Source organism: Bradyrhizobium sp. USDA 4461, assembly GCF_054055655.1.
Genome location: NZ_JBSRXM010000001.1, coordinates 279614 through 335865, shown reverse-complemented (window position 1 = coordinate 335865; position 56252 = coordinate 279614). Strand labels below are relative to the sequence as shown.

The window sequence follows — 56252 nt, the reverse complement described above, 5'->3', positions numbered from 1 at the left end:
TGGTCGGCTCCACCGCGACGCAGCTGATCGGCCAGTTCAAGGTCGACTACGCCATCATCGGCGCATCGGCGATCGACGAGGAGGGCGCGCTGCTCGACTTCGACTATCGCGAGGTGCAGGTCGCGCAGGCGATCATCGCCAATGCGCGCAACGTCATGCTGGTGTCGGATGCGACCAAGCTCCGCCGCAGCGCGCCGGTGCGCATCGCGCATATGAGCCAGATCCAGACCTTCGTCACCGATTCGCCGCTCCCCGCAGGCCTCGCCAACATCTGTCACAGCCGCGGTATCGAGGTGGTCGTCGCGATGGACAAGCCGGCCGTCGATATCGACGACAACGCAGACGCGGCACCGGCGACGCTGCGCAGCGCGTAGCTCCAAACTCTCTGATCGAAGTTTTTGCCATCAGACCCGTCACCCTGAGGAGCCATAGCGCGTCTCGAAGGGTCGACGGCACCAGCGGGGCCGTGCACCCTTCGAGACGCCGCTGCGCGGCTCTTCAGGGTGATGGGTCAGGTAAGTCTTGGCGCATGACGGCGAGAGACTCTGGACCCTGCCCCACGATGATCACCCCGCCTAAAAAATCCCCAGCTCAAGTTCCCCATTTTCGCTTTGCTTTCGTTTTTGGTTGTGATCTACTTCAATTCGAAAGTAAAACCGTCAAAGCGAAAACGGTTGCCGGGGGAAGCGTTCTTTGGATCGAATTTACGACCTCGCCATCATCGGAGGCGGCGTTAATGGCTGCGGCATCGCGCGCGATGCGGCGGGCCGGGGTAACTCCGTTTTCCTTTGTGAAATGAATGACTTGGCCAGCGGGACTTCGTCCTGGTCGACCAAGCTCGTGCATGGCGGTCTGCGCTATCTCGAATATTACGAGTTTCGTTTGGTGCGCGAGGCGCTGATCGAGCGCGAGATCCTCTGGCAGATCGCGCCCCACATCATTCGTCCGCTGCGTTTCGTCTTGCCGCACCACGCCGGCCTGCGTCCGGCCTGGCTGCTGCGGCTCGGCCTGTTTCTCTACGATCATATCGGCGGCCGGCATCTGCTGCCGGCGACGCGCTCGGTGGACCTTGCGCGCGACGTGGTCGGCAAGCCGCTGATCCCGGGCCGCTACACCAAGGGTTTCGAATATTCCGACTGCTTCGTCGACGACGCGCGACTGGTGGCGCTGACCGCGCGCGATGCCGCCGATCGCGGCGCCGAGATCCGCACCCGCACCCGCGCGGTCGAAATCAGGCAGGTCGACGGCATCTGGCACGTCACGGTCGAGGATACGACCAACGGTTCGCGCGAGACGATCAAGGCCCGCGTGCTGGTCAATGCCGGCGGTCCCTGGGTCGAACAGGTGCTGGCGTCAGGCGTCGGCGTCAATGCGCGCGCCAAGGTGCGGCTGGTGCAGGGATCGCACATCGTGGTGCCCAAGCTCTACGATCACGACCGCGCCTACATCTTCCAGAACGCCGACGGCCGCATCATCTTCGTGATCCCCTATCAGAACGATTTCTCGCTGATCGGCACCACCGATCGCGACTATGACGGCGATCCGGCCAAGGTGAAGGCGACGCAGGAGGAGATCGAGTACCTCTGCGCCTCCGCCAGCGAGTATCTCGCCAAGCCGGTGAAGCCCGAGGACGTGGTCTGGAACTACTCCGGCGTGCGTCCGCTCTATGACGATGGCGCGAGCGAGGCCAAGGCCGCAACCCGCGACTATGTGTTCGAGCTCGATACGCCCGGTGGCGCGCCGCTGCTCTCGATCTATGGCGGCAAGATCACGACCTATCGCCGCCTCTCCGAAGAGGCGCTGCAGCGGCTGTCGCCCTATCTCCGCGGCACAAAGGCGCAGGAGGGATGGACCGGCAAGGCGCCGCTGCCCGGCGGCGACATGGACGTGTCGGCGGTCGCCGCGCTGAGCGCCGAACTGGTTCGCACCTATCCGTTCCTCGCGCAGCCGCACGCCAATCGTCTCGCGCATGCCTACGGCACGCGTGCCAGCAAGGTGTTGGGCAACGCAGCATCGGCCGAAGATCTCGGCCGATCCTTCGGCGCCACCTTGACGGAGGGTGAAGTCCGGTACCTGATGGCGAACGAATGGGCTCGGACTGCGGAAGATGTCGTCTGGCGACGATCCAAGCTGGGCTTGCGGATGACGGCGGGTGAAATCGCCGCGCTCGACGAGTGGATGGCCGCCAACCGCGTGTCCGGTGAACGTCCCCTCCGCGAAGCGGGAGGACGGGTATGAGCGTTGCACTGCAGAACGTCACGCGAACCGTGGATGGCGTTCCGACCATCCGCGATGTGTCGCTGACGCTGGAGCGTGGCACGCTCAGTGTGCTGCTCGGGCCGACGCTGTCGGGCAAGACCTCGATCATGCGGCTGCTCGCCGGCCTCGACAAGCCGGCCTCCGGCCGCGTGCTGGTCGACGGCAAGGATGTCACCGGCGCCGACGTGCGGCAGCGCTCGGTCGCGATGGTCTATCAGCAGTTCATCAACTATCCCTCGCTGACGGTCTATGAGAACATCGCTTCGCCGTTGCGCGTACAGGGCAAGCCGAAGGTCGAGATCGAGAGGCGGGTTGCGGAAGCGGCCGCCCTGCTGCGGCTCGAGCCGTTCCTGAAGCGCACGCCGCTGCAACTCTCCGGCGGCCAGCAGCAGCGTACCGCGATCGCGCGCGCGCTGGTCAAGGGCGCCGACCTCGTGCTGCTCGACGAGCCGCTCGCCAATCTCGATTACAAGCTGCGCGAGGAGCTGCGCGCCGAGCTGCCGCGGATCTTCGAGGCGTCGGGCGCGATCTTCGTCTATGCCACCACCGAACCGTCGGAAGCGCTGCTGCTCGGCGGCGACACGGTCTGCATGTGGGAAGGCCAGGCGCTGCAGACCGGCGCGACGCCGAAGGTCTACCGCCATCCCGACACGCTGCGCGTCGCGCAGGTGTTCTCCGATCCGCCGCTCAATGTCATCGGCATCGAGAAGAGGGGTGACCTCGTGATCTATGCCGGCGGCGAGCAGGCGCCCGCGACCGGGCTCTATGCCGGTCTGCCTGACGGCACCTACCGGACCGGTTTCCGCGCGCACCAGCTCGAGGTCGGCAGCGCCGCGGCCGGCCGCCATAAATTCGCTGCCACCGTGACGGTGACCGAGATCACCGGCTCGGAGAGCTTCGTACACGTCCATGTCCATGGCTCGAACTGGGTCGCGGTGCTGCACGGCGTGCATGAATATGAACCCGGGCAGGTGCTCGACGCCGCGCTCGATCCCGACGACATCTTCGTGTTCGACGCGGCCGATCGCCTCGTCGCTTCACCCGCAACCAATTTCTCGAAGTGAGGGAGATGCTTCATGGCCCGCATTGACCTCGTCGATCTCGCGCAGTCCTACAACGGCAATGACGCGCCGCTGGAATCCTTCGCGTTGAAGCCGGTCACCATGACCTGGCGGCAGGGCGGCGCCTACGCGCTGCTCGGGCCGTCCGGCTGCGGCAAGACCACGCTGCTCAATCTGATTTCCGGCATCGTGACGCCGTCGCGCGGCAAGATCCTGTTCGACGGCCGTGACATCACGCCGCTGTCGACGCAGAAGCGCAATATCGCGCAGGTGTTCCAGTTCCCGGTCATCTACGACACCATGACGGTGGGCGAGAACCTGGCCTTCCCGCTGAAGAACCGCGGCGTTGCCAGGGCCGAGGTCGATGCGCGGGTCAAGCAGATCGCCGACCTGCTCGATCTCACGCCCTATCTGAACCGCAAGGCGACGCGGCTCACCGCCGACGCCAAGCAGAAGATCTCGCTCGGCCGCGGCCTGGTGCGTTCCGACGTCGCCGCCGTCTTGTTCGACGAGCCGCTGACGGTGATCGATCCCGAGCTGAAATGGCAGCTGCGCTCGAAACTGAAGGCGCTGCATCGCGAGCTCGACCTCACGATGATCTACGTCACCCACGACCAGACCGAAGCGCTGACCTTCGCCGATACCGTGGTCGTCATGCATGACGGCCGCGTGGTGCAGAGCGGTACGCCGGCCGAATTGTTCGACAAGCCGGAGCACACTTTCGTCGGGTACTTCATCGGCTCGCCCGGCATGAACATCGTACCCGCCGAGGTCTCGGGCCACGAGGCGCGGATCGACGGCCATGTCATCGGCCTGCATCGCAACTATGGTGTGCTGCCGAAGGCTGCGAAGATCGAGATCGGCGTGCGGCCGGAATTCGTCGATGTCGCAGCGCCCGCATCGGGGCTGCTGTCGGCGAAGATCGAGCGGATCGACGATCTCGGCCGGATCCAGTTTGCCCGTGTCCGCGTCGGCAACACCAAACTCGCGGCGCGCGTGCCGCCGGGCTTCTCGGTCTCCGGAGATACCGCCGGCCTGATCTTCAATCCCGCTTACGTCCACGTCTATGCCGACAGCCATTTGGTGGAAGGGGTCGCCTGATGGACAAGACCATCAACCAAAAAGCCTGGTTCCTGGTGCTGCCGGTGTTCCTGGTGGTCGCGTTCTCGGCGGTGCTGCCGCTGATGACGGTCGTGAACTATTCGATGCAGGATACCTTCGGCAACAACCAGTTCTTCTGGAACGGCGTCGGCTGGTTCAAGGAGCTGCTCGATCCCTCGACCGATCTCGGCGGTCGCTTCCTGGCTTCGCTCGGCCGCAACCTGTTCTTCTCCGCCGTGATCCTCGCGATCGAGGTGCCGCTCGGCATCGTCGTCGCGCTGTCGATGCCGCGCGAGGGCTGGAGCGTCGCAGCCTGCCTCGTCATCCTCGCGCTGCCGCTTCTGATTCCGTGGAACGTGGTCGGCACCATCTGGCAGATCTTCGGCCGGCCCGATATCGGCCTGCTCGGCTATGTGCTGAACCATCTCGGGTTCAACTACAACTACGTCTCCAATGAGGTCGATGCCTGGGTCACGGTCATCGTGATGGACGTCTGGCACTGGACCAGCCTTGTCGCGCTGCTCTGCTACGCGGGCCTGAAGTCGATCCCCGACGCCTATTACCAGGCGGCGCAGATCGACGGCGCGTCGCGCTGGGCGGTGTTCAAGGCGATCCAGCTGCCCAAGATGAACCGCGTGCTCTTGATCGCGGTGCTGCTGCGCTTCATGGATAGTTTCATGATCTACACCGAGCCGTTCGTGGTCACCGGCGGCGGTCCCGGCAACTCGACGACCTTCATCTCGATCGAACTCGTCAAGATCGCGCTCGGCCAGTTCGACCTCGGCAAGGCGGCTGCGCTGTCGCTGGTCTACAATCTGATCATCCTGATCGTGTGCTGGGTGTTCTACACCGTGATGACCAATGCCGGCGCCGAGCGACCGGTCAAGGGAGGAGCGGCGTGATGCATTCGATCCCCGGCCGCCGCCTGATCATGGCGCTGTTCCTGATCTTCCTGCTGTTGCCGATCTACTGGCTCGTCAACATGAGCTTCAAGACCAACGCCGAGATCATCTCGTCGATGACGCTGTGGCCGCATGCGCCGACGCTGCAGCACTACAAGCGAATCTTCACCGACGAGAGCTGGTATTCCGGCTACATCAATTCGCTGGAATATGTCGTCATCAACACCGTGATCTCGATCGCGGTGGCGTTGCCGGCGGCCTATGCATTCTCGCGCTACCGCTTCCTCGGCGACAAGCACCTGTTCTTCTGGCTGCTGTCCAACCGCATGGCGCCGGCGGCGGTCTATGCGCTGCCGTTCTTCAACCTCTATTCGGCGATCGGCCTGTTCGATACGCCGTGGGCGGTGGCGCTGGCGCACTGCATCTTCAACGTGCCGCTGGCGGTGTGGATCCTCGAAGGCTTCGTCTCCGGCGTGCCGCGCGAGATCGACGAGACCGCCTTCCTCGACGGCTATTCGTTTCCGCGCTTCTTCGTCAAGATCCTGGTGCCGCTGATCGCGAGCGGCATCGGCGTCGCCGCGTTCTTCTGCTTCATGTTCTCCTGGGTCGAGCTGCTGCTGGCGCGCACGCTGACGTCGGTTGCCGCCAAGCCGATCTCCGCTGTCATGACGCGGACGGTGTCGGCCGCCGGCATGGACTGGGGCCTGCTTGCCGCGGCCGGCGTGCTCACCATCATCCCAGGCGCACTCGTGATCTGGTTCGTCCGCAACTACATCGCGCGCGGCTTCGCGCTCGGCCGGGTCTAGGAGGGCGCATGATCCCGAAAAGTGGAAGCCGGTTTTCGGACCGGATCATGCGCAAGGAGTAAGATCATGGACAGCATCGCATGGATGGCATGGACCTGGCCCACCGCTATCTTCTTCGTGCTGCTTGCCTGCACGCTCGGAATGATGACCTGGCTTGCGATCGCCTATCCCGAGGCGGAGCGGGTCGGCGTGCTGCGGATTCCGACCACGCGTGGCGATCGCCTGTTCGTCTCGCTGGTGCTCGCCGCCGTCATCCACCTGGTGTGGATCGGCCTGGTCGGCACCGATCCGATTTTCAGCCTGCCGATTGGCGAGGGCGTCGAGATTTCGAGCCTGTGGCTCGGAACGGTAATTTCGCTTCTTTCAGCCGTGGTGATCTTTCGCACCGTCTGAAGAACGCGAAAAAGAGCAGATCCGGGGTCTACCCGGGCCTGGATTTAGTCGCTGCAACCGGAGGAATCTAATGCGACATTTACGAATGACTAAAGAAAAGCTTTTGACGATGACCAGCGCGGTCGCGCTCGTCGCAGCATCGGTCACTCTTGTCGCGCCGGCCCGCGCCGACGAGGCGGCCGCCAAGAAGTGGATCGACAGCGAATTTCAGCCGTCGACCCTCTCCAAGGACGACCAGATGAAGGAGATGCAGTGGTTCATCAAGGCCGCTGCCCCCTTCAAGGGCATGGAGATCAACGTCGTCTCCGAAACCCTGACCACCCACGAGTACGAATCCCGCACGCTCGCCAAGGCGTTCGAGGAGATCACCGGCATCAAGGTCAAGCACGACATCATCCAGGAAGGTGACGTCGTCGAGAAGATCCAGACCCAGATGCAGTCCGGCAAGAACGTCTATGACGGCTGGATCAACGACTCCGACTTCATCGGCACCCACTTCCGCTATGGCCAGGCCGTCGACCTGACCGAATGGATGAAGGGCGAAGCCAAGGACGTCACCGATCCGATGCTCGACGTCGACGACTTCATCGGCAAGTCGTTCACCACGGCACCGAATGGTCACCTCTACCAGCTGCCCGACCAGCAGTTCGCGAACCTCTATTGGTTCCGCTACGACTGGTTCACCAACCCGGACTACAAGGCCAAGTTCAAGGCCAAGTACGGCTACGATCTCGGCGTTCCCGTGAACTGGTCGGCCTATGAGGACATCGCCGAGTTCTTCACCAACGACGTCAAGGAAATCAACGGCGTCCGCGTCTATGGCCACATGGACTACGGCAAGAAGGATCCCTCGCTCGGCTGGCGTTTCACCGACGCCTGGCTGTCGATGGCCGGCAACGGCGACAAGGGTCTTCCGAACGGCCTGCCGGTCGACGAATGGGGCATCCGCATGGAAGGCTGCCGTCCGGTCGGCTCGTCGGTCGAGCGTGGCGGCGACGTCAACGGCCCGGCGTCGGTCTATTCGATCGTCAAGTATCTCGACTGGATGAAGAAGTATGCTCCGCCGCAGGCGCAGGGCATGACCTTCTCCGAGTCGGGCCCGGTGCCCTCGCAGGGCAACATCGCCCAGCAGATCTTCTGGTACACCGCCTTCACCGCCGACATGGTGAAGCCCGGCCTGCCCGTGATGAACGCGGACGGTACGCCGAAGTGGCGTATGGCCCCGTCGCCGCACGGCTCGTACTGGAAGGAAGGCATGAAGCTCGGCTACCAGGACGTTGGTTCGGCCACGCTCCTGAAGTCGACCCCGGTCGACCGCCGCAAGGCGGCCTGGCTCTATCTGCAGTTCATCGTCTCCAAGACGACGAGCCTGAAGAAGAGCCATGTCGGTCTCACCTTCATCCGTGAATCCGACATCTGGGACAAGTCGTTCACCGAGCGTGCGCCGAAGCTCGGCGGCCTGATCGAGTTCTACCGCTCGCCCGCGCGCGTGCAGTGGACCCCGACCGGCAACAACGTGCCCGACTATCCGAAGCTGGCGCAGCTGTGGTGGCAGAACATCGGCGATGCGTCGTCCGGTGCGAAGACACCGCAGGCTGCGATGGACGCGCTCGCCGCGGCCCAGGATTCGGTGATGGAACGTCTTGAGAAGTCCGGTGTGCAGGGTGCCTGCGGACCGAAGCTGAACAAGAAGGAAACAGCCGAGTACTGGTTCGCCAAGTCGGCAAAGGACGGCAACATCGCGCCGCAGCGCAAGCTTGCCAACGAAAAGCCGAAGGGTGAGACGGTCGACTACGACACGCTGATCAAGTCGTGGCCGGCCTCGCCGCCCAAGCGCGCCGAAGCGAAGTAAGTCGGCAAGGCGTACCAGCCCACGCCATCCGAAGACTGCGAAAGGCCGGGAGCAATCCCGGCCTTTTTTGCTGTCCGGCATCCGAGGCAAGGAGAGTGGAGGCCGGCTCTCGATTGTGCTCAAATGACGCGATGAGATCATCATGCGTCTCCCGTCGCCGCATCATGATCCCGGGAGTTTCGCCATGCGCATGATTTTTCGCTGCGATCCGCGGCTTGCCGATCACCTGCCACGGCCTTACCCGGCCCGCACTGCATTGCCGGACTGGCTGCGCGCGATGCCGGCGAAGGCGCATTCGGAGATCCACGACCGCGAGATCCGCACGGTCAAGCAATGTCCGCCCTTCGTTGATGCGATGGCCCATGGCGTGATGATCCCGCTGCCCTGCGATGTCAGGGTCGAGTGCGGCACGTTCGCATGGGACTGGGACATTCCCGAGCCCGCAACACCGGGCCATCCGCGTGCGCCGCTCAGCTTCCATCCCGTCGCGCAGTTTGCCGTCGCGCCGTTTGCCAACGGGCAGGCCGCGCTGAAGTTCAACAGCTTCTGGACCATCGAGCTCGAGCCGGGCTGGTCGCTGTTCGCGACCCATCCGATCAATCGCGACGACCTGCCGTTCCGCGTGATCTCGGGGCTGGTCGACGCCGACCGGTTTCACGACGGCGGGATCAATTTCCCGGCGGTGTGGAGTGAGCCCGATTTTTCCGGTGTGCTGCCGAAGGGCACGCCGGTCGTGCAATGCTTCGCGGTGCCGCGTCAGGCCCCCGAACTCCTGTTCGAGCCGTTCGACGACGCGCATCGCGAAGCCTATTCGAAGGTTCTCGGCGAGGTGCTGGCCGCACCCAATGTCTACCGCAAGCATTTCCGCGCCAAGCGCGGGAAACTAAAGCGCGATGAGATTTAGTTGAATCGTCATCGCGCTTTAGCCCTTTGTTGAGCATGATCTTTTCGGAAAACCGCTTCACACTTTTCCGGATCATGCTTTAGTTACTTAGCGCCGCACGCAGCGCGCGCTCGTCGAGCCACAGCCGGCCGTGCGGGGCCGAGGTCAGTGCCATCGCGATCGATCCGAACAGCTGCGGACGCAAGCCATAGGCGCGCGCGAAGGCCTGCATCGCGGCGTCGGGCTCGCCGCCCTCCTGCAATGCGATCCCGAGATTGAGTGCCGCTTCGGCGTAGTCCGGCCTGATCTCGATCGCCCTGCGATAGGCCTGTGCAGCGCCGTCATGGTCGCGCAAATCCTGCCTGGCCACACCGAGATCGAACCACACCGAGGCCGGCGCCGCGCCTGTGGTCGCTCGCTCGAGCAGGCTCACCGCCGCCGGCAGGTCACCATCCTCCCAGGCCAGCCGGCCGAGCCGCGCATTGGCTTCCTGATGCTCGGGGATGGCCTTGACGATCGCCGCCCAGGCCTCGCGCGCCTGCGCCTTGCGGCCGGCAAGCTCCAGCGTGCGCGCCTTCTCGACGAACGCATCGCGCTGCGGCTTGAGCGCGATGGCGCGGTCGAGATGGGCCAGGGCGGCATCGAATTCGCCGTCGCTGCGGGCGAGGCGGGCGGCGAGCAGCTGCGCCGCGGCATTGTCGGGCCGCGTTGCCAGGCTCGCCGCGACATGCCTGCGCGCCGGTGCGAGCTCGCCTTTGGTGAACAGCACGGCGGCCAGCAGATGGCTCAGCATCGGCTCGCCGGGCTGCCGCGCAAGGCCGCCCTCGCACAGCGCGATCGCCTCGTCGTGCCGGCCGCTATTGAATGCAGCGGTGGCGCGTCGAACGATATCCTCGGCGGCGTCCTTGTTCATTCCCGCATGTGACCGTGTCATGCTATCGAGACGCACCATGCTATGCGGCGCCGGAGATCATGGCCAGCGCTTACCGCGCGACGAGGCCGTCGATGCTTAGAAATCCGAGGGCGCGCAACGCAAAAAGGCCGGGAGCGGTCCCGCCCTTTTTCGTTCGCCATGCCTACACCCTCTTTCGTCATTCCGGGGCGCGCAAAGCGCGAACCCGGAATCCATCTTGACGCGAGTCATGCGGATCAATGGATTCCGGGTCTGCGCCTGGCGGCGCAGCCCGGAATGACGATATGGAGAGAGTGGACTTGTTTACTCCGCAGCCTCCGTCGCCTTCAGCGTCGGGTAATCCGTGTAGCCCTTGGCGCCGCCGCCGTAGAAGGTCGCCTTGTCCCACTCGTTGAGCGGGGCGCCGGCCTTCAGCCGCTCGACCAGGTCGGGGTTGGAGATGAACGGCTTGCCGAATGCGATCAGGTCGGCCGCACCGGCCTCCAGCACCTTCTCGGCCAGCGCGAAGTCGTAGCCGTTGTTGGCGATATAGGCCTGCTTGAAGCGCTTGCGCAGCGAGGCGTAGTCGAACGGGGCGTTGTCGCGCGGGCCGCCGGTGGCGCCTTCGATGACATGGATATAGGTCAGCTTCAGCGCGTTGAGCTGGTCGACGATGTGATCGAACAGCGGCTGCGGGTTGCTGTCGGAGACGTCGTTGGCCGGCGTCACCGGCGAGATGCGGATGCCGGTGCGGTCGGCGCCGGCTTCGCCGACAACCGCCCTGGACACTTCCAGCATCAGCCTGGCGCGGTTCTCGATCGAACCGCCATAGGCATCGGTGCGCTTGTTGGTGCCGTCCTTGGCGAACTGGTCGAGCAGATAACCGTTGGCGCCATGGATCTCGACGCCGTCGAAGCCGGCGGCGATCGCGTTCGCCGTGGCACGCTTGAAATCGTCAATGATGCCGGGGATTTCCGACAGCTCGAGCGCGCGCGGCTCGGAGACGTCGGCGAAGGTGCCGTTGACGAAGGTCTTGGTCTTGGCGCGGATCGCGCTCGGCGCCACCGGTGCGCCGCCGTTCGGCTGCAGCGCGACATGCGAGATGCGGCCGACATGCCAGAGCTGGATGTAGATGTGGCCGCCACGCTCGTGCACGCGATCGGTGACCTTGCGCCAACCCTCGACCTGCTCCTTCGAATAGATGCCGGGCGTGTCCTGATAGCCCTGGCCCTGCTGCGAGACCTGGCTCGCTTCGGTGATCAGCAGGCCGGCGGAGGCGCGCTGGCCGTAATACTCCACCGCGAGCGGACCCGGCGCGAAGCTCGGTGCCGGCGCGCGGTTGCGCGTCAAGGGCGCCATCACCAGGCGGTTCGACAAGGTTACGGGGCCAAGCTTGAACGGCTCGAGAAGTTTGGTCGATTGGCTCATGAGGAAATGTTCCAGGAAGTGACGGATGGAGCAGACTTGTGCATTGCGGCGAGAAGCGCAATGGCTGGGCCATGCGTGCCGTGCGGGCTAACCACGCACGATTCCGCCCATGTGACCGGCGTCGAGGAACAGGGTATGCGCGTTCACGTAGGAAGATTCATTCGAAATCAGGAACAGCGCAGTATAGGCGACCTCCCATCCAGTGCCCTGGCGGCCGAATGGCACTGTCACGGCACGGTCCGACCGCCGGCGGCTGGCGTCGCGGCCCATCGGCGTATCCATGAAGCCGGGCGCGATCACGTTGCAGCGAATGCCCTTGTCCTCGCCGGCCCGTGCGATCGCCCGGCCGAGCGCGATCTGCGCCGCCTTGGAGGATTCATAGGCCGGGTTGCGGCCGCCGGCGCGCTGGCTCGCCATCGAGGAGATCAGGATAATCGCGCCGCCCGGCGCCATCACTTCCAGTGCCTTTTGCGCGAACAGCATGTGGCTGCGGACGTTGACGGCATAGTCGCGGTCCCAGGCTTCTGCCGTCATCTTGGGCAGCGACAGGCCGGAGGAGATGCCGACATTGAGCACCAACCCGTCGAGCCCGCCGAGCTTCTGCGCGCAGCGTTCGACAGCGGGCGCGATCGCCGCGACATCGGAGACATCGACGACATCGGTGAAGGCCTTGCCGCCCTCCCTGGTGATCTGCGCGACGGTGTTGTCGGCAGCCTCCTTGTTGACGTCGAGGCAGGCAACCGACGCGCCCTCGCGCGCGAACAGGACGCTCATTGCACGCCCGTTGCCGATCGGCGGTTCGGCGTCGACGGTCGTGCGCTGTCCGGCACCGACCACGATGATGCGCCGGCCGGCGAGGCGGCCGTGATTTTTCGCGAGCCCCAGCGCTTCCGCGTGCAGCGAGGCTGAGGGATCGACGGCTTTCGGTGCGTGGGTTGTGGTCGACATGGCGTGCTCCCTGACGTCTTGTTGTTGTCAGGGAGCAGTAGCACGGCAGGGTATGCGAGGCGAAGTGTGGCGCCGAAGCAGGAAATCCCGCGGCGGGGAATATGAGTTGCCACTCGTCATTCCGGGGCTCGCGAAGCGAGAACCCGGAATCTCGAGCCGCATAACCTCTGGATTCCGGGTTCGATGCTGCGCATCGCCCCGGAATGACGCGCTAAGCGCGCGTCAGCTCACGCCAAGGAAGTCGCGCTTGCCGATCTCGACGCCGTTGTGGCGCAGGATGCCGTGCGCGGTGACGGCGTGGAAGTAGAAGTTCGGGAACGAGAAGGCGTTGAGGAATTGCTGGCCCTTCAAGGTCATGGTGCGTTCAGCGCCGATCGGAAAGGTGACGTCCTTGGCTTCGCCGCCTTCGAACTGCTCGGGCTTGAACGACTTCACATAGGTGATCGTGTTGGCGAGCCGCTGCTTGAGGTCGCCGAAGGTCGTCTCGGTGTCGGGCGTCGACGGCACCGTGCTGTGGGTCAGCCGCGCGCAACCCCTGGAGGCATGGTCGCAGACCAGCTGGATCTGCTTGGTCAGCGGCAGCATGTCCGGATAGAGCCGCGATCCCAGCAGCACCTCGGGCGCGATCTTCCTGGCCTCGCAATGCGCCTCCGCCTTGGTCAGCTCGCCGGTGAGGCTGTTGAGGATCTGCAAATAGGCGGGGACGACGGCGTCATAAAAGGACATGTGATGCTCCCTGGGTCTGATGAAAATCCGGATGTGACCGAATGGCGATGCTGCAGATGGGGCGGCAAAGGGAAAAATACAACTGCAGGAGGCTGTAACAGTTGGTCAAATATTTCCTGCGGCGGCGCGCCCTCTCAGTCCCGTCATCCTGAGGATCGCGAAGCGCGTCTCGACGGATGCACGGCCCAGCTGGTGGCCGTCGACCCTTCGAGACGCGCTTCGCGGTCCTCAGGGTGACGGATCAAGAGTCTGCGTAGCCCGGATGGAGCGCACCGCAATCCGGGAGTCGCGTTGGTTGTCCTCCCGGATTTCGCTTTCGCTCCGTCCGGGCCACAGGCAGTGAACCTACCGCGTCGGCACCGTCGCATCCGCGGCCGGCTGCGTGCGGCCGCCGCCGCGCATCCGCGCCAAGAGCTCCGCGGTCGGCCAGGAGTCCGCGGGCAGGCCGTATTTCATTTGCATCGCTTTCACCGCGCTGCGGCTCGCCTGGCCGAGCACGCCGTCGATCTTGCCGACGTCATAGCCGGCGCGCGCCAACAACCCTTGCAGCTCCTTGATCTCGCCAAACGGCAATTGCGCGACCGGGGCGTGCGGCCGCTGCATTGGCGGCGCGCCGGCGATGCGGCCGGCGAGATAGCCGGCGGTGGTCGAATAGATCAGCGAGTTATTCCATTCGGTGTAGGCGGCGAAGTTCGGGTAGGCGAGGAACGCGGGGCCCATCCGGCCCATCGGCAGCAGCAGCGAGGCCGGCAACTCGTCATTGGCGAGCGGCTTGCCGTCGCTCAAGGTGACGCCGAGCGCGACCCATTTCGAGCGCGGCAGCTTGATGGTGAGGTCGGCCTGGTCCCAGGGGAAGTTCGCGAAATTCGCGGCCTGCGGCACGCGCACCTCCTGCAGCCACGGCTCGCCGCGCCGCCACTTCAATCCGTTGGCGATGTAGTTCGCGGTCGAGCCGATCACGTCGGGCCCGCTCTGCAACAAATTGCGATGGCCGTCGCCGTCATAGTCGACGGCATAGTTGAAATAATGCGTCGGCAGGAATTGCGTCTGGCCGAGCTCGCCGGCCCAGGAGCCGATCATCTCGTCGGGCGAGAGATCGCCGCGCTCGATGATCTTCAGCGCCGCGATGGTCTCGCCCTGGAACATCTCCGAGCGGCGGCAGTCATAGGCCAGCGACACCAGCGATTTCAGCGTCGGCAGATTGCCCATCTGGGCGCCGAAATCGCTCTCCAGTCCCCAGAACGCGGCGATCACCGCCGGCGGCACGCCGTACTCCTTCTCGGCGCGCGCGAAGGCGGCCGCGTAGGTTCGGATGTATTGCTGGCCCTGCTGCATGCGGTAGTTCGCGGCCATGCGGCCGGCGAACTGGGTGAAGATCTGCCCGAACACGCGCTGGCCGCGGTCGCGGTTGACGATACCCTGGTCGTAGACGAGGTAGGGCGCGGCCTCCGCGATCGTACGCTGCGACACGCCGGCGGCGACCGCCTTCTGCTTCAGCTCGGCAAGGAAGCGATCAAAGCTCTGTCCGTTGTGGCAGGACGCGGCCCGCGGCGAAGCCACCGCGGCCGGGCGCGCCCGAACCGGGGCGGCGCCTGCGGGATTGGGCAGCGGCTGCTGTGCCAAGGCCAGCTGGGAGAGCGCCAGCGCGCCTGCGATCGCTGCAAACATGATCGGGGCGCGGAGGGGAGATGCTGGCATCGATGTCACCGGCTGGGGAAGGGAAATGGCCCAAACTGCATACACCAGGGCGATACCGGGCAACAACGGGGGAGGGCCTGTTAGACCAATTGGGCTTCGGCAGGTTGATTGGCCGCCGCTATGATCGGCCAAGTGATTCGCGGGCAGGGGTGTCGGCGGATCGATCACGCCCGGAGGGACCCATGTGGAGTTTTCTCGAGCGTCTGTTGGATTCGTCGACATTTTCGCCACACGGCATCTGCCTGTTGTGGGAGCCGGAACTGATCTGGCTCCATGTGATTTCAGACGCACTGATTGCCGCTTCCTATTTCTCGATCCCGTTTGCGCTGGCGATCCTGGTTTCCAAGCGGCGCGATTTCCAGTTCGGCTGGATGGCCTGGCCGTTCGCCACCTTCATCCTCGCCTGCGGCCTCACCCACGTGTTCTCGATCTACACGCTGTGGGTGCCGATCTACGGCCTCGAGGGGCTGCTCAAGGCGCTGACCGCGGTCGCCTCGATCTTCACCGCGGTGCTGCTGTGGCCGCTGATCCCGAAGATCCTGGCGATCCCGAGCGAGGCGCAGCTGCGCGAGGCGCATGTCGCGCTCGCCGAGGAAGGACGGCAGCGCCAGCGTTCGGAATTCCTGCTCGAGCGGTTCCGCGAGGCCGAGGCCAATGAGAGCAAGATCCGCCAGGCGCAGAAAATGGAAGCGGTCGGCCAGCTCACCGGCGGCATCGCGCACGACTTCAACAACATCCTCACGGTCATCACCGGCACCATCGACATCCTGTCCGATGCGGTGACCCACAACCGGCAGCTGACCGAGATCACCGGCTTGATCCGCGACGCCGCCGATCGCGGCGCCTCGCTGACGCGGCATCTGCTGGCGTTCGCCCGCAAGCAGCCGCTGCAACCGAGCGACGTCGATGTCAACGCGCTGATGGTCGACACCATCGAGCTGCTGCGCCCGACCATCGGCGACCATGTCGACATCGATTTCCACCCTGTGCCCAATCTGCCGCGCGCGCTGGTCGATTCCAACCAGCTCGTCACCGCGATCATCAATTTGGCGCTGAACGCCCGCGATGCGATGCCGAAGGGCGGCCGGCTCCGGATCGAGACCCGCATCGCCGAGTTGAAGCCTTCGGACGTGCACGGCCATGACGGGCTCGCCGCCGGCGACTATGTCGCAATCGCGCTGATCGACAACGGCCAGGGCATCGCGGAGGCCGATCTGGCAAAGGTGTTCGAGCCGTTCTTCACCACCAAGGATGTCGGCAAGGGCACCGGTCTCGGGCTCAGCATGGTCTACGGCTTCGTCAAGCAGTCCAACGGCCACATCACGCTCGACAGCGAGGTCGGTCGCGGCACCAGGGTGATGCTCTATCTGCCGCGCGCAGCGGCGGTCTCGCCGGCCGCGGTGCCCGAGCGGCGGCAGCCGGACGTGCGCGGCGCGCAGGAGATCGTCCTTGTCGTCGAGGATGACAGACTGGTGCGCTCCTACGTGCTGACGCAGATCGAGAGCCTCGGCTATTCGGCGCTGTCGGCCAACAACGGCTCTGAAGCGCTCGCCGTGCTCGACAGCGGCGCGCCGATCGATCTGTTGTTCACCGACGTCATCATGCCCGGCGCGATGAACGGGCGCGATCTCGCCATCGAGGCGCAGAAGCGCCGCCCCGGCCTGCGCGTGCTGTTCACGTCGGGCTACACCGATGACGCCATCGACCAGGACGGTAAGCTGGAGCAGGGCATCCTGTTCCTGGCCAAGCCCTACAGCCGCGCCCAGCTCGCGCGCATGCTGCGGTTTGCGCTGCGCGAGGAGGAAACCGCGCTCCCGCAGCAGGAGCCGGCGGAGTAGGCACGATGCCGTAGCCCGGATGAAGCGAAGCGCAATCCGGGATCTACTCCGCGGTGGGATTACCCCGGATTTCGCTACGCTCCATCCGGGCTACAGTCGACTACCTGTAGGATGACCAATCGTTAATCCGCGCCGCGTCGCTGCGACGCACGCGTTTCCCCTTGCGACGTCAGCGGCAAAATCCCTACCTCAACGACGTCGATTGTGGCAGCATTCCGCCTGCCGTCAGGGAACCACGATGAACTATTTTCGTACCGCGCTCCTGCTTGCCGGCCTCACCGCCCTGTTCATGGGGGTCGGCTATCTGATCGGCGGTGGCACCGGCGCCGTGATCGCGCTGATCGTCGCGGCTGCGACAAATCTGTTCGCTTACTGGAATTCCGATCGCATGGTGCTGTCGATGTACGGTGCCCATCAGGTCGATGCGCGCTCGGCGCCTGAGCTCTATAACCTTGTCGCTGAGCTCGCGCAGCGCGCCGGCCTGCCGATGCCGCGCGTGTTCGTGATGGATGAGGCGCAGCCCAATGCGTTCGCGACCGGCCGCAATCCGGAGAATGCGGCGGTTGCCGTCACGTCAGGATTGATGCAGCAGCTCAGCCGCGAGGAGCTCGCCGGCGTGATCGCGCACGAGCTCGCGCATATCAAGCACCACGACACGCTGACCATGACGATCACGGCGACGATCGCCGGTGCGATCTCGATGCTGGCGCAGTTCGGCATGTTCTTCGGCGGCAACCGCAACAACAACGGCCCCGGCATCATCGGCTCGATCGCGATGATGATCCTGGCGCCGCTTGGCGCCATGCTGGTGCAGATGGCGATCAGCCGCACCCGCGAATATGCCGCCGACAATTACGGCGCGCGCATCGTCGGCCAGCCGATGTGGCTGGCGTCCGCGCTCGCCAAGATCGAGAACGCTTCGCATCGGGTGCCGAACATGGAGGCCGAGCGCAATCCGGCCACCGCGCACATGTTCATCATCAACCCGCTGTCGGGCCACGGCGTCGACAATCTGTTCGCCACCCATCCCTCGACCGCGAACCGCATCGCCGCGCTCCAGCAACTCGCCGCCGAGCTCGGCACCCAGACCGCGCCGCGTCCGGCCGGCACTCCGCCGCGCAGCCCGTGGAGCGGATCACAGGGCTCATCAAGCCCACGCGGACCTTGGGGTTAAGCTCCCGGCGCCGCAGATGCGGGCGAGGTCACGCTTTTGCCGTCAGCACCACGTCGTCCATGACCAGCGCGTCGATGCCGGACTTGCGGAACGTGACGATCGCATCCATGGGGGTGCAGACGATCGGCTCGCTGTCATTGAAGGACGTGTTGACGACAAGCGGCACACCGGTCTTGGCATGGAAGCAGGAGATCAGTTCGTGAAAGCGCGGATTTGATCTGCGGCTGACGATCTGGACCCGGGCGCTGCCGTCGCGATGCACGACCGCCGGGATCAGATCGCGCCGATCCGACTTGACGGGACATGCAAACAGCATGAATGCATGACTGGCCGTCGGCGCGCCGATCTCGAACCATTCCTCGGCGTGCTCGGCCAGCACGCTCGGCGCGAACGGCCGGAAATCCTCCCGGTGCTTGACCTTCTGATTGAGGATGTCGCGCATGTCCGGCCGCCTGGGGTCGGCGAGCAGGGAGCGGTTGCCCAGCGCGCGTGGTCCGAACTCCATGCGGCCCTGGAACCAGGCGACGATCTTGCCGCCGGCGATCATCTCGGCGGCATCCCGCGCCGGAGATTTGCTGCGCGTTGCCTTGAGCCCGGCCGACTTGACCGCTGCCAGAATCTCGCGCTGCTTGAATGCGGGGCCGAGATACGGCGTATCGTTGCCGCGCTCGGGTGGACGCTTGTGCTTCGCGCAATGCACGGCAAAGGCAGCGCCGATCGCCGTGCCCGCGTCATGCGGCGCGGACGGGATGAACACATTCTTGAATTCGCCGGAACGCCTGACCCGATCGTTGGTCACGCAATTGAGCGCGACGCCCCCGGCAAGGCACAGATTCTCCGATGGCACCCTGCGCTTGAGACGCCGGACGGCGGCGATGACCGCGGCATCCGTCGCCTCCTGCAACGCCGCCGCCATGTCGGCGTGCCGCGGCAGGATTTCGCCGTCTTCATAGCGCGCCGGGCCGAACACGGCTTCCATTCGCGCGTAGCGCTCCGGGCTGTTGCCGAGATAGGCCGGCGACACACCGTAATTCACCTCGTCGGAACGCATGATCGACTGGAACTGCCGACGATAGACCTCCGGATCGCCGTAGGCCGCCAGGCCCATGACTTTCGACGCGTCGTAATGCGAGAAGCCGAGATAGCCGCTGAACACCTCCCAGATGAAGCCGATCGAGTGCGGATATTCGAAGGTCTCGACAGTCTGGATGCGACTGCCGGTGGCCTTCGCCAGCGAGGTGCCGGCGGTCTCGCCGATTCCGTCGATGGTCAGGATCGCCGCGCGGTCGAAGCCCGACGGGAAGTAGGCGGATGCAGCGTGCGCCATGTGATGGGGCACGAAATGCAGTCGCTGCCGCAGCGAGCGTCCAAGCAGGTCGTCGATGGCGCCCGGCACCTGACCGAGCCGGAGCCGAAAGGTCTCCTCCAGTCGCGGATCCCACCATTCGGCGTGATATCGCTTGCGACGCTGAGCGGGATCGAACGAGTAGGCGACGTGATCGATATCGCGCGTGGTGAGTCCGGCGTGGTTCAGGCAGAACCGGATCGCGCGTTCGGGGAGTTGATGCGGGTTGTCGAACTCGGCCGGCTTGCCGTGCTTGATGCGGTTGAACCGCTCTTCCTCGACAGCCACGACGAGCCTGCCGTCAACCAGCAGCGCGGCGGCGGACTCGTGATACACCGAGTTGATCCCGAGGATGTTCACCAGCGTCTCCCCCTGCGCCTGGAGCCGTCTTCCGTTCCGATCACATCGGAACGGAGCAGACGGCCCAAGCTGTCCGGAATGGTAAGGCGGTATCGAGGCCGCGCATTGGAGGCCAAAAGCCGCAGTCGATCCGCGCGAAACGCGCTATGCGCTCGCAGCGTCCAGCCGTTCGACCTGGACCTTGCTCAACTCGAGCCTGGTCGCTGCGACCAGCGTTGCGACCTGCTCGGGCCTGGTCGCGCTGGCAATCGGCGCGGTGATCGAGGGTTTTGCCATCAGCCAGGCGAGCGCGACCGCGGCAGGCTCGGCGCGGGTTTCCGCGGCGACCTCATCGAGGCCGGCCAGGATGCGCATGCCGCGCGGGTTCATGTATTTTGGAATGCTGCGTGCGCCGCGCGGGCTCTTGGTGAAGTCGGCCTCCGAGCGATATTTGCCGGTGAGGAATCCGGCGGCCAGCGAGAAGAACGTGATCACGCCGACGTCGTTGTCTTCGCAAACCTGTTGCAGCGCGCCTTCGTAGCTCGACCGTTCCGCCAGGCTGTATTCGGGCTGCATGCTCTCGTAGCGGGGCAGTCCGTTCGCCTTGGAGATATCGAGGGCCGCCTTAAGCCGCGCCGGCGAGAAGTTCGAGGCGCCGATCGCCCTGACCTTGCCGGCCTTGATCAGTTTATCGTAGGCCGCGAGCGTCTCTTCCTGCGGCGTCGTCTCATCGTCCTTATGCGACTGGTAGAGGTCGATGAAATCGGTCTGCAACCGACGCAGCGAGTCCTCGACCGCACGCGCGATATAGTCCGGCTTCAGCCCGACATTGCCGCCGCCCATGTCCATGCCGACCTTGGTGGCGAGGATGACGCGGTCGCGGTTGCCGCGCGTCTTCATCCATTTGCCGATGATGGTCTCGGACTCGCCGCCGCTGTGGCCCGGCACCCAGCGCGAATACACGTTCGCCGTATCCAGGAATGTCAGCCCCTGATCCAGCACGGTGTCGAGCAGCCGGAACGACGAGGCCTCGTCCACCGTCCAGCCGAACACGTTGCAGCCGAAGCACAAGGGAGGGACGGTGAGGCCGGAACGGCCGAGCGCACGATGCTTCATGAGTGTTGTTTCTCTTGTTATCAACGGGAGGCGCGCGAGACTGCGGCAGATTGCCGTTGTTTGCAAGACGCCGAGGCCCTGCCTCAGGTCAGGCGCGCTGCCCCTCCGGGCCGCGTCGGGCATGCATGGTCCGTCGCGCAGGAATGCGATTTCATTTGCACGGTGTTTGATGTAGATTGCCCGCCGAGCTGCCACCGGTCACGCCGAATTCCGGAGAATGCGCGGCAGCGTCAATGGCCATCGGCAGGCCTTATGGTCTCATTTTCAGTACGAATAATCTTCTGCCTGGGCCGCGCCTGGGTCAGTGCCATTTCCATTCCAGCCAAATGGAGCAATTGCCATGCATTTCTGCTTCTCTGGTGAATACACCCCGCGTTCTCTCAACAACATCATGGAAAACCCGGGGACCAACCGGTACGAGGCCGCGAAGAAGCTGATCGAGACGGCCGGCGGCAAATTGATTTCGATGTACAGCACGGCGGCCGACGGTCCCGGCGTGATGGTGATCTTCGACGTGCCGGATCCAAGCTTCGCACCCGCGATCAGCGGCGTGGTCGTGGCGGCCGGCGCGATGCAGAATGTACGGCTGGTGCGGCTCTTCACCCAGGATGAGATCAAGGTGGTGCGTCAGCATGCAAGCAAGCTCAAGGGCGTCTACTCGCCGCCCGGCAGCTGACACGGCGGACGATCAGAACCGCAAGTGATCTGACGACTGCTGTCACTCTCGCGCGGCGGCGCTGTCCAGCGTGCCGCGCGGAGACGGGGGCCGTTGCGCGCCACTGATCCGGGGCGCCGTCAACGGATGGGCGGTAGCTCAGGCGGATGTCGTGCGCGCGTGCCGGCTCGCATAGCCCCGGCCGGTTGTGCCGTTGCATGACGTCCGCCGCCTCGTACGGCAAGCCAGGTCCGCCGACAGATCCTGGCCGCGAGCAACGCGCGTGGTCGATGACGAGACCTGCGCCGGAAAAATCTGTCGCGTTCCGTGAAATGAAGTAAGGAGTGCGGTGTATGAATAGACGTTGCTGGTAAGTGCTGGCGGTCGATGCCGCGCACGCCAAATCCTTCCTCGCCGCCCATGACGTCCGCTTCCAGGAAGACGACCGGTCGCAGATCAGCGGCACCGTCTCCCGCGCGCACCGTGCCGCCAGCATTCTCGGCGCGCGTCACATGCCTGCAACAATGACCGACTAGTTGCTGCAACGGTCAGTATTCCCGCTGTCGTTGTCAGCCTGCGGTCCGCGGTCAACCCTTGTCCAGAACCATGCTCATCCTGCGGGGCACGCTCGTGCTCTCGTTCGGCCTGCTGATCCTGTCGCCGGCGCCGGGCCGCGCTCAAGACGGAATCCATTTCGCGACAAGTGATGTGGCTCAATGGATTCCGGGCTCGCGCCAAGAGGCGCGACCCGGAATGACGAGAGAACGGTGCGGGTCACCAGCTTTCGCGGTGATGACACCGTGGTGTGCAGGATCTTGAACCGAGAACCATCCCTGCTGTCGTCCTGGCGAAGGCCAGGAGACCCATTACCCCAAATGCGCGTTGTTGCGCGACGCTGGGGCTACGATCTCGTTTACAATGAAACGCTGTGGTTATGGGTCCCTGCTTTCGCAGGGACGACGCGCGGGGTGAGCACTATGGCCAAACAACAATCCGTCCACTCGCGCCGCACTTTCATCGGCGCCGCAATCGCGGGATTTCCCGCGACGCTTCTGCTGCGAACTGCCTCCGCCTCCGACAAGATGACAAAACCGCAGGCCGAGTATCAGGACACGCCGAACGGCATCTACTCCTGCGGCCTGTGCACGCTGTTCGTCGCGCCTGATGGCTGCAAGGTGGTCGAAGGCGTCATCAGCAAGGACGGCTGGTGCAAGGCCTTTGCCGCAGTGGATTGAGACACCCTGCTCTCCAGGGGGGATAAGAAAACGAGCCTACAATTCCCGCGCATTCGAGAACGCGAACGACGACACCCGCCGCGTGGTCTCGTCGAGGATCAGGGTGCGGGTGATCGGCGGCTCGGCGCGCTGGCTGCAATTCTCACGCTCACAGAGCCGGCAGTTGACGCCGATCGGCGTGCCCTCGATCTTTTCCAGGTCCATGCCGGTCGCATAGACGAGCTTCGCCGCATGGCGGATCTCGCAGCCGAGCCCGATCGCAAAGCGCGGCTGCGGCTGCGGATAGGGCGCCACCGGCCGGCGCACCATCTGCGCGATCGAGAAATAGCGTGTGCCGTCGGGCAGTTCGATCACCTGGCTGAGCAGGCGGTCCGGCATGTCGAAGGTGGAATGCACGTTCCAGAGCGGGCAGGTGCCGCCGAATTTGGAGAACGGGAAGGTGCCGGAGGAAAACCGCTTCGACACGTTGCCGGCATTGTCGACGCGCAGCAGGAAGAACGGCACGCCGCGCGCGTTCGGCCGCTGCAGCGTGGTGAGGCGGTGGCAGACCTGCTCGAAGCCGGCATTGAAGCGCTGCGCCAGCACATGGACGTCGTAGCTCAGTGCCTCGGCGGCGGAATGAAATGCCTGGTAGGGCATCATCGCGGCCGCCGCGAAGTAGTTGGCGAGCGTGATGCGGTAGAGCCGGCGCGCGGTGTCGTCGAGCGGGCCGGCGCGGCCGACGATGGCGTCGATCGCGGCGCCGCATTCGACAAAGCCGATCTGCAGCGCAAGCTGGAAACTGCGGCCGGAACTGTCGACGAGCTCGGAGATCAAGAGTTGCCGGCGATGCCGATCGAAACGGCGCAGCGTCTCGCGCATCACGTCGACCGGCATCACGCGGCAGACGATCGAATGCTTTTCCCGCAGCCGCGTGGCAAGGGCGGTGAACAGGCCTTCGGTCGGCACGTTGAGCTCGTCGCGCAGAGTTTCCGCCGCGGTCTCGAGCTCCGGAAAATAATTGCGGTTGGCCTCGATCAAATCGCGTACCCGCTCGATCGGGTTGGCGTCGAACTGCGAGCCCTCGCGGTCGGCCATCTGTGCCGCCACCAGCGTCTCGCCGCGGCGCGCCTCGGTGTAGGCGGCATAGAGCCGCTGCAACGCGTGCGTCACGCCGGGGCAGAGCTCGGCGAGGTCGCGCAGCTCCTGCTTCGGCAGGTCGATCTGGCGAAACAGCGGATCGGAGAAGATCTCGTTGAGCTCAGCGAAGAAGCGGTCCTCGTCGGCGGTGGCAAGATCGCGCAGGTCGAGGTCGTAGGTCTCGGCCAGCCGCAACAGGATCTGCGCCGTTACCGGGCGCTGGTTGCGCTCGATCAGGTTGACGTAGGACGGCGAGATGCCGAGCCCCTCGGCGATCTGGGTCTGCGACAGTCCCAATTGCTGGCGAATCCGTCGGAACCGCGGGCCGACGAACAGCTTCTTCCCGGACTCGCCCGGCATGGCAGCCTTCCTGACCTATGTTGTGACAACATTTACAAATCGACATTTATTACAAGTTCAGATGTTACATGACATCACCAATAAAAAACAAGGCATCTATACGAACTTCGCCTTTTGGCGTTTATCTCCCGACACGCACTTCGCGATGCTCTGTCAAGAATGTCGATGGCGAGCATACTGCGGGGATCAGAATTCAGGCGGCTGGGCCAAGGCAGCCTTACTTTTGAAGGAGACTGATGATGAGCAAGGGCAGCAATTTCTGGGTGATCGGCGGCGAGTTCGGCTCGATGAACTTCCACAAGCTCGTCGAAGGCTCGGCTCAGGTCCGCGGTCCGTTCAAGACCCGCAAGGAAGCCGAAGAGTGCTGGAAGGAAGTTTCGGAAGAGAGCCGCCACAAGGCCGGCGTGCGCTTCTCCATCGTCGAGGAGCCGTCGCGGGTTTCGGCGTAACGGCCAAAATCACCAGAGCTAAGAAAACGTCCAAGGACGGCGGCCCCATCCGGTTCATCCGGGTGGGGTCGACCGTTTTTGGAACACTGCCAGGGGCTTTTGATCTGGGGATAAGTCGCCGCCTAAGTGCTTGGGAACCAACGTCCTTTGCGGACGTCATGGTTGCTGATAGGTTAATGATTTGGGAAACCCCGTCAGCACGAGGCCGCAAGGCATGTCCGATCCGCAGAACACCGGTAGCGAGGCGCGCGAGATGCGGCCGACGCTGCGAGAGGCGTTGCGGCGGGCGCGGATCGAGGCGGCCGACCGCACCGGCGTCGTCGTCGAATTGCGCGATGCCGAGGTGGCGCGGCTCGAGATCCTCAACGATGCGCTCGATCCGCTGTTCGCGCAGGTGCCGGAGAAGGTCGATCTGTTCGACCGCGGCATCAGCCAGGGCGAGACGCCGCGGCTGTGGATCGACGTCGTCGCCCATGTGCTGATGGGGCGCGACAAGCGAATCTACCGCTTCGTGCAGGACACCCGTTTTGGCCGCATCGTGCTCGCCGAATCGCACGACGTGGCTGCGATCGTCGATGCGGTCACCGACTATGTCGCGCGCCGCATGATCGAGCGCGAGCATGCGATGGTGGCAACGCCGCTGCCGCTCGCCGAGCCGCCGGCGCCGCCGCCCATGCCGGTGGCGCCGCCGAAGCGTCGCGGCGGGATTGGCACGTTCGTGCTCGGCTTCGTCCTGGGCGCGCTCGCGCTGTTCGGTCTCGCGCTGCTGGCGAGCTTGCAGAACTACTGAAGCATGATCCGGAAAAGCGCGAAGCGGTTTTCCCTCGCGACAAACGCGGAACGCGTTTGCGCGGAGATCATGCTCAAATAATGGAAGGGGCTGGGGCATCGTGGTCATAACACCCGCCTCGGCATTTTTCGGCATGCTGGCCGCGGCCGCGGTGGTCGGCAGCGCCGTGCTGTTCGGCAAGTGGCAGACGTTGCGCCGCGCCGAATACATCCGCACCTTCAAATGGCCGGCGGGCCTGTTGGCCCGGCTGGAGAAGCATCACCCCGGCTTCTCCCGCAAGGACAGCGCGCTGGTGTCGCGCGGCCTGCGCCAGTTCTTCCTCGCGCATCTGATGAGCGGCAAGCGCTATGTCTCGATGCCGTCGCAGGCGGCCGACGAGCTCTGGCACGAATTCATTCTCTACACCCGCGAATACGACGCGTTCTGCCGCCGCGCCTTCGGCACCTTCCTGCATCACACGCCGGCCGTTGTGCTGGTGAAGGAGCGGCGTAGGAGCAATGAGGGGCTGCGGCGGGTCTGGTGGTATTGCTGCAAATACGAGAACATCGATCCGGTCCGGCCGACGCGACTGCCGCTGCTGTTCGCGCTCGATGCCAAGCTGAACATTCCGGGCGGCTTCGTCTATCACACCGATTGCGAGGCGCTGCGCCGCAGCGGCATCGGCGCCGACACACCCTACTGCGGCGGCGATTTCTCGGACTCATCGATCGATGGATCGTCTGCTGGCTTTGGCGATGCCGGCAGCGACGGCAGTGGCGGCGGCGAAGGCGGTGGCCACGGCGGTGATGGAGGCGGCGACGGTGGTGGCGGCGGCGGCGATAGCGGAGGCGGCTGCGGCGGTGGTTGCGGCGGCGGTGGCGGGGATTAGGACAAGCGTATCTGCTTGATCTCGCGAATGCCGTCGTGATTGCCGAGTCCGCGTACGGTCTGCTCGCAGCGCCAGCCATTGCCGTCGCGCTCGATCGCGAACAAATTGTAGGCCGCCGCCGGATAGTGCTTGCGCGCCAGCGCCGATGCCGACGGCACGCCGATCGCCGGGATCTTCCGCTCCGGGCCGTCGAACCACATCGTCGAATGGACGTGGTCGTGGCCGTGCAGCACCAGCTCGACGCCGTGCCGCTTGAGCAGCGCCAAGAGCTGATGCGAATCGGTCAGCCGCTTGGCGCGGCCGTCGGAGTGCAGCGGGTGATGTACCAGCAGGACGCGGAAGGCATCCTCTCGCGACAGCTGCGCGAGGATCGCATCGAGCGCTGTGAGCTGGGCATGGCCGAGCCAGCCGGTCGCCATCAGCGGCGGTGTCGGCACCGCCGAGGAGACGCCGATCAGCGCCACCGGGCCGCGGCGTCGCACGAACGGAAAATGCGTCGTGGCGCCATCGGCATCGCCGCGCAGATAGTCGCCGAAGTGACTGATAAAGCGATGCCGCGTCGCGCGCACATAGGCGTCGTGATTGCCGGGGACCACGGTGACATCCGCGGCGCCACCGACGCCCTCCAGCCATTGCCGCGCCGGATTGAACTCGGCATCGAGCGCCAGGTTGACGAGGTCGCCGGTCACGGCGACATGGTCCGGCTGCTGCGCCTGCATGTCCGACACCAGTGCGTCGAGCACGTCGCGGCGGTGGTATTTGTGACGATTGCGCGTCCAGTTCAAATAGCCGAAGGCGCGCTTGCCGGCGAGATCGCGCAGCCGCGCTGCCGGCAGCGGCGGCAGATGCGGGTCCGACAGATGCGCGAGACGGAACGCCGCCATCAGGCAATTTCCTTCGGATTGTCCTCGAAAAGTGGCCGGCAGCCGGTCATGTCGTGCTATCCCGAACGTCGTACCCTGTATTGGCAAGAGCTGCGCGGCCGCGCAAGGATCAAGTCAAGGATCAATGCAAGGATCAAAGCACGGATCAAACGCCATGATGTCGAGGGTTCAGTGACGATCCTGCTGGATTTACGCAAGCGCTACGAGCCGCAGATCAGGTGGGTGTTTCATTTCTACTGGCGGTTGGTCCGCAGCATGACGCTCGGCGTCCGTGCCGTGGTGCTTGATGCCGACAACAAGGTATTCCTGGTCAAGCACAGCTACGTCCACGGCTGGTATCTGCCCGGCGGCGGGGTCGAGGTCGGCGAGAGCTTTATCGAATCGCTGCGGCGTGAGCTGGAGGAGGAGGGGCGGATCGAGCTCACTGGCGAGCCGGTGCTGCACGGCATCTTCCACAACAGCCACGTCTCGCCGCGCGATCACGTCGCGGTCTATGTGGTCAGGAACTACCGCCAGGACCGGCTGCCGGAGCCGAATCGCGAGATCGTGGCCTGCGGCTTCTTCGATCCGGCCGATCTGCCTGAGGAGACCACCCCCGGGACGCGGCTGCGGATCGCGGAGGTGCTTGAGGGCAGGCCGCCGCCGGCGACATGGCGGTGATGTCGCCGACGGCGACGTGGCGGTGATGGACCGCGCTCGCGCCAGATGCTATCCCGCGCCCCACAATGACCGAACTGTCCCTGACCATCCTGCCCGAGACCCCGAAAGACGCCCAGGCGATCGAGCGCCTGCATGAGCGCACCTTCGGGCCCGGCCGCTTCGTGCTCAGCGCCTACCGGCTGCGCGAGCATGTCGATCATCTGCTCGATGTCTCGTTCACGGCGCGGATCGGCACGCTGCTGGTCGGCTCGGTGCGTCAGCTGCCGGTCACGATCGGCGATACGCCGGCGCTGATGCTCGGGCCGTTGACGGTGGAGCCGCCGTTCCGCAGCCGCGGCGTCGGCCGTGCGCTGCTCGAGCGTGCGATCAATGATGCCCGTGCCAAGGGCCACCGGCTGATCGTGCTGGTCGGCGACGAGCCGTATTACGCGCGGGTCGGCTTCAAGCCGGTGCCGAAGGGGCGGATGACGATGCCGGGCCCGGTCGACTACAGTCGTCTGCTTGTCATGGAACTGGTCGACGGCGCGTTCGAGGGCGTGTCGGGCCCGATCCAGCCGGACTGGAGCAAGGCGATCTGATGTTCCCGCTGATGTCGCGGGAACGGTTGCACGCTCTCGGAAACTGAAGCACAGTTGAGGCAAGCGCCGGGACAAGACCGGCGCATGTCATATCAACAGGGAGAGTGCGCGCCATGATCAAGGTCAGTGTGATGTATCCGAACAATCCAGGCGCACGCTTTGATCACGACTATTATCGCGACAAGCACATGCCCCTGGTGAAGGCGCGGCTCGGCGACGCCTGCAAATACTACACCGTCGACAAGGGTCTCGCCGGTGGCGCGCCGGGGCAACCCGCAACCTATGTCGGGATGTGCCACATCTTCTGCGACTCGGTTGAGGCCTTCGGGGCCGCCATGGGCAAGCACGCCCAGGAGATCATGGGCGACATTCCGAATTACACTGATCTGCAGCCGGTGATCCAGATCAGCGAAGTCGTCGTCGGGCACTGAGGCCTGTATCGCCGAGGGCCTGTAGCCCGGATGAAGCCAACGGGTCGCGCGAATGCGCGCTCGATGACAGGCTCCGCGAAATCCGGGAACAGTCCTACCGCGTGTGCAGCCTTCCCGGATTGCGCTTCGTTCCATCCGGGCTACACGACCGTGATCCCTCTGCCGCTGACGGCAGAGGGATTCGCTTGTCTCAGAACTTCAAGTTCGCAAAAGCCCGCACGCCGAGGCCCGGCATCAGCACCTCGTCCTTGGTGTAGGACACCGAGTTGCGGATGTTCTGGTTGAGCAGGTTGTTGCCGACCAGCCCGAGCGTCATCTCGCGCGCGCCGATCCAAGACGAAGTCAGCTTGGTGTCGTAGGTCACCTCCGCGTTCAAGAGGTTGTAGCCTGCGGTCGGGGTCTCGCCGATGACAGCGATGTCGTTCTGCGCGAAGGCGTGCACCAGGTTGACGCGGGTGAACCAGTTGCTGTCGCGCCAGTAGACGCCGCCGCCGAGCCGTACCGGTGGAATCCGCGGCACGTTGCTGCCGTCGGTGAAGGTGGCGCGCACCACGTCGAACTGGTTCTCGATGCCCCAGATGCCGCCGTTGAGTGGGCCGATGTCGAGCTGGCTCTGGAATTCGGCGCCGCGGAAGGTCGCGTCACGCTGCGAATAGACCGCCTGGCGCGCCTCGTTGTCGGGATCGCCATTGCCGCAGGAATCGAAATCCCCGCCGCACATCACGCCGGTCAGGCGGCGATAGATGAAATTGCTGAAGCGGGTGTAGTAGGCGGTGGCCTCGAAACGAAATGGTCCGGTCGCCTTGCGCAGGCCGATCTCGACCGATTTCGCGGTCTCGATGGTCAGGTTCGGATTGCCGATGTCGAAGGTCGCGGTCGCATCATGCGCGCCGCGCGAGAACAACTCGGCGGGCTTCGGCGCACGCTCGACATATTGCGCGGTGATGCTGCCGACGAGATCGCCGGGCAGGTTCTGGATCAACCCGACGCTGCCGCTGACCGGCGTGTAGGACGGATTGCGTGACACCGAACTCTGCGGCGCGCCGTCGGGCAGGAAGTCCGCGGGGAAATCCGGCGTCGATCCGTGCAGCTCGACATGCTCGATGCGGCCCGCGATCTGCGCTTTTGTCGTATCCGTGAACTTGAACTCGTTGAACACGTAACCGGCAACGCGGTTGTTGTTGTTCGGGCTCCAGAGGCCGTTGAACAGCGCGCCCGGATCGTCCGGGCTCGGCGCGGTCAGCTCCTGATGTCCGGCCTGCAAACCGACCGCTGTCGTCACCGTGGCGAAGCGTGCGTTGAACGGCATCATCTGCACCTCGACGCGGGCTTCCTGCTCCTTGTTGGTGAAGGTCTGGCGCACGCCGTCGCTGGTCAGGTCGGCCGGATCGGCAAGCCCGAGCTCGTTGTGACGATAGTCGGTGGCGCCGACCCAGAACCGCACGGCGTCGATCGCAGCCGCATCGGGCCGGTACTCGCCCTTGACGGCGATCTTGGTCTGGTGCGCGTCGATCCTTGTCTGGTGATCGGCGCCGTCGATGCCGGGGATGTGGTAGAGCGAGTCGTTCTGGGTGATCGCCGCGCCGATATAGCCGCCCTGGAAGAAATAGGACGCGCCGACCGAGGCGCCGTCCGACTGCGTCGCCGAATTCGGCTGGCGACCGCCCACCGGCCGGGTCTGGTCGAACAGATACGGATAGCTCGGAATGCTGTAGTCGCTGGTGGTGCGGCCATAGACGTCGGCATGCACCGCGACATTGTTGCCGCCGGCATCCAGCAGCATGCCGCCTTCCACGCCGCGATTGACCGAGCTGAACGACGTGCGGGTCTCGACATTGAGGCAGCCGGGGCCCCCGGCATCGGCCAGCGGCGCCTTCACCGGCAGTCCATAAGTCTGGAACGGCGTCGCCGCGCAGGTCGGCATCGCGTCGGGAATCCGGTTGTTGGTGGCGCTGACCACGCCGCCGATCGAGGTCGAGCCGTAGCGCAGCGCAGCAGGTCCCCGCACCACCTCGATCTGGTTGGTCGAGAGCGGATCGATCGGGACGAAATGATCTTCGCCGAGATCCGAAACGCCGCCGCCGCCGAGACCATTCTCGACGATGCCGACACGGTTGACGTCGAGGCCGCGGATGATCGGCCGGCTCGATGCGCCGGGCGCAAAGCTCGAACCGGTGATGCCGGGCTTCGAGAACAGGAGATCGCCGAGCGTGGCGCCGCCGGAGCGCCGCAGCTCCTCGTTCGGGACCACGGTGACGGTCGCGAACTGGTCGGTGACGACGGGCAGCACACCCTGCTGCGGCGCCGGTGCCGTTGCGACAGGCGCCGGTTGCGCGGCGGCAGCGCGTTCGCGGATGCGGCTCGGCGCGGCGCGGACTGCGCGGGTCGGCGTGCGTGTCGGCACGGTGCGGTGGCGCTGGATCGGGCTCGGCGCCGTCACGGTGATGTCAGGCAGTTGCGCCGCCGGCGGGTCGTCGGCCAGTGCGGCGCCATGCATTGCGCCGAGCAGCAGCCAGCTCGCGCCTCCGATGTGGAGTGCTCGTTTCGTCTGAAGTGTCATTGTCCTGGTCCAGCGCCGTCGAAATGACGGATCGATTCCGATTTGCCCTGTTGGAACCGGCCGTCATCGTGACGCGGCGTCCGCTCAGGGCGTGCAGCAATCAGTCGAGGTCAGGACAGAGGAGGTGCGCGGGAACGGAACGCCGCAGGCGCCGACTTCAGATGGGTGAATTCGGCATTGGTGGTGCGGAACAGGAGTTCGACGGCTTCCGGCAGCAACAGCACCGGCGGCGCCGTGAACAGCATGCTGCTCGCGAGCGACATCACGGCGCAGATCGCGCAATTGTCGGGCGGATGCCGGTCACGGTCCTGTTCGGAGGGCGGCTGCGTGCCGGTCACCTGGACCGCGAGATCAGGCGTTGCCGAGGTCCCGATATAGGCGAGATCGAGCAGCGACAGGCCGCCGCTCCGAACCGCGGGCGCGGCTTGCGCGGCCGGGATCGGATGGAAATGTCCGAACGACAGCACGAACTGGACGGCGAGCGCGAACAGCGCCAGCCGCGAGCCCGTCTTGATGTGTCTCCGGAACCAGTTCATGCCGATTGAGCCCACCCGATCGGGACGGCGCTCGTTCCCTGGCCGCCCGATGTTATATTATAACATCGGAGGGTGGCCGCGATGTCAACGGTGGTTCAGACACACTGTGTCGATCCGTTGCTGGTGTGTGATTGAAGCAACGGGGGCGATTGGACATTGCGCACTATCGGGCTCAGCGTCCCTCGCGCAGCCAGGTCGCTGCGAATGCGCCGAGCAGCAGCAGCAGGCCGACCAGGCCCGCGAACATCGGCAGCACGCCGACGCCCTTGACCACGCTGGCGTCGCGCATCTTGACGCCGAGCCAGCCGTCGCCGCGGAAGATCGTGGAGGCGCGCACCGGCACGACGCGCGGCATATCGAGGTTCGATCCGTCGACAATGCGCCGTGCGTCGCCGCCGGTTGCCTGCGCCAGCGGTTTCAGCGTCTCGGTGGTCGAGGTGACTTCCGAGAATTCCTTGGGGTTGGTCGGACCGACATTGATCAGCGCTTTCAGCGTGCCGTCGGTGGCCTGCCAGAGGCCGAGCTCGCTCGCGGGCAGCGTGGCGCGCCACTCACCGGGATCGCCGGCGGTCAAGGTCAGTTCATGCGTGGCGCCGCTCGGCGACGTCACGGTGACCGGCGCGACGGTGTCGGCCATGGTCTGGCGCACCACCATCAAATCCTTGCCCTGCACCTGCATGCGCAGCGCCTCTTCGTCGAGGTCGGGCTGCTTCATCAGCCAGTGCGACACCCGCCGCAACAGATCGAGATGCGGGCCGCCGCCCTCATAGCCGCGTGCCCACAGCCAAATCTGGTCGGACAGCAAGAGCGCGACGCGGCCTTCGCCGAACCGTGACAGCAGCAACAGCGGCTTGCCGTCGGCGCCGGTCATGACCGGCGGGTTGATCGCGTTGCGGGTGTCGACGGTGCGGAAGAACCGGCTCCAATGCGGCGGCTCGGCATTCGAGCCTTCCAGCCCACGCGTCACCGGATGGCGTTTCCCGGCATCGCTGAGGTGCGCATAGAACGGCTTCTCGGTGACGCCGACCGGCTCGGCCGGCAGCACCGAATCCAGCGGCGTGCGCCAGATGCTGGTGGTCGAGGCGTAGTCCGGGCCTGCGGAAACCAGCACTGCGCCGCCGGAACGGACATAGCGCGCGATGTTGTCGAAATAGGCGATCGGCAGCACGCCCTGGCGGGCATAGCGATCGAAGATGATCAGCTGGAATTCGTTGATCTTCTGCTGGAACAGCTCGCGGGTCGGAAACGCGATCAGCGACAGCTCGTTGATCGGCGTGCCGTCCTGCTTCTCCGGCGGACGCAGGATGGTGAAGTGCACGAGATCGACGCTGGGGTCGGACTTCAACAAATTGCGCCAGGTGCGCTCGCCGGCATGCGGCTCGCCGGACACCAGCAGCACGCGCAGCTTGTCGCGGACGCCGTCGATCGCGACCACGGCGCGGTTGTTGACTGGCGTCAGCTCGTTTTCGAGCGGCGAGGCCTCGATCTCGACGATGTTGGGACCGGCATGCTTGATGTCGATATCGACACTCGAGGTCTGGCCCGAGGTCATCGTGCGCTCGTTGATCACCTCGCCGTCGCGGCGGATCGTGACCTTGGCACGCTCGCCGGTGACGCCCTGGTCGTCGAGCCGGAAAGTGATGGTCTGGGTCTGGCCGACGATGCCGAAGCGCGGCGCCGCCGTGATCGCGATGCGGCGGTCGCGTTCGTCCTTGCGGCCGGTGATCAACGCATGCACCGGCGCCTGGAAGCCGAGCGCCTGAGCGTTGGCCGGAATGTCGTGCACGCGGCCGTCCGTGATCATGAACGCGCCGGCGACACGCTCGACCGGAACATCCGACAGCGCCGAGGTCAGCGCACCGAACAGCTTGGTGCCGTCGGTTTCGCCGTCGGCCTGGCCGGCCTCGACGACGCGGACCTCGAGGCCCTTGATCTGCTTCAGGCTGTCGACCAGCGCCTGCTTGGCTTTCTCGGTCTCCTGGTTGCGCATGCCGAAATTCTGGCTCGGGCTCTTGTCGACCACGACCGCGGCGACCGAGGACAGCGGCTCGCGGTCCTCGCGGGTGAAGGAGGGATTGGCCAGCGCCAGCAGGATCAGCGCGAGCGCGGCGACACGCACCGCGGCGCCTCGGGCGCGCGACACCAGCAGCAGTGCCGCGATGACGACGATCGCGCCGAGCCCGAGCCACAGCACGATCGAAGGAACCAGCGGTGTGAACGCGATACCGTAGTTCATGGTGTTACTCCGTCATTCCGGGGCGATGCGAAAGCATCGAACCCGGAATCTCGAGATTCCGGGTCTGGTCCTTCGGACCATCCCGGAATGACGGCGTTGGCAGCTGGGTCACTCGCATCTCTATTGTCCCAGCCGCTCGATCAGGGCAGGCGCGTGCACCTGGTCGGCCTTGTAGTTGCCGGTCAGCGTGTACATCACGATGTTGACACCGGCGCGGAAGGCGAATTCGCGCTGGCGCGGCTCGCCCGGCGTCAGCGGCAGCATCGGCTGCCCGTCGGGCCGGATCGCCCAGGCGCCGGCAAGGTCGTTCGACGTGATGATGATCGGCGAGACGCCGTCGCCGCCGCGCGCGGGGCGCTGCGCGGCTTCGTCATCGTCCTCGCGCGGCAGCGCCTCGACCCAGGTCTGGCCCGAGTTGAAGCGGCCGGGGAAGTCGCGCAGCAGATAGAACGTCTTGGTGAGCACGTGCTCGCGCGGCACCGGCTCGAGCTCGGGCACGTCGAGGGTCGAGAGCAACTCGCGCAGCGTCTGCATCCCCGGGGTCTGCGACGAACCGTTGTCGCCCGGCGGCGCCTCGACGGCGTCGCGGGTGTCGAAGATGACCGTGCCGCCCTGCTTCATGTAGGCGTCGATCTTGTTGATGGCGTCCTGCGGCGGCTTCGGCGCGCCGGGCACGATCGGCCAGTAGATCAACGGGAAGAACGCCAGCTCGTCGCGCGCCGGATCGATGCCGACCGGGTCGCCGGCTTCCAGCGCGGTGCGCTGTCCGAGGAACAGCGTCAGACCGGACATCCCGGCCTTGACGATGGAATCGACGTCGGCATTGCCGGTCACCACATAGGCCAGCCGGGTCTGCGTCACCGCCTTGATCGCGAACTCGTCGCTGGTCTCGGCCCGCGTCGGGGACGGTGCGATCGCCACCAGCGTGAACGCCGAGGCGAACATCAGGGCGAGCACCGCCGGTGCGGCGCGACGCCGGATCAGCGCGGCGAGGCCGCCGCCGAGCATCGCCACCACGATCGCATCGAGCAGGAACAGCGCGAGCGCGGTCGACAGCATGATGCCGCGCAGGTCGCGCGGCTCGGCGTTGGTGTAGGTCGCATGCTTGGCGCGCAGGCCGGAGGTGTCGAGCGGCGCGATGCGGTCGGCCGAGGCCAACGTATTGACCGCGATCGGGCTCTCGGCGCTGCCGTAGAAGCCGGGCGGATGATCGGCGGTGCCGCGGTCGCGATAATCCGCCGGCATCGGCTTGGCGGTCGAGGGCGGCGGGCCGAAAACGCCGAAGCCGTCGAGCGTGCGCAGCGGCGCAACCATCTCGGCGGTGGGATCGCTGGCGACGCCCGGGCCCGGCTTCGAGGTGTAGCCGGACATGTCGATCAGCCGGCGCAGCATCTCGACGAAGGTGCCGGACATCGGCAGATCCGACCAGCGCATGTCGGCGCCGACGTGGAACAGGCTGACCACGCCCTTGCCGCGATGCTCGCCGGTGACGAGAGGTGTGCCGTCTTCGAGGGAGGCCCAGCTCTTGGTCGCAAGCACGGCGTCGGGCTCGGCCAGCACCTGGCGGCTCACGGTGATGTCCTTCGGCACGGTGAGGCCCGCGAACGGGCCGTCGGCGGCGAATGAGGCCATGTGTTGCGGCTTCTCCCAGGTCAGGCTGCCGCCGAGCGTGCGGCCGCCGCGGCGCAGCTTGACCGGAACGAGGTCGTCGTCGGCCTGGGCGAGGCGCGGACCTGCGAACCGCACCAGCACGCCGCCTTGCTCGATCCAGGCATTGAGCCGGTCGCGGATCTCCGGCGACAGCGTGCCGACATCGGCCATCACGATCATCGGCAGCCGCTGATCGAGGAACTGCCCGATCACCTGCTGCGGCGCGCCGCGATCGCCGAGCCGGATGTCGGCGAACGGCGACAGCGCGCGGGAGAGATAGAACGTCGAGGCCAGCAGCGGCTGCGCGGTGTCGTTGCTCGCGCCCGAGACCACGCCGATGGCGCGGCGGCGCCAGCGCCGGTCGAGCAGCTGCACGGCGCCGGCGGAGTGCTCGCCGGAGATTTCGAGCCGCGAGATATCGTTGCGCAGTTCGACCGGAAGATCGAACGCGGCTTCGGTCTCGCGATCCTGCGGGCCGAAACTGTAGCGGGCCTCGCCAATCGGCGAGCCCTTGGCGTCGACCGCGCGCACCGTCCCGGCCGCGATGCCGTTCTCGGTGCGCAGCACCTTCACCGTCATCTTGGCGGCGGCGTTCTCGGCGGCGACCAGCCCCTGCGCGGATTGCGCGCCGCCGGCATAGATCGTCAGATTGCGGCTCTCGATCACCTTGCCGAGACCTTCGGTGAACTCGCTGCCGCGGCCGGTGTCGACGCCGTCGGACAGCCAGACGATGTCGCAGTCGCCGGTCGATTTGAGGAAACGCCCGAGCGTGGCGAGGGTTTCAACGCGATCGACCGAGTAGGGTTTCGGCGCGAGCTGGCGCAGCGCGACGCGCGCGGCGCCGGCCGGCATCAGCGTGATGTCGCGCGCAGGCTCCGACAGCGGCACCAGCGCGACGCCGCGGCGGTCGCTGTCGGCATTGGTGATCAGTTCGTCCGCTGCCTTGATCCGCGCATCCCAGCTCGAAGCGGCGCTCCAGCCGTCGTCGAGCAGGATCACCAGCGGCTGCTTGCCGGCGGCAACGCCGGTCTGCGGATTCCAGATCGGCCCGGCGGCAGCGAAGATGACGAGCGCGGCGGCGGCGAGCCGCAACAGGGTGAGCCACCACGGCGTGCGCGACGGCGTCTCTTCCCTCGGCGCGATGTCGAACAGCAGCCGCGTCGGCGGGAATTCGACCCGCCGCGGCCGCGGCGGCATCACGCGGAGCAGCCACCACAGCACCGGCAGGCTGACCAGCCCCAGCAGCAGCAGCGGTTCGGCGAATGAGAGGGGGAGGCCTGCGATCATGCGCTGCGCCCCGCCTTGACGGTTGAGCGGCCGCCGCCCTTGCTCACCATCATGCCGGCATGCAGGAACAGCAGCAGCTCGGCCGCGGAGCGGCTTGTGGTGTGGGTCGAGAACAGCCAGTCGAGCCGGTTGGTCTCGGCGCGAATCTGGTCGCGATGCAGCGCGACGCGGGCGAAATAGTCGCTCGCCCAGCTCTCGGCGCGGCCCGCAGTGATGGCGCTGCCGACCTCCGGCTCGACGAACTCGACGCGGCCCGAATAAGGGAAGCTCTCTTCGGCCGGATCGACGACCTGGATCATGGTGCCGTGCGCGCCCGAGGAGGAAAGCCCGGCCAGCATCGTCGTGATCTCCGCGATCGGCGACCAGAAATCCGACAGCACGACGACTTCGGCCAGCGACGATGGCACGAAGGACGGCGGCAGGCTCGCGCGCGTCTTGTCGTCGTGCAACATCGCTTCCGCCATCTTGTCGATCACGTTGAGGCTCGCGGTCGGGTTCAGCAGGCCGGGAATGCCGACGCGTTCGCCGCCGGCAACCAGCAGCTCGGCAAGCGCGAACGCCACGATCAGCCCACGCTCGAGCTTGCTGTCGCGCGCCTCGCGCGAGGCAAAGGCCATCGACGGCGAGCGGTCGGGCCAGATCCACACGGTGTGCGCGGCCTCCCATTCCTGTTCGCGGACGTAGAGATGGTCGTCGCGCGCCGAGCGGCGCCAGTCGACGCGCTGCGCCGGTTCGCCGGAGACGAAGCGGCGATATTGCCAGAAGTTCTCGCCCGCGCCGGCGCGGCGGCGGCCGTGCAGGCCATGGATGACGTTGGCGGCGACACGGCGAGCCTCAAGCACCAGGCGCGGCAACGATGCGGCGAGCGTTCGGCTTTCGCCATCGGCACGTCGAACCGCCAAGATCTCCTCGTTCTGGTGCCTGTTCTCTGCCGCCATCAACCGATCCGCGTCTTCAATTGCTTGATCACGTCCGGAATGGTGCGGCCCTCGGCGCGCGCCGAGAAGGTTAGCGCCATGCGGTGCTTGAGCACGGGCTCGGCGAGATCGAGCACGTCGTCGATCGATGGCGCGAGGCGGCCGTCGAGCAACGCGCGGGCGCGCACCGCCAGCATCAAGGCCTGGCTGGCGCGGGGACCGGGTCCCCAGGCGATCAGCTTGCCGGCTTCGCCGCCCTCGGTGCCGGGGCGCGCGGCGCGCACCAGCGTCAGGATCGCTTCGACCACGGAATCGCCGACCGGCAGGCGCCGCACCAGGCGTTGCGCCGACAGCAGCGTCTCGGCGTCCATCGACGGCTTGGCATGCGCCTCTTCGGCGCCGGTGGTTTCGAACAGGATGCGCCGCTCGGCGTCGCGATCGGGATAGTCGACGTCGATTTCCATCAGGAAGCGGTCGAGCTGCGCCTCGGGCAGCGGATAGGTGCCTTCCTGCTCGAGGGGATTCTGGGTCGCGAGCACGTGGAACGGCTTCGGCAGATCGTGCCGTGCGCCGGCAATGGTGATGTGCTGCTCCTGCATGGCTTGCAGCAGCGCCGACTGGGTGCGCGGGCTGGCGCGGTTGATCTCGTCGGCCATCAGCAACTGCGCGAACACCGGACCTGCGATGAAGCGGAACGAACGCTTGCCCGCCGAACTCTCGTCGAGCACTTCAGCGCCGAGGATGTCCGAGGGCATCAAATCGGGCGTGAACTGGATGCGCTTGGCATCGAGCCCGAGCGTGACGCCGAGCGTCTCGACCAGCTTGGTCTTGGCGAGACCGGGGACGCCGATCAAGAGCGCATGGCCGCCGGACAGGATCGTCACAAGGGTGTTTTCGATCACCTGGTCCTGACCGAAAATGACCGTGGACACCGCTTCCTTGGCGGCCTTGATCTGGCCCGCGACCTGCTCGGCCGAACGGACGATCACATCCTCCAGTTTCTCGACGCTGTCTGCACCGGCCATTCGATCCGCTCCTTCTCGACGATTGCGCGCGATTCCTGCGTCGTCATCTCATGACCCTCATGCTAAACCTGCGCGAAGGCCATGTATTCGTTGAATTAAACTATCCCCACCTTATCGGTATTTCAGGGTATGAACGGCATCACGATGTGGCGAGAATGACATCCCGACCACATCTCAGGATATGTGCACCAAACGTGCCAGATTGAAGGTCGGAAACTTCAGGGCAAACAATGGCGAAGCAAGGGCAGAGCGATTCCGGCAGTGAAATTACGGGGCTCGGAAGCAGAGGCCTCGACGGGCTCACCGCCGCTGCCAATCAAGCTGCGGCATCGGGGCCTGCCGGACGCAAGGGCCTGCCGCCGGTCCATTTGTGGAATCCGCCGTTCTGTGGCGATCTCGACATGCGAATCGCGCCCGACGGCACCTGGTTCTACATGGGAACGCCGATCGGCCGCCCCGCGCTGGTGCGGCTATTTTCCACAATCCTGAAGCGCGAGGACGGCAAGCACTTTCTCGTGACACCGGTGGAGAAAGTCGGCATCCGCGTCGACGATGCGCCGTTCCTTGCCGTGGAAATGCAGACCGAGCAGGACGCGCGCGGCCGGTTGCTCAGGTTCCGCACCAATGTCGACGACTGGGTCGATTGCGAGAAGGGCCACGGCCTCAGATTCGAAGCCGCCGAGGATGGCGGCTTGACGCCCTATCTGCATGTCCGCGCCGACCTGTGGGCGAAGGTGACCCGCGCGCTCTACTACGATCTGGTTGACATGGGCGAGGAGCGGATGGTCGATGGTCAGGAGATGTTCGGCATCGAGTCCGGCGGCGAGTTTTTCTCGATGGCCGATGCCAGTCAGGTGAGGGGCGCACTTTGAACGAGCCGTTGCTGAAGGTGAAGCCGGCGACGATCAGCTCGACGGAATTCTTCGCGCGAGCCCGCACGCGGCTCAATTTCGAAGTGCCGCCGGGGCTGGTCGATCCGCATATCATTCCGCGCACCGGAGATTCCGGCAACGACCGCATGCTGGAGATCGTCGCCCAGGAGCAGCCGGTGCGGCCGGCCGCGGTGCTGATCCCGGTGGTCGATCATCCCGAGCCGACCGTGCTGTTGACGCAGCGCTCGCCGCACCTGTCGAGCCATGCCGGCCAGATCTCGTTTCCCGGCGGCAAGATCGACGCCACCGATGCCTCGCCGCTCGATGCCGCGCTGCGCGAGGCCTGCGAAGAAGTCGGGCTGAAGCGGGAATTCATCGACCCGGTCGGCTATCTCGACCTCTATGGCACCGCGTTCGGCTTCCGCATCCTGCCGACGGTTGCCAAGGTGCAGCCCGGCTTCACGCTCAGGATCAACGAGGCGGAGGTCGTCGATGCCTTCGAAGTACCGCTCGCCTTCCTGATGAATCCCGAAAATCATCAGATCCACACCAAGGAATTCCGCGGCATGGACCGGTCCTATTATGCGATGCCGTTCGCCGAGCGCTACATCTGGGGCGCGACCGCGGGCATCCTGCGTGTGCTGTATGAGCGGATCTATCTGTCATGATCCGCACGGTGTTGACCGAGATCGGAATCTTTCTGATCCCTTTCGCGGTCTATGCCATCTTCCTGGTCGCGACGCGGTCCGGCGTGACGCTGCCGGCGTCCTGGCCGCTCCACATGATCGCGAAGCTGACGCTGGCGGCGCTGGTGATGGTGATCGTGAGCTTCGTGCTGCTGGCCGAACTGACCGGCGCGCCGCCGAACTCGACCTACGTTCCCGCCCATCTCGAGAATGGCAGGCTGGTGCCCGGAGTTGAGCGATGAGCGAGGTGCGCCTGCTGTCCGACGCGCCATGGCTCGCTTCGGGGCCGGCGGCACGCGTGCTCGGCCTGCTCAATGCCGACGGCGAGGAGGCGCGGGTGATCGGCGGCGCCGTGCGCAATGCGCTGATGCGGATTCCGCTCGCCGATATCGACATCGCCACTACGGCGCTGCCGGAGGAGGTGGTCCGCCGCGCCAAGCGGGCGAGCATCAAGAGCGTGCCGACCGGCATCGAGCACGGCACGGTGACGCTGGTCGTCGACGGCCAGCCTTTCGAGGTGACGACGCTGCGCGAGGACACCGAGACCTATGGCCGCAAGGCCAAGGTGGCATTCGGGCGTGATTGGGTGCGCGACGCCGAGCGACGTGACTTCACCATCAACGGTCTGTCGGTCGACGCCTCGGGTGTCGTGCACGATCATGTCGGCGGCCTCGCCGACATCGAGGCGAAGCGCGTGCGCTTCATCGGCGATCCCGCGCAGCGGATTGCCGAGGATTATTTGCGCATCCTGCGCTTCTTCCGCTTCCATGCTGCCTATGCCGCCGGCGAGGTCGATCGCCCCGGCTATCTCGCCTGCATCAGCGGGCGCGCCGGCTTGACCGGTCTGTCGGCCGAGCGCATCCGCATGGAGATGCTCAAGCTCGTGGTTGGGCCCGGCGCCGCCGGCGCGGTGGTCGCGATGGACGATGGCGGCTTGTTGCTGCCGCTGTTCGGCGGCGTCGCCTATACCGGTCCGTTCGCGGCGATGATCGAGATCGAGCAGCTGATGGCGCTTGCGCCGAGCGCGATGCGCCGGCTTGCCGCGCTGACGGTCGCGGTGACCGAGGACGCACGGCGCATCGCAAGCCGGCTGCGGCTCTCCAACGCCGAAGCCAAGGCGCTCGATTCGATGGGCCACCGCTGGTGGCGCCTGCCCGGCATGGACGAGGCCCATGCCAGGCGCAGGCTCTACCGGCTCGACGAGGGGCCCTATCGCGACCGGCTGCTGCTGGCCTGGGCCCGCACCGGCACGGGCCGCGACGTCGAGCAGTGGCGCGCGCTCGCCACGCTGCCGCAACGCTGGCGCGCGCCTCACTTTCCCTTGAGAGCGTCGGATTTCATCGCGCGCGGGATTGCCGAGGGACCGGCATTGGGGCATGTCCTGACCTTGGCCGAGGATGCTTGGCTCGCCGCGGATTTTCCGCTCGATCCGCAGGTGTTGTCTGGCATCGCCGACCAGACCGTATCCCGTTTCACCCGCGATCATCGGCTTTGAATTTCCTCTCCGGCTTCGCAGACATCTCGCTCCTTCAAATCCTGCTCGTCGCAGCCGTTGCGCTGTTTGCTTCCGTGATCGGCGGTCTTGCCGGCTATGGCACCGGCGCCTTGATGCCGCTGGTGCTGGTGCCGATGGTCGGCGCCGAGCCGGTGGTGCCGATCATCGCGATCTCGTCGATCTTCACCAATTCCAGCCGCTTCGTCGCCTTCGTCAGGTTTGCCGACCGCCGCAAGGCGATCATCGTGATCGCGGCTGCGCTGCTCTCCACGGCGCTCGGCGCCTACGGCTATACGCGGCTGACCAGCGCCCGGCGCCTCCCTCGTGATCGGAAGCATGCTGATCCTGAGCGTGCCGCTGCGGCGGCTGCTGCGCACGCACAGCGTCAGGATCGGCGAGCGGGGACTAGCGGCCGGCGCGGTCGGCTATGGCGTCGTGGTCGGCGGCACCGCGGGCTCGGGCGTGATCCTGCTGTCGCTGTTGATGGCGGCGGGGCTCGAAGGCGCGGCCGTGGTCGCAACCGACGCGGTGATTTCGCTGACCAGTGCCGCGGTCAAGATCTCGGTGTTCGGTTTGACCGGCGTCATCACCGCGCAGGTGCTGGCGCTTGCGCTGCTGATCGGCCTCGTCGCCATTCCCGGCGCGTTCCTCGCCAAGGCCTTTGTCGAGCGGATGCCGGTGCATGTCCACACCGCGATCCTCGATGCCGCCGTCATCACGGGCGGTGCGGTGATGATTGCGAGCGCGTTGCGCGCGCTCTGAGGCGAAGCGGAGACGATGCTGCCGGCGCTTCGCCGGACAGCATCGCCTGAGAAGTCTGACGCAGCCTCGTCAAGCGGCCTTGCGCTTCTTGCGGCCGCCGTGATCGTCGTCGTCCTCTTCGTCGTCGTCGTCCTCTTCCTCGTCATCCTCTTCTTCGTCGTCGTCTTCCTCGTCATCTTCCGGATCGATCTCGGTCGATTCGAGCGCGACGAGCGGCAAGGTCTCGCGAAACAGGTCGCCGTCCGTGCCCATCCACAGGCACTCGACCTTGTCTTCCTCGACTTCGACGACCGTGATCGGATGGCCGCCGGACTTCAGCATGACAACATCGCCTGGTTTCAGTTCCATGATTTTCCCTCCGCGCTGGATGACGCGGGCGGCAGGCTAGCGACCGGTGATGACAGTCAAATCACGGCCGGCGCTTGATGCAATGGATTTGGCGTGAAAACGGCCGTTGCGGCTATTTGCGCGCAGCAGGAACCAGCTCGCTCAATGAGCGGATGATGCGGTCCGGCTTGATGGTCGATCCCGGCGGCAGCCCGGCACCGTGCACATCTATCCAGATCGCGTAGATGCCGAGCCGCTGCGGCGCCACGACTTCCCATTCGAGATTGTCGCCGATCATCCAGGTATCGGATGCGGTGACGCCGAGTGCCTGCATCGCGTGCAGATAGGCGCGCTCCTCCGGCTTCCCGAAGCCGTGCTCGCCCTCGATCTGGATGTGATCGAAGCGATGGCCGAGCGCGAAGCGCTCGACCTTGGCGCGCTGCATGTCGGCGGCGCCGTTGGTCACCAGCGCGAGTTTGATGCCGAGCGCCTTGAACGCATCGATCGCGTCATGCGCGCCGGGGAAGACGAACATCTCCTCCTCGCGATAGGCGGTGAAACGATCGGCGATGCGGTCTGCGAGTTCGTCCGGCAGCGCGCGGTGGCCGGCTGCCGCAAGCTGGGCGAAGCCGCCCCTCACGGTGAGCCGCCGCGCCTCGCCGAGCTTGATCCGCCAGATCGGCTCGGCCGTCGACCAGAACTGCCGTGCAGACGCCAGCAGCGCGCAGTTGCGACCTGGTCCGGTGGCAGCGGCGCGAGCTCGGCCGCGAATTCGGCGGTGATCGTGTTCCAGGCGATCTCGGGGCGTCCATAGGCCGACAGGATGGTGTCATCCATGTCGATCAGCATCGCGCGCGGCAGCTTCATTACGGCCATTTCACCTCCGGCGGCAGCGACGACAGGATCGAATCCACATTGCCGCCGGTCTTCAGGCCGAAGATGGTGCCGCGATCATAGAGCAGGTTGAATTCGACATAGCGCCCGCGGCGGACCAGCTGCTCGTCACGGTCCTCCGCGCTCCAGGCCGCCGCGAAATTGCGCCGCACCAGCTCGGGATAGATTTTCAGGAAGCTGCGCCCGACGTCCTGGGTGAAGGCAAGATCGGCCTCCCAGTCGCCGCTGTCGTGCCAGTCATAGAAGATGCCGCCGATGCCGCGGGCTTCCTTGCGGTGTGGCAGATAGAAGTACTCGTCGCACCACTTCTTGTACTTGTCGTAGTCGGCGACGCCGTTCGGCCCGCTGCACGCCTCCTTCATCGCGGCGTGGAAGGCGAGCGTATCGGGGTCCTCCTGGGTGCGGCGCCGGTTCAGCACCGGCGTCAGATCGGCGCCGCCGCCGAACCATGCCTTGGTGGTGACCACGAAGCGGGTATTCATGTGTACGGCGGGCACGTTCGGATTGCGCAAATGCGCGATCAGCGAAATGCCCGAGGCCCAAAACCTGGGATCGTCGGCGGCGCCCGGAATCTGCGCGCGGAATTCGGGGGCGAATTCGCCATGCACGGTCGAGCAGTGCACGCCGACCTTCTCGAACAGCCGGCCCTTCATGATCGACATCACGCCGCCGCCACCGGGCTTGCCGGTGTGGTCGGTGCGGTCCCAGGGGGTGCGCGCGAACCGGCCGGCATCGCCGGCATAGAGCGTGGAGGGGGCGTCGTCCTCGAGCTTCTCGAAGGCCGCACAGATCTCGTTGCGCAGCGCCTCGAACCAGCCGCGCGCGCGCGCCTTGCGGTCCTCGATGATGGCGGGGTCTGTTGGCAGCATGACTAACCTTGCGGGCCGAAGTAAGTGCAGCTCTCGTTGCAGCTGTCGCGATGAACGCTGACGCGGGTCAGCTTTCCGGCGTGCTGCAAGCGCTCCCAGATGAAACGCGAGAGATTCTCCAGCGTCGGGACACCGATCGCCTCGATCTTGTTGAGGAACTTGTGGTCGAGCGTCTTCTGCACCTCGGCCATGGCGCGATCGAGCAGGCCGAGATCAATCACCATTCCTGTTTTCGGGTCGGGCGTGCCGCGCACCGTGACTTCAGCGCGGAAAGAGTGACCGTGAATCTCCTCGCTGGCGGTGCCAAAGGTCGTTCCGGACAGCGCATGCGCAGCCTCGAACCGAAACGCTTTCGTCAATTCCCACATCTCGTTCAACAATCCAGTTCAGCTAAGGTCGGGTTCATCGAATGCCGAGCGTCTTGTGCGTCTGCACGCTGAGGCGCCATTGCGGGTGCTTCAGGCAGTATGCAATCGCCCGCTCGGTGTTCTCAATCACGTCGGGGCCGTCCATCGGCTGCAGCGAGAAGCGCTCGAAGGAAAGCCCCGCGAAATCCTCCGGTGCGTTCTCCGGCTGCGGATAGACCAGCTTGAGCTCGTGTCCCCTGCGTACCACGAGCTCGGAGGCGGCCTTGGGGCTGACGCAGATCCAGTCGAGCCCACCGGGCGGGGCGATGGTGCCGTTGGTCTCGATCGCGATCGCAAAGCCGTGGCCGTGCAGGGCCTCGATCAGGGCGGTATCGACCTGCAGCAGCGGCTCGCCGCCGGTCAGCACCACGTAGCGGTCGGCCTCGCCGCCGGTCCATTGTGCGGCAATGGTGCCGGCGAGCTCTGCGGCGGTCGCGTAGCGGCCGCCGAGCGTGCCGTCGGTGCCGACGAAATCGGTGTCGCAGAACCGGCAGACTGCGCCGGCGCGGTCCTGTTCGCGGCCGCTCCACAGGTTGCAGCCGGCAAAGCGGCAGAACACGGATGCGCGGCCCGCATGGGCGCCTTCGCCCTGCAGGGTGAGAAAGATCTCCTTGACCGCGTAGCTCACCAAAAATCCCTTAAGTTACCGAACCGGCGCTTCCTGAGCCGGCAAGTCTTGAACCGGTTTGCCGCAGCGCCTCACCGACGGCCATGGCCGCCGTGACCGCCACATTGAGCGAACGCATGGTCGGCCTGATCGGAATCACCAGCCGTGCATCGGCGGCCGCCACCACCGCGTCGGTCACCCCCGCCGTTTCGCGCCCGAACAGCAGGACATCGGAGGGCGCATAGGCGAAATCAAGATAGGATTTCGCTGCCTTGGTCGTGAACAGCACCAGCCGGCATCCGGCCGCGGCCCGCCACTCCTCGAATTTCGACCATGAGTCGTGACGCTTCAACCGCACATGGTCCAGATAGTCCATACCCGCCCGGCGGAAATTCCGGTCGGAGGTGTCGAAACCCGCCGGTTCGATGATATGGGCCGACACGTCCAGACAGGCGCACAGGCGCAGAATCGTCCCGGTATTCTGGGGGATGTCGGGCTGGAACAGCGCGATCTGCATGGTGCGGACGACCTGTGAAATCCGGATGAAATTGTCTCAATAAAACATCGCTCGGCGCGGATTTCGTGCATTGCACGTGTGCGAGCCGATAGCGGGCTTGCGCTCGTCCGGCAAGGGTGCCAATAGAACGATTCTGGACTGCTGTTCCGCCATTTTGGGGTGGGGAATAGCGGTTTTCTGCCGCCGCGGGGGCCGCGGGCGCCGGCAGCCTTTCTTGGGGCGCTTCCCGGCGTCTCTGGGGCGGTTCCACCGGCTGCAGAAAAGAAAGGGCTAGGAATCGTGACGACAGCGTCTTCGGCGGACCATCCGACACGCCGTGATTTTCTCTTTGTTGCAACCGGAGCTGCCGCCGTCGTCGGCGCAGCCGCCACCGTGTGGCCGCTGGTTGCCCAGATGAACCCGGATGCCGCGACGATCGCGGCCGGCGCGCCGATCGAGGTCGATCTGACGCCGATCGCCGAGGGCCAGGACATCAAGGTGTTCTGGCGCGGCAAGCCGATCTACATCAGCCACCGCACCAAGAAGCAGATCGAGGAGGCCCAGAGCGTGGCGCTCTCCAGCCTGCCCGATCCGCAGCCCGACTCGGCCCGCGTCAAGGCCGGCCACGACCAGTGGTTGGTGGTGATCGGCATCTGCACCCATCTCGGCTGTATCCCGATCGCCCATGAGGGCAATTACGACGGCTTCTTCTGCCCCTGCCACGGCTCCCAGTACGACTCCTCCGGTCGTATCCGCCAGGGGCCGGCGCCCGCCAACCTGGCGGTGCCGCCTTACGCCTTCCTTTCCGACACCAAAATCCAGATCGGCTAAGTCCCGGACCCGCCGGGACTTCGGCTTCCCCTTGGACCCATCGCGTCGTTTTTCTTCTTCAGGATCGCATCAATGAGCGGACCATCTGATTTCCAACCGAGCAACCCCGCCTTGAAGTGGATCGAACGGCGCCTTCCGATCTTCGGCCTGATCCACTCCTCCTTCGTGGCCTATCCGACGCCGCGCAACCTGAACTACTGGTGGACCTTCGGCGCCATCCTTTCGATGATGCTGGCGCTGCAGATCCTGACCGGCGTGATCCTGGCGATGCACTACACGCCGCATGCCGATTTCGCCTTCAAATCGGTCGAGCTGATCGTCCGCGACGTCAACTACGGCTGGCTGCTGCGCAACATGCATGCCTGCGGCGCGTCGATGTTCTTCTTCGCCGTCTACATCCACATGTTCCGCGGTCTCTATTACGGGTCGTACAAGGAGCCGCGCGAGGTGCTGTGGATCCTCGGCGTCATCATCTACCTCCTGATGATGGCGACCGGCTTCATGGGCTATGTGCTGCCGTGGGGCCAGATGAGCTTCTGGGGCGCCACCGTCATCACCAATCTGTTCTCGGCCGTGCCGTATTTCGGCGAGAGCATCGTGACCCTGCTGTGGGGCGGCTATTCGGTCGGTAACCCGACGCTGAACCGCTTCTTCTCGCTGCATTACCTGCTGCCGTTCGTGATCGCCGGCGTGGTCGTGCTGCACGTCTGGGCGCTGCACGTCGCGGGTCAGAACAACCCGGCCGGCGTCGAGGCCAAGACCGAGAAGGACACCGTTCCGTTCACGCCCTACGCGACCATCAAGGACGCGTTCGGTGTGTCGTGCTTCCTGATTTTCTTCGCCTGGTTCATCTTCTACATGCCGAACTATCTCGGCGACGCCGACAACTACATCCCGGCGAACCCCGGCGTGACCCCGGCGCACATCGTGCCCGAATGGTACTACCTGCCGTTCTACGCGATCCTGCGTTCGATCCCGAACAAGCTCGCGGGCGTCGTGGCGATGTTCTCGGCGATCATCATCCTGTGCTTCCTGCCCTGGCTCGACAGCGCACGGACCCGGTCGTCGAAATATCGTCCGCTGGCCAAGCAGTTCTTCTGGATCTTCGTGGCGGTCTGCATCCTGCTCGGCTATCTCGGCTCGCAGCCGCCGGAAGGCATCTATGTGATCGCCGGCCGCATCCTGACGGTCTGCTACTTTGCCTACTTCCTGATCGTGCTGCCGCTGCTCGCCCGCATCGAGACGCCGCGTCCGGTGCCGAACTCGATCGCCGAGGACGTGCTGGCCAAGAGCAAGGGCCGCCCGCAGCCGATGGTCTCGACCATGATCGCCATCATGGTTGCAGGCGGGCTCGTCTTCGCCGGCAGCATCCAGAGTGCAAGGGCCGAGGGCGGAGACAAGCCGCCCGCCCAGAAGTGGTCGTTCTCCGGCCCTTTCGGCAAGTATGACCGCGGCTCGTTGCAGCGCGGCCTGAAGGTCTACAAGGAAGTCTGCTCGGCTTGCCACGCGCTGTCCTATGTCGCGTTCCGCAACCTCGCCGATCCCGGCGGCCCCGGCTATTCGCCGGCGCAGGCGGCTGCGTTCGCGTCGGAGTACAAGATCAAGGACGGCCCGAACGACCAGGGCGAGATGTTCGAGCGTCCGGGCCGCACGGCGGATTACTTCCCGCAGCCGTTCCCGAACGAGCAGGCTGCGCGGGCGGCCAATGGCGGCGCGGCGCCGCCCGATCTCTCGCTGATCGCGAAAGCACGTTCCTACGAGCGCGGCTTCCCGCAGTTCGTGATCGACTTCTTCACCCAGTACCAGGAGCAGGGACCCGACTACGTCGATGCCATCCTGCAGGGCTTCGAGGAGAAGGTCCCGGCCGGCGTGACGATTCCGGAAGGCTCGTACTACAACAAGTACTTCCCCGGCCACGCCATCAAGATGCCGAAGCCGCTGTCCGACGGCCAGGTGACCTTCGACGACGGCTCGCCGGCGACGGTCAAGCAATATGCGCATGACGTCACCACCTTCCTGATGTGGGCCGCCGAGCCGCACATGGAGGAGCGCAAGCGGATCGGCATGCAGGTGTTCTTCTTCCTAGTGATCTTCGCGATCCTGATGTACTTCACCAAGCGCAAGGTCTGGGCCGACGCGCACTGATCTGACCTGTTGTCGTGAATTTGAAAAAGCCCCTTCGGGGGCTTTTTTGTTTGGCTCACGTCATTGCGAGCGAAGCGAAGCAATCACCCATCCGCTTGCGGGGACCTGGATTGCTTCGCTGCGCTCGCAATGACGGCAAATCGATTTGCGTCCGTCACCGAGTACGGACAAGATGCCGGCCAATCAGCCGGCTAACATCTGCGGAGGAACTCATGGGTACCAGCATCAGCTTCAAGCGTCCGGACGGCAAGGAAGCTTCGGGCTATCTCGCCAACGCGGCGCGCGGCAATGCGCCGGGCGTGGTCGTGATCCAGGAATGGTGGGGCCTCCAGGACCAGATCAAGGGCATGTGCGACCGCTTCGCGCGGGCCGGTTTCGATGCGCTGGCACCCGATCTCTACAAGGGCAAGGTGGTGCCGTATCACGACACCGACGCAGCCGGCAAAGAGATGAACTCGCTGGACTTCATGGACGCCACCACGCAGACGGTGCGCGGTGCCGCGCAATATCTCGCCAAGAACGGTGCCAAGGTCGGCCTGACCGGCTTCTGCCTCGGTGGCGCGGTGACCATCATCGGCGCCACCAAGATCCCGGAATTGACGGCCGGTGTGGTGTTCTACGGCATTCCGCCGGAGCAGGCCGCCAAGCCGGCGGATGTCAGGATCCCGCTGCAGGGCCATTTTGCCACCAAGGACGATTGGTGCACGCCGGCGCTGGTCGATGGCTTCGAGAAAGCGATGAAGGCCGCCGGCAAATCGCTGGAACTGTTCCGCTATGACGCCGACCACGGCTTCGGCAACGAGCAACGCCTGTCGGTGCACGACCGGCAGTGTGCGGAACTCGCCTGGGACCGGGCGACGGAGTTCTTCAGGAAGCATTTGGGATAACCTGTAGCCCGGATGGAGCGAAGCGTAATCCGGGATGGGTTTCTCCGCGGAGAGGGCGGTCCCGGATTGCGCTGCGCTCCATCCGGGCTTACGCGCTCTCAATTCGTATCGCGCACCCCGTCCCACCACGGGCACGTTCCCGACATCAGCCTGAAATTGCCTTCCAGCACCTGCACCGGCGCGCGCTTGCCCTCGGCGGCGGCGCGCATCCGCATCTCGCGGGCGACGGCGCGGTCCTCCGGCGACAGCCAGACCCGTTCGTGGCCCCACAGGCTCGGACCCTCATGCATCTCGAACGGCGTCCAGGTCTTGGGGTCGATCTCGCGGCCGCCCCAGCCGCATTCGACCATGAAGGCCGACGGTGACTTGGCATAGAACGACGTCATCAAATCGTTGGTGTGGCGGCCGAGCGTGACGTTGACCCGGTCGTCCTGCTGCGCGATGTCGTAGGCTTGGCCGACATCGTCGAGCGAAAACAATTCCACCATCAGATGATGCATGCCGTTGGTGCCGGTCTCGATCAGCGCCAGCGAGTGGTGCCGCGCATTGACGTGGAAGAAATAGGCGCGGAACGGCTTTTCGATGTAGTCGCTGAGGCCGAAGCCGAGCACGTCGACATAGAAGCTCATGACCGGGGCGAGAGTCTCGACCGTCAGCACCGCGTGGCCGAGGCCGAGTGCGCCGGTGCGGAAGCCGGAGATCGAGCGCCCCGGCTTGAACGGCGTGTCGTCGATCTCGGCGCCATGAAACGCCTCGAGGCGGTTGCCGGCCGGATCGCGGAACGAGATCAGCCCGCGCACCCGCCGGCTATCTGCCAGCGCCTGCGGCTCTGAGGTCACGGCAATACCGGCGCGCTCCAGCCGCGCCGCCAGCGCGTCGAGGTCGGCGGCGTCCGCCACCTCCCAGCCGAAGAACCGCGTGCCTTCGCCCTGGGCGCGGTCGATCACGATGCGTTGCTTGCGGTCGTCCATCCGGAAGGCGAGCAGCGAGTTGCCGCGCTCGATGGCCTGTAGCCCGACCAGGCCGGTGCCGAACTGCCGCCAATCGTCCAGCGCGTCGGAGCCGAAGCCGGCATATCCGAGACCCAAAATCGCCATCTGCGTCTCCACCATCTGTCTGTTTTTTGGGCGGGCCGACCGGCCGCTATTTCCGCAAATCCTACGCGGATTCCCGTCCGCTCAAAGCCCCAAGATGCCGCCAAGGGGGCGTCCCGCCTTGGGGCAGGGCTGCCGGGCCATCCCTTGACACGGCCCGCGCCGGGTGGTGTGTAACGGCCATGAGCACCGTCGCCAGTCCATCCCGTCGTTGGTGGCCCACCTTCTCATAGGTGGCCGGTGCGTTTTCATTTTCTCAAAAACGTCGAAGGTCGCCATCGCAGTGCGACGGTCCCCTTCGTTTGTCCTGTGTGGCGCTCTCTTCCCAAGTCTCGTAAGAGGATCACATGAACAGGACAGTCTTCTCCCTGCCGGCTCGAAGCGAATACCTGACCAGCGGCGGCCTGGCGGTCGTGCGGGTGGTTGAGCAGTTCACCGGCGGCGCCAACCGCCTCGACGACTTGATCGCGCTGCTCGACCGCCGCCGCGGCGTGGTGCTGTCCTCGGGCACCACGGTGCCGGGCCGCTACGAGAGCTTTGACCTCGGCTTTGCCGATCCGCCGCTGGTGCTGGAAACCTCCGGCACCGGTTTCTCGTTGCAGGCGCTCAACCCGCGCGGCGAGGTGCTGATCGCCTTCCTCGGCGACGTGCTGCGCGAGCCCTGTGTCGTGATTTCGGAGCGCAGCGCGACGAAGCTCTCCGGTCACATCATCCGTGGCGAAGCTCCGGTCGAGGAAGACCAGCGCACCCGCCGCGCCAGCGTGATGTCGCTGGTGCGCGACATGGTGGCGGCATTCACCTCCAATGCCGATCCGCTGCTCGGCCTGTTCGGTGCCTTCGCCTACGACCTCGTATTCCAGATCGAGGACCTCGTGCAGAAGCGCGCCCGCGAGGCCGACCAGCGCGACATCGTGCTCTACGTGCCGGACCGGCTGTTGGCCTACGACCGCGCCACCGGCCGTGGCGTGGCGCTCAGTTACGAGTTCGCGTGGAAGGGCAAATCCACCGCCGGCCAGTCGCACGAGACCGCGCCGAGCCTCTACGCCAAGACCGGGCGGCAGGGCTTTGCCGATCACGCCCCCGGCGAATACCAGGCGACGGTCGAAGTCGCGCGCGCGGCGTTCGCCCGCGGCGACCTGTTCGAGGCGGTGCCCGGGCAGCTGTTCGCCGAGCCCTGCGAACGCTCGCCGGCGGAAGTGTTCCAGCGGCTCTGCCGCATCAATCCGTCGCCCTATGGCGCGCTGATGAATCTCGGCGACGGCGAATTCCTGGTCTCGGCATCGCCCGAGATGTTCGTGCGCTCCGACGGCCGCCGGGTCGAGACCTGCCCGATCTCGGGCACCATCGCGCGCGGCTCGGATTCGATCGGCGATGCCGAGCAGATCCGCAAGCTCCTGAACTCGGAGAAGGACGAGTTCGAGCTCAACATGTGCACCGACGTCGATCGCAACGACAAGGCGCGGGTCTGCGTGCCCGGCACCATCAAGGTGCTGGCGCGGCGGCAGATCGAGACCTACTCAAAGCTGTTCCACACCGTCGATCACGTCGAGGGCATGCTGCGGCCGGGCTTCGATTCGCTCGACGCCTTCCTGACCCATGCCTGGGCGGTGACGGTGACCGGCGCGCCGAAGCTGTGGGCGATGCAGTTCGTCGAGGATCATGAGCGGTCGCCGCGGCGCTGGTACGCCGGCGCGATCGGCTGCGTCAATTTCGACGGCAGCATCAACACCGGGCTGACCATCCGCACCATCCGCATGAAGGATGGCCTCGCCGAGGTGCGGGTCGGCGCCACCTGCCTGTTCGATTCCGATCCGGCGGCCGAGGACCGCGAGTGCCAGGTCAAGGCGGCGGCGCTGTTCCAGGCGCTGCGCGGCGATCCGCCGAAGCCGCTGTCGGATTTCGCGCCCGACGCCACCGGCTCGGGGAAGAACGTGCTCCTGATCGATCACGACGACAGTTTCGTGCACATGCTGGCGGATTACTTCCGTCAGGTCGGCGCCAACGTCACGGTGGTCCGGCACATCCATGCCCAGGACATGCTCAGGAAGAAGGGCTGGGACCTTTTGGTACTGTCGCCCGGACCGGGCCGCCCCGAGGATTTCGGCATCGCCAAAACCATCGACACCGCGCTGGAAAAGAATCTGCCGATCTTCGGCGTCTGCCTCGGCGTGCAGGCGATCGGCGAGTATTTCGGCGGTGAGCTCGGCCAGCTCGGTCAGCCCGCGCATGGTCGGCCCTCGCGCGTCCAGGTGCGCGGCGGCCGGCTGATGCACAATCTGCCCAATGAGATCGTGATCGGCCGCTACCATTCGCTCTATGTCGAGCGCGACAGCGTGCCCGAGGTGCTGACGGTGACCGCGACCACCGAAGACGGCGTCGCGATGGTGATCGAGCACAAGACCCTGCCGGTCGGCGGCGTGCAATTCCATCCGGAATCGCTGATGTCGCTCGGCAACGAGGTCGGCCTGCGCATTGTCGAGAATGCATTCCGGCTTAATCCGCCGGCCAATTGAGGATTGCGAGACCAATGACCTTCGACCACGACATCAAGGCGACCGTTCGCACCATCCCGGACTACCCGAAGAAAGGCATCCTGTTTCGCGACATCACGACCCTGCTCGCGGATGCCCGCGCCTTCCGCCGGGCGGTCGATGAGCTGGTGCACCCCTGGGCGGGCGCGAAGGTCGACAAGGTCGCGGGCATCGAGGCCCGCGGCTTCATCCTCGGCGGTGCGGTGGCGCATCAGCTCTCCGCCGGCTTCGTGCCGATCCGCAAGAAGGGCAAGCTGCCGCATACCACGGTGCGGATCGCCTATTCGCTGGAATACGGCATCGACGAGATGGAGATGCACGCCGACGCCGTGCAGCCCGGCGAGCGCGTGATCCTGGTCGACGATTTGATCGCGACCGGCGGCACCGCGGAGGGCGCGGTGAAGCTGCTGCGCCAGATCGGCGCCAATGTGGTCGCCGCCTGCTTCATCATCGACCTGCCCGATCTCGGCGGCGCCGCCAAGCTGCGTGCGATGGACGTTCCCGTGCGCACGTTGATGGCGTTCGAGGGGCATTGAGCGCCGCTCCCTCCACTCGTCGTCCCTGTGAACTCAGGGGATCCATAACCACGAATGGTGATTGTGGATCGACGCTGTGGCCCCAGCGTTCGCCAAATGCATAGCGGTGGTTATGCGTCCCGGCCTGCGCCGGGACGACGGCTAGCCCCGCTGCAACAGCACGCTCAATTCGAGATCGCGGAACGTGGTGTAATTCTTCCGGATCCACTGATGCAGCTCGGTCGAGGAATCCTTCTCCTGGCGCAGATAGCCGGTGAAGGAGAAATTCAGCCGGTCGATATAGGTCTTCAGGAACACCGGCAGCGCGCGGAAGCGCAGCACCCGGCTCGCGGTCATGACCGGCGGCAGCTCGCCGCGCACCACGAATTCATTGTCGATGACGACGAGCCCGTTCGGCGGGATCATGCCGGCCAGCGTCTGGTAGCCGCGCACCGAGGCACGGTCAGTGTCGGCGACGTACAGGATGACCGGCGCGACGTGGCGGCGCAGCGCCTCCTTCATCAGCCCGATCTGGTCGCACATTTTGAAGAATTCGTCGAAGGCGTGGTAGCCGAGGTCGATCACCTTGGCGACACCGTCATTGACGATGACGCGGTCCATCAGCTGCATCTTGCCGTAGGTGTCGATCACATCCGCAGTTTCGGTGACCCGCGGCAGATAGTCGAGCAGCGACGGCTCCTTCAGGTTGATGTCGTAGCAGACCACATCGCCGTTCTTGAGCAGCAGGAATTCGCCGAGCAGCCGCGCGATCAGCGTCTTGCCGACCTGCGGGCGGGGCGAGCAGATGATGTAAACGGGCGTGGATGACATCGCCCGCTATATCAGGCCAAATTTTCGTCTAATCCAGCCCCATCGCTGTCCCCGAGGCGCGATTTTTCGCTGCCGGGCACGACTTTTTCGTTGCCCCCGGGCGCGACTTTTCGCTGCCCTGGCAGCGACTATTTTTCGCCCTTGGCCGACTTGGCGCCGACCAGGTCGGTCAGCTTGATCCGGTCGTACTCGCTCCAGACATTGGCGAGCCAGTGCCGGACATAGCCGCGCAGCACGAAGGAGTAGTTGGCGGCGTCGTCGTTGATGCCCTTGTTGGCGACGAATTTCAGGAACGGGACCGAGGAGACCTCGACCTGCTCGTAAGCCATTTCGTTGAGCTTGGGGATCGTGAGGTCGGTCGCATCCTTGATGCGGTGGAAGTAGGAATTGTAGGTCGCCTGGTCCCACTGGAAGAACTGGGTGTCGTTGATGAAGTTCTTCACCAGGAAATACTTCGCGCCGCCCATGAAGCCGGCGGTCTCGGCGATCTCGTCCAGCGAGGCGATCGACGGGCCGAGGATATGGAACACGGCGAAGGTGATCTGGCCGGAGCGTGCCGCGTCGAGGAAGCCGATGTCGCGCAGCGAGGCCAGCGCGGGCGACAGCAGGCCGGCGCGGACGTCGATCACGGTGACCGCGGGCCCCGAGTTCAGCGTATCGAAGATCTTCATCTGGTCCGCGGTCGTCGTCATGTCGACGATCTCGGTGATGTCGGGGTGGAAGCGCTTCAGCGTGCCGCGCGGCGATTCGGTGTCGAACGCCCGGGTCTGCACATTGTTGGCACTGAAATAGTCCAGGAGCGTCCGCGAGACGGTGGTCTTGCCGACCCCGCCCTTGTCAGCGCCCACCACGATCACAACCGGCTTTGCCATGGAAATCCCTTGAAAGCGCGCTCCCGACCGCGATGGCGATCGGCAAGTCCCCACACTGCTTTGGGCGCGAACATGGCAGAAACGAGGGAGAATTCAATTCCTGAAGGTGTCCGCAATCGGTTTGGTGGGG

Annotated in this window: 53 protein-coding genes and 2 pseudogenes (1 of these 55 cut by a window edge); 31 read left to right on the top strand and 24 right to left on the bottom strand. The window is 65.4% G+C overall.

The genetic code is table 11. The features are described 5' to 3' along the window. From ACVINW_RS01655 to ACVINW_RS01610, 10 genes are all read left to right on the top strand, one after another. Positions 1–374, top strand: the 3' end of a protein-coding gene (locus ACVINW_RS01655) for a DeoR/GlpR family DNA-binding transcription regulator (RefSeq protein ID WP_456749687.1). The gene continues 454 nt to the left of window position 1, outside the view; 374 of the gene's 828 nt are visible here — the last part of the coding sequence; the start codon falls outside the window, past its left edge; the stop codon is at positions 372–374. A 188-nt stretch (positions 375–562) separates the two neighbouring features. Continuing rightward, complete coding sequence (locus ACVINW_RS01650) at positions 563–799, top strand: hypothetical protein (protein ID WP_456756600.1); 237 nt, start codon at positions 563–565, stop codon at positions 797–799. Further along, entirely contained in the window at positions 694–2238 is a 1545-nt protein-coding gene (gene glpD / locus ACVINW_RS01645; protein WP_456749686.1) for a glycerol-3-phosphate dehydrogenase, read from the top strand. Before ACVINW_RS01650 ends, glpD begins: the two co-directional genes overlap by 106 nt. Beyond that, the gene (locus tag ACVINW_RS01640; protein ID WP_456749685.1) at positions 2235–3323 is read left to right on the top strand and encodes an ABC transporter ATP-binding protein; all 1089 of its coding nucleotides are present in this window, start codon (positions 2235–2237) and stop codon (positions 3321–3323) included. The genes glpD and ACVINW_RS01640 overlap by 4 nt, the downstream gene beginning before the upstream one ends. A gap of 12 nt (positions 3324–3335) precedes the next feature. Then, positions 3336–4421, top strand: a complete 1086-nt coding sequence (locus ACVINW_RS01635; protein WP_456749684.1) for an ABC transporter ATP-binding protein — start codon at positions 3336–3338, stop codon at positions 4419–4421. Then, positions 4421–5323 carry a carbohydrate ABC transporter permease gene (locus ACVINW_RS01630; protein ID WP_456749683.1) on the top strand — a complete coding sequence of 301 codons (903 nt, stop codon included), beginning with the start codon at positions 4421–4423 and terminating at the stop codon, positions 5321–5323. Before ACVINW_RS01635 ends, ACVINW_RS01630 begins: the two co-directional genes overlap by 1 nt. Beyond that, a complete protein-coding gene (locus ACVINW_RS01625; RefSeq protein ID WP_456749682.1) occupies positions 5323–6129 on the top strand; it encodes a carbohydrate ABC transporter permease in 807 nt (268 codons plus the stop codon). Before ACVINW_RS01630 ends, ACVINW_RS01625 begins: the two co-directional genes overlap by 1 nt. 66 nt (positions 6130–6195) lie before the next feature. After that, a complete protein-coding gene (locus tag ACVINW_RS01620) occupies positions 6196–6522 on the top strand; it encodes a DUF2160 domain-containing protein (protein ID WP_456749681.1) in 327 nt (108 codons plus the stop codon). 85 nt (positions 6523–6607) lie between these two features. Next, positions 6608–8374, top strand: coding sequence for an ABC transporter substrate-binding protein (locus tag ACVINW_RS01615; protein WP_456749680.1), 1767 nt, complete (start codon positions 6608–6610; stop codon positions 8372–8374). 184 nt (positions 8375–8558) lie between these two features. Next, on the top strand, positions 8559–9278 hold the full coding sequence (locus ACVINW_RS01610) for a hypothetical protein (protein ID WP_456749679.1): 720 nt from the start codon (positions 8559–8561) through the stop codon (positions 9276–9278). Between the two features lie 79 nt (positions 9279–9357). Here the strand turns inward: ACVINW_RS01610 and ACVINW_RS01605 are convergent, their stop codons facing one another. From ACVINW_RS01605 to ACVINW_RS01585, 5 genes are all read right to left on the bottom strand, one after another. Next, on the bottom strand, positions 9358–10170 hold the full coding sequence (locus tag ACVINW_RS01605; RefSeq protein ID WP_456749678.1) for a tetratricopeptide repeat protein: 813 nt from the start codon (positions 10168–10170) through the stop codon (positions 9358–9360). 303 nt (positions 10171–10473) lie between these two features. Further along, on the bottom strand, positions 10474–11577 hold the full coding sequence (locus ACVINW_RS01600; RefSeq protein ID WP_456749677.1) for an alkene reductase: 1104 nt from the start codon (positions 11575–11577) through the stop codon (positions 10474–10476). 87 nt (positions 11578–11664) lie between these two features. Next, positions 11665–12525, bottom strand: coding sequence for an SDR family NAD(P)-dependent oxidoreductase (locus tag ACVINW_RS01595; protein ID WP_456749676.1), 861 nt, complete (start codon positions 12523–12525; stop codon positions 11665–11667). Positions 12526–12747: 222 nt separating this feature from the next. Next, the gene (locus tag ACVINW_RS01590) at positions 12748–13251 is read right to left on the bottom strand and encodes a DUF1993 domain-containing protein (RefSeq protein WP_456749675.1); all 504 of its coding nucleotides are present in this window, start codon (positions 13249–13251) and stop codon (positions 12748–12750) included. A gap of 345 nt (positions 13252–13596) precedes the next feature. Next, positions 13597–14919, bottom strand: a complete 1323-nt coding sequence (locus tag ACVINW_RS01585; protein WP_456756269.1) for a lytic murein transglycosylase — start codon at positions 14917–14919, stop codon at positions 13597–13599. 212 nt (positions 14920–15131) lie between these two features. Between ACVINW_RS01585 and ACVINW_RS01580 the strand changes: the two genes are divergently transcribed. Further along, positions 15132–16787: an ATP-binding protein gene (locus tag ACVINW_RS01580; protein WP_456749674.1), complete on the top strand. Its 1656-nt coding sequence runs from the start codon at positions 15132–15134 to the stop codon at positions 16785–16787. Positions 16788–17025: 238 nt separating this feature from the next. Continuing rightward, complete coding sequence (gene htpX, locus ACVINW_RS01575; protein ID WP_456749673.1) at positions 17026–17961, top strand: zinc metalloprotease HtpX; 936 nt, start codon at positions 17026–17028, stop codon at positions 17959–17961. A gap of 28 nt (positions 17962–17989) precedes the next feature. Here htpX and ACVINW_RS01570 read toward each other — a convergent pair whose 3' ends face one another. Together ACVINW_RS01570 and ACVINW_RS01565 are read right to left on the bottom strand one after the other, a co-directional pair. Continuing rightward, entirely contained in the window at positions 17990–19666 is a 1677-nt protein-coding gene (locus ACVINW_RS01570) for a carbamoyltransferase family protein (RefSeq protein WP_456749672.1), read from the bottom strand. A gap of 144 nt (positions 19667–19810) precedes the next feature. Then, complete coding sequence (locus tag ACVINW_RS01565) at positions 19811–20761, bottom strand: aldo/keto reductase (protein ID WP_456749671.1); 951 nt, start codon at positions 20759–20761, stop codon at positions 19811–19813. 340 nt (positions 20762–21101) lie between these two features. Here ACVINW_RS01565 and ACVINW_RS01560 point away from each other — a divergent pair, with 340 nt between their 5' ends. The 3 genes from ACVINW_RS01560 to ACVINW_RS01550 all read left to right on the top strand — a co-directional run bounded on the left by ACVINW_RS01560 (position 21102) and on the right by ACVINW_RS01550 (position 22651). After that, positions 21102–21437, top strand: a complete 336-nt coding sequence (locus tag ACVINW_RS01560; protein ID WP_456749670.1) for a GYD domain-containing protein — start codon at positions 21102–21104, stop codon at positions 21435–21437. 353 nt (positions 21438–21790) lie between these two features. Beyond that, complete coding sequence (locus ACVINW_RS01555) at positions 21791–21952, top strand: hypothetical protein (protein ID WP_456749669.1); 162 nt, start codon at positions 21791–21793, stop codon at positions 21950–21952. A gap of 441 nt (positions 21953–22393) precedes the next feature. Beyond that, the gene (locus tag ACVINW_RS01550) at positions 22394–22651 is read left to right on the top strand and encodes a high-potential iron-sulfur protein (protein ID WP_456749668.1); all 258 of its coding nucleotides are present in this window, start codon (positions 22394–22396) and stop codon (positions 22649–22651) included. Positions 22652–22687: 36 nt separating this feature from the next. On the opposite strand, the gene ACVINW_RS01545 is transcribed toward ACVINW_RS01550, so the two are convergent. Next, positions 22688–24130 carry a helix-turn-helix domain-containing protein gene (locus ACVINW_RS01545; protein WP_456749667.1) on the bottom strand — a complete coding sequence of 481 codons (1443 nt, stop codon included), beginning with the start codon at positions 24128–24130 and terminating at the stop codon, positions 22688–22690. Positions 24131–24369: 239 nt separating this feature from the next. Between ACVINW_RS01545 and ACVINW_RS01540 the strand changes: the two genes are divergently transcribed. The 3 genes from ACVINW_RS01540 (at position 24370) to ACVINW_RS01530 (ending at position 26237) form a co-directional block, all read left to right on the top strand. Further along, the gene (locus ACVINW_RS01540) at positions 24370–24579 is read left to right on the top strand and encodes a DUF4170 domain-containing protein (RefSeq protein WP_016839740.1); all 210 of its coding nucleotides are present in this window, start codon (positions 24370–24372) and stop codon (positions 24577–24579) included. Between the two features lie 214 nt (positions 24580–24793). Next, positions 24794–25369: a hypothetical protein gene (locus ACVINW_RS01535; protein WP_456749666.1), complete on the top strand. Its 576-nt coding sequence runs from the start codon at positions 24794–24796 to the stop codon at positions 25367–25369. A 100-nt stretch (positions 25370–25469) separates the two neighbouring features. Then, entirely contained in the window at positions 25470–26237 is a 768-nt protein-coding gene (locus ACVINW_RS01530) for a glycine-rich domain-containing protein (protein WP_456749665.1), read from the top strand. On the opposite strand, the gene ACVINW_RS01525 is transcribed toward ACVINW_RS01530, so the two are convergent. Then, positions 26234–27121, bottom strand: a complete 888-nt coding sequence (locus tag ACVINW_RS01525) for a metallophosphoesterase family protein (RefSeq protein ID WP_456749664.1) — start codon at positions 27119–27121, stop codon at positions 26234–26236. The genes ACVINW_RS01530 and ACVINW_RS01525 overlap by 4 nt on opposite strands. Before the next feature lie 171 nt (positions 27122–27292). Between ACVINW_RS01525 and ACVINW_RS01520 the strand changes: the two genes are divergently transcribed. From ACVINW_RS01520 to ACVINW_RS01510, 3 genes are all read left to right on the top strand, one after another. Then, positions 27293–27781: an NUDIX domain-containing protein gene (locus ACVINW_RS01520; RefSeq protein WP_456749663.1), complete on the top strand. Its 489-nt coding sequence runs from the start codon at positions 27293–27295 to the stop codon at positions 27779–27781. A 65-nt stretch (positions 27782–27846) separates the two neighbouring features. After that, positions 27847–28359, top strand: a complete 513-nt coding sequence (locus ACVINW_RS01515) for a GNAT family N-acetyltransferase (RefSeq protein ID WP_050387376.1) — start codon at positions 27847–27849, stop codon at positions 28357–28359. Between the two features lie 113 nt (positions 28360–28472). Continuing rightward, on the top strand, positions 28473–28790 hold the full coding sequence (locus ACVINW_RS01510; protein WP_076867107.1) for an EthD family reductase: 318 nt from the start codon (positions 28473–28475) through the stop codon (positions 28788–28790). Between the two features lie 190 nt (positions 28791–28980). On the opposite strand, the gene ACVINW_RS01505 is transcribed toward ACVINW_RS01510, so the two are convergent. The 6 genes from ACVINW_RS01505 to ACVINW_RS01480 all read right to left on the bottom strand — a co-directional run bounded on the left by ACVINW_RS01505 (position 28981) and on the right by ACVINW_RS01480 (position 39001). After that, positions 28981–31350, bottom strand: a complete 2370-nt coding sequence (locus ACVINW_RS01505; protein ID WP_456749662.1) for a TonB-dependent receptor — start codon at positions 31348–31350, stop codon at positions 28981–28983. A gap of 110 nt (positions 31351–31460) precedes the next feature. Then, positions 31461–31886: a DUF2946 family protein gene (locus tag ACVINW_RS01500; protein ID WP_456749661.1), complete on the bottom strand. Its 426-nt coding sequence runs from the start codon at positions 31884–31886 to the stop codon at positions 31461–31463. Between the two features lie 172 nt (positions 31887–32058). Beyond that, positions 32059–34122 (bottom strand): hypothetical protein, encoded by a 2064-nt coding sequence (locus ACVINW_RS01495; protein ID WP_456749660.1) that lies wholly within the window; start codon positions 34120–34122, stop codon positions 32059–32061. Between the two features lie 120 nt (positions 34123–34242). Continuing rightward, positions 34243–37056 (bottom strand): DUF4159 domain-containing protein, encoded by a 2814-nt coding sequence (locus ACVINW_RS01490; protein WP_456756268.1) that lies wholly within the window; start codon positions 37054–37056, stop codon positions 34243–34245. Then, on the bottom strand, positions 37056–37997 hold the full coding sequence (locus tag ACVINW_RS01485; protein ID WP_456749659.1) for a DUF58 domain-containing protein: 942 nt from the start codon (positions 37995–37997) through the stop codon (positions 37056–37058). Before ACVINW_RS01485 ends, ACVINW_RS01490 begins: the two co-directional genes overlap by 1 nt. Continuing rightward, on the bottom strand, positions 37997–39001 hold the full coding sequence (locus ACVINW_RS01480; RefSeq protein WP_456749658.1) for an AAA family ATPase: 1005 nt from the start codon (positions 38999–39001) through the stop codon (positions 37997–37999). Before ACVINW_RS01480 ends, ACVINW_RS01485 begins: the two co-directional genes overlap by 1 nt. A gap of 230 nt (positions 39002–39231) precedes the next feature. On the opposite strand from ACVINW_RS01480, the gene ACVINW_RS01475 reads away from it, so the two are divergent. The 5 genes and pseudogenes from ACVINW_RS01475 (at position 39232) to ACVINW_RS01455 (ending at position 42816) form a co-directional block, all read left to right on the top strand. Further along, positions 39232–39873: a DUF1285 domain-containing protein gene (locus tag ACVINW_RS01475; protein WP_456749657.1), complete on the top strand. Its 642-nt coding sequence runs from the start codon at positions 39232–39234 to the stop codon at positions 39871–39873. A gap of 32 nt (positions 39874–39905) precedes the next feature. Next, positions 39906–40541 (top strand): CoA pyrophosphatase, encoded by a 636-nt coding sequence (locus tag ACVINW_RS01470; RefSeq protein WP_456756267.1) that lies wholly within the window; start codon positions 39906–39908, stop codon positions 40539–40541. Beyond that, complete coding sequence (locus ACVINW_RS01465) at positions 40538–40801, top strand: DUF6111 family protein (RefSeq protein ID WP_456749656.1); 264 nt, start codon at positions 40538–40540, stop codon at positions 40799–40801. The genes ACVINW_RS01470 and ACVINW_RS01465 overlap by 4 nt, the downstream gene beginning before the upstream one ends. Next, positions 40798–42054 (top strand): CCA tRNA nucleotidyltransferase, encoded by a 1257-nt coding sequence (locus tag ACVINW_RS01460; RefSeq protein ID WP_456749655.1) that lies wholly within the window; start codon positions 40798–40800, stop codon positions 42052–42054. Before ACVINW_RS01465 ends, ACVINW_RS01460 begins: the two co-directional genes overlap by 4 nt. Continuing rightward, positions 42051–42816 (top strand): annotated as a pseudogene (locus ACVINW_RS01455) (TSUP family transporter). The gene ACVINW_RS01460 and the pseudogene ACVINW_RS01455 overlap by 4 nt, the downstream one beginning before the upstream one ends. A 69-nt stretch (positions 42817–42885) precedes the next feature. On the opposite strand, the gene ACVINW_RS01450 reads toward ACVINW_RS01455, so the two are convergent. The 6 genes and pseudogenes from ACVINW_RS01450 to ACVINW_RS01425 all read right to left on the bottom strand — a co-directional run bounded on the left by ACVINW_RS01450 (position 42886) and on the right by ACVINW_RS01425 (position 46437). Beyond that, positions 42886–43164 (bottom strand): DUF2158 domain-containing protein, encoded by a 279-nt coding sequence (locus tag ACVINW_RS01450; protein WP_456749654.1) that lies wholly within the window; start codon positions 43162–43164, stop codon positions 42886–42888. Between the two features lie 112 nt (positions 43165–43276). Further along, positions 43277–44019: pseudogene (locus ACVINW_RS01445) on the bottom strand (HAD family hydrolase). Further along, the gene (hemF, locus tag ACVINW_RS01440; protein ID WP_456749653.1) at positions 44010–44906 is read right to left on the bottom strand and encodes an oxygen-dependent coproporphyrinogen oxidase; all 897 of its coding nucleotides are present in this window, start codon (positions 44904–44906) and stop codon (positions 44010–44012) included. The pseudogene ACVINW_RS01445 and the gene hemF overlap by 10 nt, the downstream one beginning before the upstream one ends. A 2-nt stretch (positions 44907–44908) precedes the next feature. After that, positions 44909–45274 (bottom strand): 6-pyruvoyl trahydropterin synthase family protein, encoded by a 366-nt coding sequence (locus ACVINW_RS01435; RefSeq protein ID WP_456749652.1) that lies wholly within the window; start codon positions 45272–45274, stop codon positions 44909–44911. Positions 45275–45308: 34 nt separating this feature from the next. Beyond that, positions 45309–45941 carry a 7-carboxy-7-deazaguanine synthase gene (queE, locus tag ACVINW_RS01430; RefSeq protein ID WP_456749651.1) on the bottom strand — a complete coding sequence of 211 codons (633 nt, stop codon included), beginning with the start codon at positions 45939–45941 and terminating at the stop codon, positions 45309–45311. A 10-nt stretch (positions 45942–45951) separates the two neighbouring features. Continuing rightward, a complete protein-coding gene (locus tag ACVINW_RS01425) occupies positions 45952–46437 on the bottom strand; it encodes a tRNA (cytidine(34)-2'-O)-methyltransferase (RefSeq protein WP_456749650.1) in 486 nt (161 codons plus the stop codon). A 279-nt stretch (positions 46438–46716) separates the two neighbouring features. Between ACVINW_RS01425 and petA the strand changes: the two genes are divergently transcribed. From petA to ACVINW_RS01410, 3 genes are all read left to right on the top strand, one after another. Next, positions 46717–47247, top strand: coding sequence for a ubiquinol-cytochrome c reductase iron-sulfur subunit (gene petA, locus ACVINW_RS01420; RefSeq protein WP_456749649.1), 531 nt, complete (start codon positions 46717–46719; stop codon positions 47245–47247). 72 nt (positions 47248–47319) lie between these two features. Continuing rightward, the gene (locus ACVINW_RS01415; protein ID WP_456749648.1) at positions 47320–49392 is read left to right on the top strand and encodes a cytochrome c1; all 2073 of its coding nucleotides are present in this window, start codon (positions 47320–47322) and stop codon (positions 49390–49392) included. Between the two features lie 212 nt (positions 49393–49604). Continuing rightward, on the top strand, positions 49605–50279 hold the full coding sequence (locus ACVINW_RS01410) for a dienelactone hydrolase family protein (RefSeq protein WP_456749647.1): 675 nt from the start codon (positions 49605–49607) through the stop codon (positions 50277–50279). A 98-nt stretch (positions 50280–50377) separates the two neighbouring features. Here the strand turns inward: ACVINW_RS01410 and ACVINW_RS01405 are convergent, their stop codons facing one another. Next, positions 50378–51376, bottom strand: a complete 999-nt coding sequence (locus tag ACVINW_RS01405; protein ID WP_456749646.1) for a VOC family protein — start codon at positions 51374–51376, stop codon at positions 50378–50380. Between the two features lie 344 nt (positions 51377–51720). Here ACVINW_RS01405 and ACVINW_RS01400 point away from each other — a divergent pair, with 344 nt between their 5' ends. Both ACVINW_RS01400 and ACVINW_RS01395 read left to right on the top strand, forming a co-directional pair. Then, positions 51721–53886, top strand: coding sequence for an anthranilate synthase component I (locus ACVINW_RS01400; RefSeq protein ID WP_456749645.1), 2166 nt, complete (start codon positions 51721–51723; stop codon positions 53884–53886). A 14-nt stretch (positions 53887–53900) separates the two neighbouring features. Further along, positions 53901–54440 carry an adenine phosphoribosyltransferase gene (locus ACVINW_RS01395; RefSeq protein ID WP_074131621.1) on the top strand — a complete coding sequence of 180 codons (540 nt, stop codon included), beginning with the start codon at positions 53901–53903 and terminating at the stop codon, positions 54438–54440. Between the two features lie 141 nt (positions 54441–54581). Here ACVINW_RS01395 and ACVINW_RS01390 read toward each other — a convergent pair whose 3' ends face one another. Together ACVINW_RS01390 and ACVINW_RS01385 are read right to left on the bottom strand one after the other, a co-directional pair. Further along, positions 54582–55250 carry a hypothetical protein gene (locus tag ACVINW_RS01390; RefSeq protein ID WP_456749644.1) on the bottom strand — a complete coding sequence of 223 codons (669 nt, stop codon included), beginning with the start codon at positions 55248–55250 and terminating at the stop codon, positions 54582–54584. Positions 55251–55378: 128 nt separating this feature from the next. Beyond that, positions 55379–56122 carry a P-loop NTPase family protein gene (locus ACVINW_RS01385; RefSeq protein WP_021076032.1) on the bottom strand — a complete coding sequence of 248 codons (744 nt, stop codon included), beginning with the start codon at positions 56120–56122 and terminating at the stop codon, positions 55379–55381. Positions 56123–56252: the final 130 nt, after the last annotated feature.

Bases quoted from the DNA above. Each gene is read 5' to 3' on its own strand.
- ACVINW_RS01650 (WP_456756600.1), top strand. From the start codon at position 563: ATGATCACCCCGCCTAAAAAATCCCCAGCTCAAGTTCCCCATTTTCGC.
- ACVINW_RS01640 (WP_456749685.1), top strand. From the start codon at position 2,235: ATGAGCGTTGCACTGCAGAACGTCACGCGAACCGTGGATGGCGTTCCG.
- ACVINW_RS01635 (WP_456749684.1), top strand. From the start codon at position 3,336: ATGGCCCGCATTGACCTCGTCGATCTCGCGCAGTCCTACAACGGCAAT.
- ACVINW_RS01630 (WP_456749683.1), top strand. From the start codon at position 4,421: ATGGACAAGACCATCAACCAAAAAGCCTGGTTCCTGGTGCTGCCGGTG.
- ACVINW_RS01625 (WP_456749682.1), top strand. From the start codon at position 5,323: ATGCATTCGATCCCCGGCCGCCGCCTGATCATGGCGCTGTTCCTGATC.
- ACVINW_RS01620 (WP_456749681.1), top strand. From the start codon at position 6,196: ATGGACAGCATCGCATGGATGGCATGGACCTGGCCCACCGCTATCTTC.
- ACVINW_RS01615 (WP_456749680.1), top strand. From the start codon at position 6,608: ATGACTAAAGAAAAGCTTTTGACGATGACCAGCGCGGTCGCGCTCGTC.
- ACVINW_RS01610 (WP_456749679.1), top strand. From the start codon at position 8,559: ATGCGCATGATTTTTCGCTGCGATCCGCGGCTTGCCGATCACCTGCCA.
- ACVINW_RS01605 (WP_456749678.1), bottom strand. From the start codon at position 10,170: ATGAACAAGGACGCCGCCGAGGATATCGTTCGACGCGCCACCGCTGCA.
- ACVINW_RS01600 (WP_456749677.1), bottom strand. From the start codon at position 11,577: ATGAGCCAATCGACCAAACTTCTCGAGCCGTTCAAGCTTGGCCCCGTA.
- ACVINW_RS01595 (WP_456749676.1), bottom strand. From the start codon at position 12,525: ATGTCGACCACAACCCACGCACCGAAAGCCGTCGATCCCTCAGCCTCG.
- ACVINW_RS01590 (WP_456749675.1), bottom strand. From the start codon at position 13,251: ATGTCCTTTTATGACGCCGTCGTCCCCGCCTATTTGCAGATCCTCAAC.
- ACVINW_RS01585 (WP_456756269.1), bottom strand. From the start codon at position 14,919: ATGTTTGCAGCGATCGCAGGCGCGCTGGCGCTCTCCCAGCTGGCCTTG.
- ACVINW_RS01580 (WP_456749674.1), top strand. From the start codon at position 15,132: ATGTGGAGTTTTCTCGAGCGTCTGTTGGATTCGTCGACATTTTCGCCA.
- htpX (WP_456749673.1), top strand. From the start codon at position 17,026: ATGAACTATTTTCGTACCGCGCTCCTGCTTGCCGGCCTCACCGCCCTG.
- ACVINW_RS01565 (WP_456749671.1), bottom strand. From the start codon at position 20,761: ATGAAGCATCGTGCGCTCGGCCGTTCCGGCCTCACCGTCCCTCCCTTG.
- ACVINW_RS01560 (WP_456749670.1), top strand. From the start codon at position 21,102: ATGCATTTCTGCTTCTCTGGTGAATACACCCCGCGTTCTCTCAACAAC.
- ACVINW_RS01550 (WP_456749668.1), top strand. From the start codon at position 22,394: ATGGCCAAACAACAATCCGTCCACTCGCGCCGCACTTTCATCGGCGCC.
- ACVINW_RS01545 (WP_456749667.1), bottom strand. From the start codon at position 24,130: ATGCCGGGCGAGTCCGGGAAGAAGCTGTTCGTCGGCCCGCGGTTCCGA.
- ACVINW_RS01540 (WP_016839740.1), top strand. From the start codon at position 24,370: ATGAGCAAGGGCAGCAATTTCTGGGTGATCGGCGGCGAGTTCGGCTCG.
- ACVINW_RS01535 (WP_456749666.1), top strand. From the start codon at position 24,794: ATGTCCGATCCGCAGAACACCGGTAGCGAGGCGCGCGAGATGCGGCCG.
- ACVINW_RS01525 (WP_456749664.1), bottom strand. From the start codon at position 27,121: ATGGCGGCGTTCCGTCTCGCGCATCTGTCGGACCCGCATCTGCCGCCG.
- ACVINW_RS01515 (WP_050387376.1), top strand. From the start codon at position 27,847: ATGACCGAACTGTCCCTGACCATCCTGCCCGAGACCCCGAAAGACGCC.
- ACVINW_RS01510 (WP_076867107.1), top strand. From the start codon at position 28,473: ATGATCAAGGTCAGTGTGATGTATCCGAACAATCCAGGCGCACGCTTT.
- ACVINW_RS01505 (WP_456749662.1), bottom strand. From the start codon at position 31,350: ATGACACTTCAGACGAAACGAGCACTCCACATCGGAGGCGCGAGCTGG.
- ACVINW_RS01500 (WP_456749661.1), bottom strand. From the start codon at position 31,886: ATGAACTGGTTCCGGAGACACATCAAGACGGGCTCGCGGCTGGCGCTG.
- ACVINW_RS01495 (WP_456749660.1), bottom strand. From the start codon at position 34,122: ATGAACTACGGTATCGCGTTCACACCGCTGGTTCCTTCGATCGTGCTG.
- ACVINW_RS01485 (WP_456749659.1), bottom strand. From the start codon at position 37,997: ATGGCGGCAGAGAACAGGCACCAGAACGAGGAGATCTTGGCGGTTCGA.
- ACVINW_RS01480 (WP_456749658.1), bottom strand. From the start codon at position 39,001: ATGGCCGGTGCAGACAGCGTCGAGAAACTGGAGGATGTGATCGTCCGT.
- ACVINW_RS01475 (WP_456749657.1), top strand. From the start codon at position 39,232: ATGGCGAAGCAAGGGCAGAGCGATTCCGGCAGTGAAATTACGGGGCTC.
- ACVINW_RS01465 (WP_456749656.1), top strand. From the start codon at position 40,538: ATGATCCGCACGGTGTTGACCGAGATCGGAATCTTTCTGATCCCTTTC.
- ACVINW_RS01460 (WP_456749655.1), top strand. From the start codon at position 40,798: ATGAGCGAGGTGCGCCTGCTGTCCGACGCGCCATGGCTCGCTTCGGGG.
- ACVINW_RS01450 (WP_456749654.1), bottom strand. From the start codon at position 43,164: ATGGAACTGAAACCAGGCGATGTTGTCATGCTGAAGTCCGGCGGCCAT.
- hemF (WP_456749653.1), bottom strand. From the start codon at position 44,906: ATGCTGCCAACAGACCCCGCCATCATCGAGGACCGCAAGGCGCGCGCG.
- ACVINW_RS01435 (WP_456749652.1), bottom strand. From the start codon at position 45,274: ATGTGGGAATTGACGAAAGCGTTTCGGTTCGAGGCTGCGCATGCGCTG.
- ACVINW_RS01425 (WP_456749650.1), bottom strand. From the start codon at position 46,437: ATGCAGATCGCGCTGTTCCAGCCCGACATCCCCCAGAATACCGGGACG.
- ACVINW_RS01415 (WP_456749648.1), top strand. From the start codon at position 47,320: ATGAGCGGACCATCTGATTTCCAACCGAGCAACCCCGCCTTGAAGTGG.
- ACVINW_RS01410 (WP_456749647.1), top strand. From the start codon at position 49,605: ATGGGTACCAGCATCAGCTTCAAGCGTCCGGACGGCAAGGAAGCTTCG.
- ACVINW_RS01405 (WP_456749646.1), bottom strand. From the start codon at position 51,376: ATGGCGATTTTGGGTCTCGGATATGCCGGCTTCGGCTCCGACGCGCTG.
- ACVINW_RS01400 (WP_456749645.1), top strand. From the start codon at position 51,721: ATGAACAGGACAGTCTTCTCCCTGCCGGCTCGAAGCGAATACCTGACC.
- ACVINW_RS01395 (WP_074131621.1), top strand. From the start codon at position 53,901: ATGACCTTCGACCACGACATCAAGGCGACCGTTCGCACCATCCCGGAC.
- ACVINW_RS01390 (WP_456749644.1), bottom strand. From the start codon at position 55,250: ATGTCATCCACGCCCGTTTACATCATCTGCTCGCCCCGCCCGCAGGTC.
- ACVINW_RS01385 (WP_021076032.1), bottom strand. From the start codon at position 56,122: ATGGCAAAGCCGGTTGTGATCGTGGTGGGCGCTGACAAGGGCGGGGTC.